The organism is Streptomyces sp. BRA346, from assembly GCF_052851135.1.
Map to the genome: position 1 here is coordinate 1 of NZ_JAIWIH010000047.1, position 48,430 is coordinate 48,430.

At 71.5% G+C, this 48,430-nt stretch carries 46 protein-coding genes and 2 pseudogenes; 39 read left to right on the forward strand and 9 right to left on the reverse strand.

Features of this window, described 5'->3' with window-relative positions; all coding sequences use genetic code 11:
* The 8 genes from LCH29_RS38045 to LCH29_RS38080 all read left to right on the forward strand — a co-directional run.
* Nucleotides 1-2,601 (forward strand): thioesterase domain-containing protein (locus LCH29_RS38045; RefSeq protein WP_446466249.1); only part of this gene is annotated, 2,601 nt, incomplete at its 5' end.
* Nucleotides 2,580-3,833, forward strand: a complete 1,254-nt coding sequence (locus LCH29_RS38050; RefSeq protein WP_446466250.1) for a macrolide family glycosyltransferase — start codon at nucleotides 2,580-2,582, stop codon at nucleotides 3,831-3,833. The genes LCH29_RS38045 and LCH29_RS38050, both read left to right, overlap by 22 nt.
* A gap of 1 nt (nucleotide 3,834) precedes the next feature.
* Nucleotides 3,835-4,824 carry an NAD-dependent epimerase/dehydratase family protein gene (locus LCH29_RS38055; RefSeq protein WP_446466251.1) on the forward strand — a complete coding sequence of 330 codons (990 nt, stop codon included), beginning with the start codon at nucleotides 3,835-3,837 and terminating at the stop codon, nucleotides 4,822-4,824.
* Nucleotides 4,825-4,832: 8 nt separating this feature from the next.
* Entirely contained in the window at nucleotides 4,833-6,059 is a 1,227-nt protein-coding gene (locus tag LCH29_RS38060; protein WP_446466252.1) for a glycosyltransferase, read from the forward strand.
* Between the two features lie 46 nt (nucleotides 6,060-6,105).
* On the forward strand, nucleotides 6,106-7,230 hold the full coding sequence (locus LCH29_RS38065; protein ID WP_446466253.1) for a DegT/DnrJ/EryC1/StrS family aminotransferase: 1,125 nt from the start codon (nucleotides 6,106-6,108) through the stop codon (nucleotides 7,228-7,230).
* 10 nt (nucleotides 7,231-7,240) lie between these two features.
* Nucleotides 7,241-8,302: a glucose-1-phosphate thymidylyltransferase gene (locus LCH29_RS38070; RefSeq protein ID WP_446466254.1), complete on the forward strand. Its 1,062-nt coding sequence runs from the start codon at nucleotides 7,241-7,243 to the stop codon at nucleotides 8,300-8,302.
* On the forward strand, nucleotides 8,299-9,282 hold the full coding sequence (gene rfbB, locus LCH29_RS38075; protein ID WP_446466255.1) for a dTDP-glucose 4,6-dehydratase: 984 nt from the start codon (nucleotides 8,299-8,301) through the stop codon (nucleotides 9,280-9,282). The genes LCH29_RS38070 and rfbB overlap by 4 nt, the downstream gene beginning before the upstream one ends.
* The gene (locus LCH29_RS38080) at nucleotides 9,279-10,688 is read left to right on the forward strand and encodes an NDP-hexose 2,3-dehydratase family protein (protein WP_446466256.1); all 1,410 of its coding nucleotides are present in this window, start codon (nucleotides 9,279-9,281) and stop codon (nucleotides 10,686-10,688) included. The genes rfbB and LCH29_RS38080 overlap by 4 nt, the downstream gene beginning before the upstream one ends.
* 50 nt (nucleotides 10,689-10,738) lie before the next feature.
* On the opposite strand, the gene LCH29_RS38085 is transcribed toward LCH29_RS38080, so the two are convergent.
* Nucleotides 10,739-11,344, reverse strand: coding sequence for an acyltransferase (locus LCH29_RS38085; protein ID WP_446466257.1), 606 nt, complete (start codon nucleotides 11,342-11,344; stop codon nucleotides 10,739-10,741).
* Nucleotides 11,345-11,652: 308 nt separating this feature from the next.
* On the opposite strand from LCH29_RS38085, the gene LCH29_RS38090 reads away from it, so the two are divergent.
* From LCH29_RS38090 to LCH29_RS38200, 23 genes are all read left to right on the forward strand, one after another.
* Nucleotides 11,653-12,696: a 3-oxoacyl-ACP synthase III family protein gene (locus tag LCH29_RS38090; protein ID WP_446466258.1), complete on the forward strand. Its 1,044-nt coding sequence runs from the start codon at nucleotides 11,653-11,655 to the stop codon at nucleotides 12,694-12,696.
* Entirely contained in the window at nucleotides 12,693-12,968 is a 276-nt protein-coding gene (locus tag LCH29_RS38095) for an acyl carrier protein (protein ID WP_446466259.1), read from the forward strand. Before LCH29_RS38090 ends, LCH29_RS38095 begins: the two co-directional genes overlap by 4 nt.
* Nucleotides 12,965-14,119 (forward strand): acyl carrier protein, encoded by a 1,155-nt coding sequence (locus LCH29_RS38100; protein WP_446466260.1) that lies wholly within the window; start codon nucleotides 12,965-12,967, stop codon nucleotides 14,117-14,119. Before LCH29_RS38095 ends, LCH29_RS38100 begins: the two co-directional genes overlap by 4 nt.
* Before the next feature lie 48 nt (nucleotides 14,120-14,167).
* Complete coding sequence (locus LCH29_RS38105; RefSeq protein ID WP_009715027.1) at nucleotides 14,168-14,440, forward strand: acyl carrier protein; 273 nt, start codon at nucleotides 14,168-14,170, stop codon at nucleotides 14,438-14,440.
* Nucleotides 14,437-15,627: an acyl-CoA dehydrogenase family protein gene (locus tag LCH29_RS38110; protein ID WP_446466261.1), complete on the forward strand. Its 1,191-nt coding sequence runs from the start codon at nucleotides 14,437-14,439 to the stop codon at nucleotides 15,625-15,627. The genes LCH29_RS38105 and LCH29_RS38110 overlap by 4 nt, the downstream gene beginning before the upstream one ends.
* A complete protein-coding gene (locus tag LCH29_RS38115) occupies nucleotides 15,620-16,729 on the forward strand; it encodes an acyl-CoA dehydrogenase family protein (RefSeq protein WP_446466262.1) in 1,110 nt (369 codons plus the stop codon). Before LCH29_RS38110 ends, LCH29_RS38115 begins: the two co-directional genes overlap by 8 nt.
* A gap of 49 nt (nucleotides 16,730-16,778) precedes the next feature.
* Entirely contained in the window at nucleotides 16,779-17,705 is a 927-nt protein-coding gene (locus LCH29_RS38120; protein ID WP_446466263.1) for a hypothetical protein, read from the forward strand.
* Complete coding sequence (locus LCH29_RS38125) at nucleotides 17,695-19,257, forward strand: amino acid adenylation domain-containing protein (protein WP_446466264.1); 1,563 nt, start codon at nucleotides 17,695-17,697, stop codon at nucleotides 19,255-19,257. The genes LCH29_RS38120 and LCH29_RS38125 overlap by 11 nt, the downstream gene beginning before the upstream one ends.
* 122 nt (nucleotides 19,258-19,379) lie before the next feature.
* Complete coding sequence (locus LCH29_RS38130; protein ID WP_446466288.1) at nucleotides 19,380-20,840, forward strand: AMP-binding protein; 1,461 nt, start codon at nucleotides 19,380-19,382, stop codon at nucleotides 20,838-20,840.
* Nucleotides 20,837-22,090, forward strand: a complete 1,254-nt coding sequence (locus tag LCH29_RS38135; protein WP_446466265.1) for a type III PLP-dependent enzyme — start codon at nucleotides 20,837-20,839, stop codon at nucleotides 22,088-22,090. Before LCH29_RS38130 ends, LCH29_RS38135 begins: the two co-directional genes overlap by 4 nt.
* Nucleotides 22,087-22,578, forward strand: coding sequence for a cobalamin B12-binding domain-containing protein (locus tag LCH29_RS38140; protein WP_446466266.1), 492 nt, complete (start codon nucleotides 22,087-22,089; stop codon nucleotides 22,576-22,578). The genes LCH29_RS38135 and LCH29_RS38140 overlap by 4 nt, the downstream gene beginning before the upstream one ends.
* Nucleotides 22,575-23,870, forward strand: a complete 1,296-nt coding sequence (locus LCH29_RS38145) for a methylaspartate mutase (RefSeq protein ID WP_446466267.1) — start codon at nucleotides 22,575-22,577, stop codon at nucleotides 23,868-23,870. The genes LCH29_RS38140 and LCH29_RS38145 overlap by 4 nt, the downstream gene beginning before the upstream one ends.
* A gap of 54 nt (nucleotides 23,871-23,924) precedes the next feature.
* A complete protein-coding gene (locus LCH29_RS38150) occupies nucleotides 23,925-25,271 on the forward strand; it encodes an MraY family glycosyltransferase (protein ID WP_446466268.1) in 1,347 nt (448 codons plus the stop codon).
* Between the two features lie 233 nt (nucleotides 25,272-25,504).
* Nucleotides 25,505-25,960, forward strand: a complete 456-nt coding sequence (locus tag LCH29_RS38155) for a hypothetical protein (protein WP_446466269.1) — start codon at nucleotides 25,505-25,507, stop codon at nucleotides 25,958-25,960.
* 264 nt (nucleotides 25,961-26,224) lie between these two features.
* Complete coding sequence (gene atpB / locus LCH29_RS38160; RefSeq protein WP_446466270.1) at nucleotides 26,225-27,034, forward strand: F0F1 ATP synthase subunit A; 810 nt, start codon at nucleotides 26,225-26,227, stop codon at nucleotides 27,032-27,034.
* A 78-nt stretch (nucleotides 27,035-27,112) separates the two neighbouring features.
* Nucleotides 27,113-27,358, forward strand: coding sequence for a F0F1 ATP synthase subunit C (locus LCH29_RS38165; protein WP_446466271.1), 246 nt, complete (start codon nucleotides 27,113-27,115; stop codon nucleotides 27,356-27,358).
* A 43-nt stretch (nucleotides 27,359-27,401) separates the two neighbouring features.
* Entirely contained in the window at nucleotides 27,402-27,965 is a 564-nt protein-coding gene (locus LCH29_RS38170; protein ID WP_446466272.1) for a F0F1 ATP synthase subunit B, read from the forward strand.
* A complete protein-coding gene (locus tag LCH29_RS38175) occupies nucleotides 27,962-28,777 on the forward strand; it encodes a F0F1 ATP synthase subunit delta (RefSeq protein WP_446466273.1) in 816 nt (271 codons plus the stop codon). Before LCH29_RS38170 ends, LCH29_RS38175 begins: the two co-directional genes overlap by 4 nt.
* A 90-nt stretch (nucleotides 28,778-28,867) precedes the next feature.
* Nucleotides 28,868-30,439: a F0F1 ATP synthase subunit alpha gene (gene atpA / locus LCH29_RS38180; RefSeq protein WP_446466274.1), complete on the forward strand. Its 1,572-nt coding sequence runs from the start codon at nucleotides 28,868-28,870 to the stop codon at nucleotides 30,437-30,439.
* A gap of 2 nt (nucleotides 30,440-30,441) precedes the next feature.
* Nucleotides 30,442-31,356 (forward strand): F0F1 ATP synthase subunit gamma, encoded by a 915-nt coding sequence (locus LCH29_RS38185; RefSeq protein ID WP_123099791.1) that lies wholly within the window; start codon nucleotides 30,442-30,444, stop codon nucleotides 31,354-31,356.
* Between the two features lie 5 nt (nucleotides 31,357-31,361).
* A complete protein-coding gene (gene atpD, locus LCH29_RS38190; RefSeq protein WP_446466275.1) occupies nucleotides 31,362-32,804 on the forward strand; it encodes a F0F1 ATP synthase subunit beta in 1,443 nt (480 codons plus the stop codon).
* Nucleotides 32,805-32,916: 112 nt separating this feature from the next.
* Entirely contained in the window at nucleotides 32,917-33,294 is a 378-nt protein-coding gene (locus LCH29_RS38195) for a F0F1 ATP synthase subunit epsilon (RefSeq protein ID WP_009715009.1), read from the forward strand.
* A gap of 121 nt (nucleotides 33,295-33,415) precedes the next feature.
* Nucleotides 33,416-33,865 carry a DUF2550 domain-containing protein gene (locus tag LCH29_RS38200; protein ID WP_009715008.1) on the forward strand — a complete coding sequence of 150 codons (450 nt, stop codon included), beginning with the start codon at nucleotides 33,416-33,418 and terminating at the stop codon, nucleotides 33,863-33,865.
* A gap of 25 nt (nucleotides 33,866-33,890) precedes the next feature.
* Here LCH29_RS38200 and LCH29_RS38205 read toward each other — a convergent pair whose 3' ends face one another.
* Entirely contained in the window at nucleotides 33,891-34,598 is a 708-nt protein-coding gene (locus LCH29_RS38205) for a response regulator (protein ID WP_446466276.1), read from the reverse strand.
* 5 nt (nucleotides 34,599-34,603) lie between these two features.
* Complete coding sequence (locus tag LCH29_RS38210; RefSeq protein ID WP_446466277.1) at nucleotides 34,604-35,818, reverse strand: sensor histidine kinase; 1,215 nt, start codon at nucleotides 35,816-35,818, stop codon at nucleotides 34,604-34,606.
* Nucleotides 35,819-35,983: 165 nt separating this feature from the next.
* Here LCH29_RS38210 and LCH29_RS38215 point away from each other — a divergent pair, with 165 nt between their 5' ends.
* Nucleotides 35,984-36,535 carry a hypothetical protein gene (locus LCH29_RS38215; RefSeq protein WP_446466278.1) on the forward strand — a complete coding sequence of 184 codons (552 nt, stop codon included), beginning with the start codon at nucleotides 35,984-35,986 and terminating at the stop codon, nucleotides 36,533-36,535.
* A 419-nt stretch (nucleotides 36,536-36,954) separates the two neighbouring features.
* Here the strand turns inward: LCH29_RS38215 and LCH29_RS38220 are convergent, their stop codons facing one another.
* The 3 genes from LCH29_RS38220 to LCH29_RS38230 are packed head-to-tail and all read right to left on the reverse strand — an operon-like array spanning nucleotide 36,955 to nucleotide 39,106.
* Nucleotides 36,955-37,527 carry a cob(I)yrinic acid a,c-diamide adenosyltransferase gene (locus LCH29_RS38220; RefSeq protein ID WP_446466279.1) on the reverse strand — a complete coding sequence of 191 codons (573 nt, stop codon included), beginning with the start codon at nucleotides 37,525-37,527 and terminating at the stop codon, nucleotides 36,955-36,957.
* A 23-nt stretch (nucleotides 37,528-37,550) separates the two neighbouring features.
* Entirely contained in the window at nucleotides 37,551-38,306 is a 756-nt protein-coding gene (locus tag LCH29_RS38225; RefSeq protein ID WP_446466280.1) for an ABC transporter permease, read from the reverse strand.
* A gap of 17 nt (nucleotides 38,307-38,323) precedes the next feature.
* The gene (locus LCH29_RS38230) at nucleotides 38,324-39,106 is read right to left on the reverse strand and encodes an ABC transporter ATP-binding protein (RefSeq protein ID WP_446466281.1); all 783 of its coding nucleotides are present in this window, start codon (nucleotides 39,104-39,106) and stop codon (nucleotides 38,324-38,326) included.
* Nucleotides 39,107-39,187: 81 nt separating this feature from the next.
* Between LCH29_RS38230 and LCH29_RS38235 the strand changes: the two genes are divergently transcribed.
* The 4 genes from LCH29_RS38235 to LCH29_RS38250 all read left to right on the forward strand — a co-directional run bounded on the left by LCH29_RS38235 (nucleotide 39,188) and on the right by LCH29_RS38250 (nucleotide 43,977).
* A complete protein-coding gene (locus tag LCH29_RS38235; RefSeq protein WP_446466282.1) occupies nucleotides 39,188-39,829 on the forward strand; it encodes a TetR/AcrR family transcriptional regulator in 642 nt (213 codons plus the stop codon).
* 82 nt (nucleotides 39,830-39,911) lie between these two features.
* On the forward strand, nucleotides 39,912-40,760 hold the full coding sequence (locus LCH29_RS38240; protein ID WP_446466283.1) for a 3-hydroxyacyl-CoA dehydrogenase family protein: 849 nt from the start codon (nucleotides 39,912-39,914) through the stop codon (nucleotides 40,758-40,760).
* 158 nt (nucleotides 40,761-40,918) lie between these two features.
* Complete coding sequence (locus LCH29_RS38245) at nucleotides 40,919-41,242, forward strand: STAS domain-containing protein (protein ID WP_446466284.1); 324 nt, start codon at nucleotides 40,919-40,921, stop codon at nucleotides 41,240-41,242.
* A gap of 155 nt (nucleotides 41,243-41,397) precedes the next feature.
* Nucleotides 41,398-43,977, forward strand: coding sequence for an ATP-binding protein (locus tag LCH29_RS38250; protein WP_446466285.1), 2,580 nt, complete (start codon nucleotides 41,398-41,400; stop codon nucleotides 43,975-43,977).
* A gap of 216 nt (nucleotides 43,978-44,193) precedes the next feature.
* Here the strand turns inward: LCH29_RS38250 and nucS are convergent, their stop codons facing one another.
* Nucleotides 44,194-44,856: an endonuclease NucS gene (gene nucS / locus LCH29_RS38255; RefSeq protein ID WP_039937600.1), complete on the reverse strand. Its 663-nt coding sequence runs from the start codon at nucleotides 44,854-44,856 to the stop codon at nucleotides 44,194-44,196.
* Nucleotides 44,857-45,067: 211 nt separating this feature from the next.
* Between nucS and LCH29_RS38260 the strand changes: the two genes are divergently transcribed.
* Complete coding sequence (locus tag LCH29_RS38260; RefSeq protein WP_446466286.1) at nucleotides 45,068-45,460, forward strand: SCO5389 family protein; 393 nt, start codon at nucleotides 45,068-45,070, stop codon at nucleotides 45,458-45,460.
* Between the two features lie 37 nt (nucleotides 45,461-45,497).
* Here LCH29_RS38260 and LCH29_RS38265 read toward each other — a convergent pair whose 3' ends face one another.
* Nucleotides 45,498-46,529 carry an LLM class flavin-dependent oxidoreductase gene (locus tag LCH29_RS38265; protein ID WP_446466289.1) on the reverse strand — a complete coding sequence of 344 codons (1,032 nt, stop codon included), beginning with the start codon at nucleotides 46,527-46,529 and terminating at the stop codon, nucleotides 45,498-45,500.
* A 204-nt stretch (nucleotides 46,530-46,733) separates the two neighbouring features.
* On the opposite strand from LCH29_RS38265, the gene LCH29_RS38270 reads away from it, so the two are divergent.
* Nucleotides 46,734-47,051: an ATP/GTP-binding protein gene (locus tag LCH29_RS38270; protein WP_446466287.1), complete on the forward strand. Its 318-nt coding sequence runs from the start codon at nucleotides 46,734-46,736 to the stop codon at nucleotides 47,049-47,051.
* Nucleotides 47,052-47,100: 49 nt separating this feature from the next.
* Here the strand turns inward: LCH29_RS38270 and tnpA are convergent.
* Nucleotides 47,101-47,427 (reverse strand): annotated as a pseudogene (gene tnpA, locus LCH29_RS38275) (IS200/IS605 family transposase); the annotation flags it as partial.
* Nucleotides 47,428-47,450: 23 nt separating this feature from the next.
* Between tnpA and LCH29_RS38280 the strand changes: the two are divergent.
* A pseudogene (locus tag LCH29_RS38280) lies at nucleotides 47,451-48,263 on the forward strand (RNA-guided endonuclease InsQ/TnpB family protein); the annotation flags it as partial.
* Between the last annotated feature and the right edge of the window lie 167 nt (nucleotides 48,264-48,430).

A 48,430-nucleotide genomic window follows, 5' to 3' on the forward strand; every position in this document is an offset into this window, starting at 1 on the left:
CACACCTCGCACGTCGAGCTGATCGAAGAAGAGCTGGCCCGGGTGCTGGCGGAGGTCCGTCCGCAGACCAGCGAGGTGCCGTTCTTCTCGACGGTGGCCCATGAGTGGCTGGACACGACGGAGTTGGACGCCGGGTACTGGTACCGGAACCTGCGGCAGACCGTGCGTTTCCAGTCCGCCGTCGAGACGCTGGCCGAGCAGGAGTACGGGGCGTTCGTCGAGGTCAGCGCGCACCCGGTGCTGACCGTGAGCGTGCAGGAGGTGCTGGAGGGCGCCGCGCGCACGGCCACCCCGGTGGTGGCGGGCACGCTGCGCCGGGACGACGGTGGCCTCGACCGCTTCCTGATGTCGCTGGCCGAGCTGTGGGTCCGGGGCGTGGACGTCGACTGGACGCGGGTCTTCGCGGACACGGGCGCCTCCCGGGTGGACCTGCCCACGTACGCCTTCCAGCGCCGCCGCTACTGGCTGACGTTCGACGCCGCCGCCACCGGGGACATGGCCTCGGCGGGCCTGCTCCCGGCCGAACACCCCCTCCTGGGCGCGGCGGTGGAGCTGCCGGACACGGACGGCATCGTGTTCACCGGTCGGCTGGCCGCGCAGGGACACTCCTGGCTCGCCGCGGCGGAGGGGCACACCGCCGCGCTGCTGCCCGGAACGGCCTTCGTGGAGCTGGCCGTACGGGCCGGGGACGAGGTCGGGTGCGAGATGCTGGAGGAGCTGACCCTCCGTACCCCGCTGGTGCTGCCCGCCCGGGGCGGCGTGCAGCTCAGGGTGAGCGTGGCGGAGCCGGACGCGGCGGGCCGCCGTGCCCTCGGCGTCCACGCACGGCCCGAGGACGAGGCGTCCGACGCCCCGTGGACCTGCCACGCCACGGGTGTGCTGGCCACCGGCGACGGTACGGCGGCGGACTGGGACCTGGTGGCCTGGCCGCCCGCGGGGGCGGTCGCGGTGGACACCGACGCGCTGGACGGCCTGTGGAAGGGCGCCGACGGCGTGGTGTTCGCCGAAGTGGGCCTGGCGGAGGAGCAACAGGCGGAGGCGGCTCGCTACGGCCTGCACCCGGCGCTGCTCGACGCCGCCCTGGACGCGGCGCGTCACGTCATGGGCACCGGCGAGGACGGCACCGGGCCGCTGTGGCTCCCGTCGTCCTGGCGCAGGGTCGCGCTGCACGCGTCCGGCGCCTCGGCGCTGCGGGTGCGGATCAGCGGTGGCGGGGAGCCGGACACGTTCTCGGTGGCGCTGGCCGACGCGACCGGCGCGGCCGTGGCATCGGTGGCCGAACTCGCCCTGACCCGGCTGGACCCCGAGGCACTGCCCGGCGGCTCCGAGGCACTGCCCGGTGGCACCGGGACGCTGCCCGCAGGCCAGGAAGCTGGCCACGAGGGCGTCCGTACGGTGACGCGGGGCCGCCCGGCCCGGCGGACCGCCGCCGCGGCGCCCGGTGCCACGGACGAACCGGCGCTGGTGCGACGGCTGGCCGGGCTCGGGCACGCCGAGCAGATCGGGGTGCTCTCCGACCTGGTGCGCGCCGAGACGGCCGCGGTCCTCGGACACGCCGAGCCCGGGACCGTGGACCTGCACCGCGGCTTCTTCGAGCAGGGGTTCAACTCGCTGATGTCGGTGGACCTGCGCAACCGGCTCAGCGCGGCGACCGGGCTGCGGCTGCCGACCGCGTTCCTCTTCGAGCACACCAAGCCGACGGCCGCGGTCACCCATCTCCAGCGGGAGCTGAGCCGACCGGGCGGGTCGGAGGCGTCCGGGGCCGGTGGCATCGAGGCGATGTTCCGGCAGGCGTACGCCACCGGGAAGTTCACCGCGGGCAACGACCTGATCATGGCGGCCTCGAACTTCCGGGACGCCTTCGAAGCCGCCTCGGCGGCCGCGCACCTGCCCGAGCCGGTCCGGATGGCCGTGGGAGAGGCGCGGCCGGGGCTGTTCTGCCTCCCGGCCGTGGTGGCGACGGCGGGCCCGCAGCAGTACACGCGCTTCGCGGAACACTTCCGGGGCCACCGGGACGTGACGGTGCTGCCCCAGCCGGGTTTCCTGCACGGCGAGAGAGTCCCGGCCGACATGCACGCCCTGGCCGAGCTGCACGCCCAGTCGCTGCGGCGCGCCGCCGGTGACGAGCCGTTCGTGCTCCTGGGGCACTCGGCGGGCGGGCACATCGCGCACGCCGTCACCGAGCACCTGGAGAGCCTCGGCACCCCGCCCGCCGCCCTGGCGTTGCTGGACGTGCCCTGGCCGGAGGACGACGAGACCAACCTGGAGGTCGCGGTGTCGGCGCTGGGCGTGGTCTTCGACCGCGAGGAGAAATTGGGCGGCGGCATCATGAACGACACCCGGCTGACGGCCATGGGCGGCTATCACCGCATTCTGGGCCAGTGGCAGCCCGAGCCCATCAAAACCCCCACGCTGCTGGTGCGCGCCACCGAGCCGGTACCGGCTCCCTCCGGCGCCCCGGAAGACGCTCGCATGCTCAATGTCGAGTGGAAATTGAGTCATACGGCACGGGAAGTGCCGGGCGACCACTTCACCATTGTGGAACAGCACGCGGAGAACACTGCGAGCGTTGTCGAGAAGTGGCTCGAAGAAATAGGCTGAGCCGACGAATAAGAACTGGAGTCACACCTTTGAAGAAGCACATAGCGTTCTTCGTCGCTCCCTATCAGGGACATGTGAATCCCCTTCTCCCGATGGTTGCCGACCTGGTCGGCAGGGGGCATCGGATCACCTGTGTCACGGCGCCGCAATTCGTCGAGCCGCTGGTGGCGGCCGGTGCCCGGGCCGTGGAGTACGCCTCGGTCTGGCCCGCGAACCGGAGCGTTCCGGCCGATATGACGGCCGAGGAGATGGCGAAGGGGCCGCTTCAGATCCTCCGCGAGAACATCGCGGCCGCGAACGCCGCGGAGCGGGAACTCGCCGCCGATCTGCCCGATCTGGTGGTGTACGACACGCTGCTGAACTTCGCCGGGCGGGCGCTCGCCGAGAAATGGCGGCGGCGGGCCGCGCAGTTCATTCCGCTGCTCGCCTCGAACGAGCACTTCTCGGTCCTCCAGGCGGTGGCGAACGAATTCCCGCCGGTCGACCCGCAGCATCCGGCGCTGCTGGAATTCGGTGCGCAACTGGGGGAGTTCCGGGCCGGTCACGGGCTGTCCGCGCCCGGTCCCGAGGATTTCCTCGCCGCGTCCGAAGGGCTCAATCTGGTGTGCGTGGGCCGGGATTTCCAGCCCGCCGCGGACACCTTCGACGACCGCTATGTGTTCGTCGGCCCGAGCCTGGCCGACCCGGCCGAGCGGGCCCCGTGGAGCCCGCCGGACAGCGGGGCGCCGGTGCTGCTGATCGCGCTGGGCACGCTGTTCAACGAGCGCCCGGACTTCTACCGGGCGTGCCGTGAGGCGTTCGCGGACGAGCCCTGGCACGTGGTGATGGCGGTCGGCGACCACGTCGACCCCGCGGACCTCGGCCCGCTGCCGCCCAACGTCGAGGTGCACCGGCGGGTGCCGCAGCTCGCGGTGCTGGAGCACGCCCGGGTCTTCGTGACCCACGGCGGCATCCGCAGCGCGATGGAGTCGCTGTCCGCCGGTACGCCCATGGTGGCCGTGGCGCAGTCCGTGGAGCTGGACTTCACCGCGCGTCGGATCGCCGAGCTGGGTCTCGGGGTGCGGATCGCCCGCCAGGAGGTCACCCCGGAGGCGCTGCGCGCCGCGGTGCGCAGCGCGGCCGAGGACCCGGAGATCCAGCGGCGGGTGGCCGCCATGTCGGAGAGCGTCCGCGCGGACGGCGGGGCGGCCCGCGCCGCCGACGCGATCGAGACGTACGCGGAGCGGGTCTGATATGGCGGCGGACTACTGGGCCGGGAAGACCGTCCTGGTCACCGGGGGACTGGGCTTCATCGGCTCGCACATGGTCGAGGAACTGGTGGGCCGGGGCGCGCACGTGCTGTGCGTGTACCGCACGGAGAAGCCGGAGGTGCTGGCCGAGCTTCCGGCCTCCCCGTCGCTGACGGCGCTGCGGATCGACGCCCTCGACTACGACGCGCTGCTGGCCGTCGCCGCCGCGGTGCCGCGCGTCGACGCGGTCGTCAACTGCGCCACGCTCGACGGCAATATGCAGTTCCTGCTCGAGGAATCGGGCCGGATGCTCGACGAGAACATGCGCATCGTCTCCAATGTGCTCAACCTGGCCCGCCACTGCCGCATTCCGGACGTGGTGCTGATCAGCTCGGCCGAGATCTACTCGTACGACGGCACGGAACCCATGCGCGAAGAGGACGACCACCGTCGCCACATGGAGTTCTCGCCGAATGGCTACCGGATGTCGAAGATGTTCACCGAGGTGCTGGCGGACCTGTACCGCAAGCAGTTCGGAATGAACATCTACACGCCGCGCCCCACCAATGTGTACGGCCCGCGTGACGATTTCGACACCACCACCAACCACGTCATCCCGAACATGCTGATGAAGCTGGCGGCCGGGCAGGACATCGAGATCTGGGGCGACGGCAGCCAGCTGCGCACCTTCATCCACGTACAGGACGTCGTCCGCGCGATCCTGTGCATGGTCCGGTCGGGCACCTGCGAAACCCTCAACCTCGGCACGTCCGAGTCGGTTTCCATCCGCGATCTGGCCTATCTGGTGGCCGAGGCGGCCGGACATACGAAGAACCGGGTCCGTTTCGATCCGGACAAGCCCGTGGGCGCGGCCAGGCGGGCACTCGATCTGGACAATTTCCACCGCGTTGTCGATTTCACGCCGCGCTCCCTGAAAGACGGCCTCCTCGACACCGTCCAGTGGTATCGGAAGAAAACGCAGAGGGTTCGATGAAGGTTTCCTTGCAGACATTCGGGACGCGCGGCGACGTCCATCCCTTCGTGGCGCTCGGGATCGGGCTGCGCAAGCGCGGGCACGACGTCACCGTGGCCACCGCCCTGGATTTCAAGGCCATGGTGGAGCAGGCCGGGCTGGAATTCCGTGAGATACCCGGCCGGACCACCGACCACTTCTCCAACCCGGCGGTCATCAAGTCGATCCGCAAGAGCTCGTCCTCGATCCGCACGGCGATGGCCATGGAGCGCCCCGGCAAGGACGAGTTCGTGGACGCCGTGGAGAAGATGCAGGAGGCCGCCGAGGGCGCCGACTTCACGCTGACCTCGCTCATCACCCGCGCCTGCGGCTTCGCCGGGCTCGACAGGCCGTGGGGCACGGTGTCCTGGTGGCCGATCACCGCCACCCGGGAGTTCCGCGCGTACAAGACCCCCGACCTGCCGCTCGGGCCGCTGTACACGAAGTTCACCCACGCCATGTCCGCCCAGATGGAGTGGGCGGCCTGGCACCGCCCCGCGGTCAACGGGTTCCGCGCCCGCCGCGGGCTGCCGCCCCTGAAGAAGTCGCCGATGGGCGGGCTCGGCACCGAGCAGCCCGTGCTGTATCCGTACAGCCCGAGCTTCCTGCCGCCGCCGAACGACTGGCCCGCCAACACCCATGTCACCGGCTACTGGATCTGGGAACGCCCCGAGGAGGAGCCCCCGGCCGACCTGGTGGACTTCCTCGACAGCGGCTCCACGCCCCTGCTGCTGGCCCTGGGCAGCGCCTGGCCGGTGTACGGCGAGCGGACCTTCCACCTGGTGCGCGACGCGGTACGGCACGCCGGGCGGCGGCTGATCGTGGTGGGCGGGCCCGAGGGGACCGGCTCCGACGAGGTGTTCCGGGTGCCGGAGGTGGATTACGGCTGGCTGTTCCCGAAGGTGGCCGCGGTCATCCACGGCGGCGCCTTCGGCACCACGGCCGACGCGCTGCGCGCCGGGGTGCCGCAGCTGACCGTGCCGTGCTGGGCCGACGGCCCGTACTGGGCGGACCGGCTGGCCGAACTCGGCGTGGCCGCGCCCCCGGTGCCGTTCCAGAAGATGACCGCCGCCCAGCTGCGGCAGGCCGTGCACACCGTGGTCAACGACCCCCGGCTCGCCGAACAGGCCGCCCGGACCGGCGAGCGCGTACGCCGCGACCGGGGCGTGGAGACGGCCTGCGACCTCATCGAATCCTGGGCCGACCAGGCCCGCTGACACCCGGACATCCCTCTCCCACACGGCCTTGGAGGCTGAACCACCCATGACCACATACGTCTGGGGCTACCTGCCGGAATACCACGACGAGCGCAAGGACATCCTCGACGCGGTCGACACCGTCTTCAGCTCGGGAAGCCTGGTGCTCGGCGCGAGCGTCAGCGGCTTCGAGTCGGAGTTCGCCGACTACCACGGTGTGCGCCACTGCACCGGCGTCGACAACGGCACCAACGCCGTCAAGCTCGCCCTGGAGGCGATGGGCGTCGGCCCCGGGGACGAGGTGATCACCGTCTCCAACACCGCCGCGCCCACCGTCGTGGCCATCCACGGCACCGGCGCCACCCCCGTCTTCGTGGACATCAGGCCCGAGGACTACCTGATGGACACCGACCAGGTGGCCGCCGCCATCACCCCGCGCACCAAGGCGCTGCTGCCGGTGCACCTGTACGGCCAGTGCGTGGACATGGCGCCGCTGGAGGCGCTGGCCGCCGAGCACGGGCTCGCCCTGGTGGAGGACTGCGCCCAGGCGCACGGCGCCCGCCACCACGGCCGGATCGCCGGCTCCATGGGCGACATCGCCGCGTTCTCCTTCTACCCGACCAAGGTGCTGGGCGCGTACGGCGACGGCGGCGCCGTCCTCACGGGCAGCGACGAGGCCGACGCGGCGCTGCGGCGGCTGCGCTACTACGGCATGGAGAAGAGGTACTACGTCGTCCGGATGCCCGGCCACAACAGCCGCCTGGACGAGGTGCAGGCCGAGATCCTGCGCCGCAAGCTCACCCGCCTCGACGGCTACATCGACGGGCGCCGCGCCGTGGCCCGCCGCTACGAGGAGGGCCTGGCCGACCTGACCGGGCCGGGCGGCCTCCAGCTGCCCGCCACCAGCCCCGGCAACGAGCACGTGTACTACGTGTACGTGGTGCGCCACCCGCAGCGCGACCGCATCATCGAGCGGCTCAAGAGCGCGTACGACATCTCCCTGAACATCAGCTACCCGTGGCCGGTGCACACCATGGCCGGGTTCGAACACCTCGGCTACGCCAAGGGGTCGCTGCCGGTCACCGAGGCGCTGGCCGAGGAGATCTTCTCGCTGCCCATGTACCCGTCCCTTCCCCCGGACCTCCAGAACACCGTGATCGGTGCTCTGCGCGACGTCCTGACCACGCTCTAGGAGGCACACGATGAAGGCACTGGTGTTGTCCGGAGGCATGGGGCTGCGGCTGCGGCCGTTCAGCCACTCCATGCCCAAACAGCTCATCCCGGTGGCCAACAAGCCGGTCCTGGTCCATGTGGTCGAGGGGCTGCGGGCCCTGGGGATCACCGAGGTCGGCGTGGTGGTCGGCGACCGGTCGGAGATGATCGAAGGCGTCCTCGGCGACGGCTCCGACCTCGACGTGAAGATCACCTACATCCCGCAGGACGCGCCGCACGGGCTCGCCCACTGCGTGGCCATCGCCCGCGACTTCCTCGGCGACGACGACTTCGTGATGTACCTGGGCGACCAGATGCTGCCCGACGGCGTCACCGAACTGGCCCGGGACTTCCGCACCGAACGCCCCGACGCCCAGGTCGTGGTGCACCAGGTGGCCGACCCGCGGGCCTTCGGGGTCGCCGAGGTGGCCGCGGACGGCCGGGTGGTGCGCCTGGTGGAGAAGCCCGAGTCGCCGGTCAGCGACCTGGCGGTGGTCGGCGTGTACTTCTTCACCCCCGCCATCCACGAGGCCGTCGCCGCCATCGGCGCCGGCGACCGCGGCGAGCTGGAGATCACCGACGCCATCCAGTGGCTGGTGTCCTCCGGCGCGGACGTCCGGGCCCGGGTCTACCGCGGCTTCTGGAAGGACGCCGGGCGGGTGGACGACGTCCTGGAGTGCAACCGGGAACTCCTCGACCGGCTCAAGCCGTCGGTGCGCGGCGAGGTCGACGACGCCAGCGAGCTGATCGGCGCGGTCGTGGTCGAGGAGGGCGCGCGGATCGTCCGCAGCCGCATCGTCGGACCCGCGGTCATCGGCGCCGGGGCCCTGGTCGAGGACAGCGACATCGGCCCGCACACCGCGATCGGCCGGGACTGCGTGCTGAGCGGGACCGGCGTCGGGTACACCATCGTCCAGGACGGCGCGACCGTGACGAACGTCGGCTCGGTGCACGCCTCGGTCATCGGCCGGGACGCCAGCGTCACCTCGGCCCCGGCCGACGGCCACCGGCTCGTCGTCGGCGACCACGCCCGGATCGAGGTGGCCGCGTGAGGATCCTGGTGACCGGGGGCGCCGGATTCATCGGCTCGGCCTATGTCCGCACCCTCCTCGACGGCGGCTACGCCGGGTACGAGGACGCCTCGGTGACGGTGCTGGACAAGCTCACCTACGCGGGCAACCGCACCAACCTGCCCGCACACCACGACCGGCTGGACTTCGTCCGGGGCGACATCTGCGACGCGGGGCTGCTGCGCGAGCTGCTGCCCGGCCACGACGCGGTGGTGAACTTCGCCGCCGAATCACACGTGGACCGCTCCATCGAGGACCCGTCGGCGTTCGTGCGCACCAATGTGCTCGGCACCCAGACCCTGCTGGAGGGCTGCCTGCTGAGCGGCGTGGAGCGGGTCGTGCACATCTCCACCGACGAGGTGTACGGCTCGATCGAGCGCGGCGCGTGGACCGAGGAGTGGCCGCTCGCGCCCAACTCCCCGTACGCCGCGTCCAAGGCGTCCGGCGACCTCATCGCCCGCTCGTACTGGCGCACCCACGGGCTGGACGTGTCCATCACCCGCTGCTCCAACAACTACGGGCCCCACCAGCACCCGGAGAAGCTGATCCCGCTGTTCGTCACCAGCCTGCTCAGCGGCGACACGGTGCCGCTGTACGGCGACGGCTCCAACGTCCGCGAATGGGTCCACGTCCAGGACCACTGCGCGGGCATCCAGCTGGTTCTGAGCGGAGGCAGAGCCGGCGAGATCTACCACATCGGTGGCGGGAACGAGCGGACCAACCGCCAGATCACCGACGCGCTGCTGGAGCTGTGCGGCGCGTCCGGGGACCGGGTGCGCCAGGTGGCCGACCGCAAGGGCCACGACCTGCGCTACGCGCTGGACGACGGCAAGATACGGGCCGAGCTGGGCTACGCTCCGGCCGTGGACTTCGACCGGGGCCTGGCCGACGTCGTCGCCTGGTACGGGGACAACCCGGCCTGGTGGAAGCCGCTCAAGGAGCGCGCGGGAGCGGCCGTATGACCGCGGCCACCGCGCCGCGCACCGCGGACCTGCGCCCCGGCGAGGACCCGGAGCTGCCCGCCCGGCTGGCCCGCTCCGCCCGGGAGCGGGACGGGACGCTGCTGCCCACCGCGGAGTTCGACACCTGGCTGGAGGGGCGCCGCCGGGCGCACCCCTTCCGGGTGGAGCAGGTGCCGTTCGCCGAGGCGGACGGCTGGGCCTTCGACCCGGCCACCGGCAACCTGGGACACCGCAGCGGGCGGTTCTTCACCGTCGAGGGGCTGGACGTGCGCCGGGGCGACGGTCCGGTACGGCAGTGGCAGCAGCCCATCATCCGTCAGCCGGAGATCGGTGTCCTCGGCATCCTGGTCAAGGACATCGGCGGGGTGCCGCACTTCCTGATGCAGGCCAAGATGGAGCCCGGCAACCCCGATCTGCTCCAGCTCTCGCCCACCGTGCAGGCCACCCGCAGCAACTACACCCGGGTCCACCAGGGTGCGCCGGTGCGCTACCTGGAGTACTTCGCCGGGGCGCGGCGCGGACGGGTCGTCGCCGATGTGCTCCAGTCCGAGCACGGCTCGTGGTTCTACCGCAAGAGCAACCGCAACATGGTGGTGGAGACCGACGAGGACGTCCCCGCGGAGGACGACTTCTGCTGGCTCACGCTCGGGCAGATCCATGAGCTGCTGGCGCGGGACAACGTGGTCAACATGGACGCGCGCACGGTGCTGTCGTGCCTGACGCCCTTCCTGCCCGGCGCGCGCGAGGACGGCGGGGGACTGGCGCACACGCCGACCCCCGAGCTGCTGAGCTGGTTCACCGGGCAGCGCAGCGAACGGGAGATCGAGGTGTCCCGGATGCCGCTGGCCGAGGTGGCGGACTGGCGGCGGGACGGCGAGGAGATCGCCCGGCCGGACCGCCGGTACTTCCAGGTGGTGACGGTGTCGGTGCGGGCCGGGAGCCGGGAGGTGGGCGGCTGGTGCCAGCCGCTGTTCGCGCCCCGCGGCCCGGGCGTGGTGGCCTTCGTGGTCCGCGACATCGGCGGGGTGCGGCACGTGCTGATGCGGGCGCGGCCGGAGCCGGGTTTCCGCGACGCCGTGGAGCTGGGCCCGACCGTGCAGTGCACCCCGGACAACTACCCGCCGGACGGCGACCAGCCGGACCCGCGGCCGCCGCTGCTGGACGAGGTGCTGTCGGCCGCACCGTCCCGGATCCTGTACGACGCCGTGCACTCGGAGGAGGGGGGACGCTTCCTGAACGCGGTCAGCCGCCATCTGATCGTGGCAGCGGACGAGAGGTTCCCCCTCCAACCGCCCCCGGACTGCGCCTGGTTCACCGTGGAGCAGCTGTCCGGTCTCGTACGGCACGGGCACTTCGTGAGCGTGCAGGCCCGCACCCTGCTGGCCTGCCTGAACACGCTGTGCTGAGCGCGGTGTGCGGGTGTCCGGACGCGGTCGCGTCCGGACACCGCGCCGGATCACGTCAGATGCGGGTCGTCGGGGTGCAGCGTGCCGTCGGTCTCGGTGTAGCGCTCCCCGGTGCGCGGGCAGACGAAGTGGCCGTCCCCGGCGTCCTCCAGGGGCGCTCCGGCCCGTCCCACCCACTTCACCCGGCGGGCGGGGACACCGGCGACCAGGGCGAAGTCGGGGACGTCGCGGGTGACGACCGAGCCCGCGGCGACCATGGCCCAGCGGCCTATGGTCACCGGCGCCACGCACACGGCCCGGGCGCCGATGGACGCGCCGCGGCGGACGGTGACCCCGACCGGGGTCCAGTCGTCGGCGTCCTTCGGCTTGCCCTCGGGGGTGATGGCGCGGGGGTAGGAGTCGTTGGTGAGGACGGCGGCGGGGCCGATGAAGACCCCGTCCGCCACCCGGGCCGGTTCGTAGACCAGGGCGTGGTTCTGCACCTTGCAGCCGTCGCCGAGGGAGGCGCCCGGGCCGATGTACACGCCGCGGCCGATGGAGCAGTCGCCGCCCACCGAGGCGCCCTCGCGGATATGCGTCAGGCCCCACACCGTTGTGCTCTCACCCACGTCGGCGTTCTTGTGCACGTCCGCGGTCGGATCGATATGCGCAACCACTGCTTCTCCTCACCGGAAAACTGCCGAGTCCGTCCGAAAGGGCAGGAGGCGATGGTAACTTGACACTCTGTCGGGGTACGATTTAGCTGGTACTCGACCAGTACTGAACTGGGGTACTGAAAGCGCCGGACCGCGTCCGGCCAACGGGGTGTAGCAGCAGTATCGAAACGGGGTTCCTCGACCGGCCGACCGGTCTTTCGCATGCGACGAATCCAGCGGATTCCTGGCGCGTGCTGCCGCCGCATGCCTCCTTTTGTCCAAAAGCACGGTCCATGTAACGCGCGTGGTGAGCAAGAAGGGAAGCCGGAATGCGAGTAGACGGTGTCTACATCAGCTCGGTCGGTGTGTATCTTCCGGAATGGGTGAGCGTTGACGACGCCGAGGGGATCGGCGACGAGCAGCGGGCGGAGTTCAAGGCCGGCGGGCTGACCGGCACCCATGTCGCGGGGGACACCCCGGCCGTGGACATGGCCGTCGCCGCAGCTCGCAGCGCCATCGAGCGGTCCACCGCGACCACCGAGACCCTCGACGGGCACATTCACGGCAGCGTCTACTACCAGGTTCCCGAAGGCGCCTACGCCCCCGGATACATCCTGCGCGAGCTGGGCACCGGAAACATCGCGTCCTTCGACATCCAGCAGGGTTGCAACGGCATGCTGGGTGCACTCCAGGTGGCCATCGGCCAGCTGACCGGTGCCGCGAAGAGCGAGCATGTCCTCATCACCACCGCGTCGAACTTCAGCAGTCCGCAGTTCAACCGGTGGAAGGATTTCGGGACCAACTCCATCTACTCCGACGGGGCCGCCGCCGCGGTCGTCAACGGCACCGGTGGATTCGCCCAGGTCCGGTCCCTGAACTCCGGTACGCTGCATGAGCTGGAGGCATGGCACCGGGGTCAGGAGTCCCTTCTCCCGCCCCGCGGCGGCGAAACGAATCACTTCAACCTGGGCGAGCGCTCCCAGTATTTCGTCGACAATGTGATGGAGCTGCCGCGGCTCTTCGAGAGCTTTTTCAAGTTCGACCTGGGCATCATCAACGACTCCCTGGTCGACGCGGGTCTGACGGCCTCCGACATCACCAAAGTGGTCACCATCAACGTGGACAACCGCATGATCGAGCAGGCGCTCATGCGGCCCCTCGGCATCCCCTCCGACCGGCTGTGCGCCGAGTACGGGGCGAAGGTCGGCCACTCGGGCGGCGCCGACATGTTCATCACCCTCGAACACCTGGCGCGCACCGGCGGTCTGGAGCCGGGTGACAACGTCCTGCTGACCTCCCAGGGCCCGGGGTGGATCTGCTCCTCCGCCGTGCTGACCGTCGTCGAGCAGCCCTCGTGGAGCGACGCCCAGTGACACGCGACCGGGACGACGTCTTCGCCACCGTCAAGGACATCGTGATCACCGAGGCCAGGGCCGCCGTCGAGCCGTCCGCCGTGCCCGACGACGAACCCCTGGCGGGCCCCCTGCTGAACGTCAGCTCCATGGCGCTGCTGGGCATCCTCACCCGGATCGAGGACGAGTTCGGCTCCGCCGTCCCCGACGACCTGTTCGCCGGGCGCAGCCTCAAGACCGTGCGCGACCTCGTGGAGCTGGTGTCCCTCCCCGCCGAGGAGGCCCCGAAGTGAGCGCCGGAGCGGACACCGCCGACACGGTCCGGGCCGACCTGCTGGACTGCCTCCAGGTCAACCTCGCCCTGCTCGCCGACCGGCACCACGGCCCCGGCACCCATCTGCGCCTCGGCGCCCGGCTGCGGTTCGCGCCGCGCCCCGGGCCGGGCGGTCTGCCCACCGTCGAGCCGACGCTGGACGACCATCTCGCCGATGCCGCGGAGCTGCTGGGCCTGACCGTCACCACCCGCTTCAGCGGCGTGGACCGCCCGGTCATCACCGCCGGCGGGCCCGTCTACGTGGTGGCCGACGCCCACTACCTGCCGTGGGTGCCCTACTTCGGACACCAGCACGTCGAGCACAGCTTCCTGGTGGAGCCGGGCGCGGACGGCGACACGGTCCGGGTGACCGACGGCTACCACAACGACACCCAGTGGGGGAAGGCCAGGCCCGGGACGCACACCTACGGCCGCGACGAACTGGCCGCGATCCTCGCCGCGGATCCGCAGGGCGTCGAGCTGCTGCACCTCGCCCCGCGCCCGCTCGGCCCCGCGCCCCGCCCGGCCGCCGACCTCGACGCCGACCGCGCGGCGCAGTACCTGCGTGCCTACGCCGAACACCCCGACCGCACCGCAGCGCTGGAGCGGTTCACTCTGGAGACGTGGCTGCTGGCCCGCGCCCGCAAGCTGCACGCCCAGTACGCCGCGGGCGGGCCCGAGGCCGCGGTCGACCCGGCCGCCGCCGAGCACCTGGCCCGCTGGGACGGCGTCGTGGAGCACGCGTACCTCACCTTCCGGCGGGTCGCGCGCGGCCGCGCCGAACCCCCCGAGCTGCTCGCCCGAGCCGCCGAGGTGCTGCGCGCCGACGCGACCGCGCTGACCGGCGGCGGACCGGCCGCCGAGCCAGGTGGCGCCGCCGCCGGGAACGACGAGCTGCGCCCCACCGTGCGCGCGGTCGTCGCCTCCGTCCTCGCCCTCGACGAACACCTCGTGCCCGACACCGAACTGACGGGCCTCGCGGAGTTCAGCAGCCTGCGCATGGTCGAGATCGTGGAGGGCCTGGAGGCCGCGTTCGCCGTGGAGTTCGGGCCGGACGACCTCGTACCGGAGAAGCTGCACCGCATCGACGACCTGTGCGGCCTGGTGCACCGCGCCCTCGCCGACCGCTGACCGGTCCCCGCGACCGACGCCGAAGACCTCAGAAAGGTGGCCCACGCCGTGGACGCCCGCTTCACCGAACTGCTCACGCCCTACCTCCCCTACCTGGGGGACCGTGAACTGACGGCCGACACCCCGCTGCGCGAGTACGGCCTGGACTCGATGCAGGCCATCGAGCTGATGCTGTCCGTGGAGGACACCTACGGGGTGGAACTGCCGGACGAGCAGCTGACCGAGGAGACCTTCAGCACCGCGGGCAAGCTGTGGGACGCGCTGTCCGGCCAGCTCGGCGGCCAGGGCTCCGACACCGCCCCGGCGGCGGACGCCGTATGAGCGGCGCCACCGGGCAGGGTCCCCGTACGGACCTCCTCCCGGCCGTCGAACAGGTCCGCGCCCTGGCCGCGAAGCACGCCGAGGAGACCGACGAGGCCGCGCGGTTCCCGGTCGCCGTGCTGGACGAACTGCGCGCCACCGGACTGCTCGGGCTGCTGGTGCCCACCGAGTACGGCGGGCTCGGCGGCGGCCTGGACGAGCTGCTGGACATCACCATGGAGCTCGGCCGGGCCGATATGTCGGTCGCGATGATCTTCTCGATGCACTGCCAGCAGGTGGCGGGCGTCGTACACCACGCCGGACCCCGGCTCGCGGGCGAACTGCTGCCGCTGGTCGCCGCCGGGCGGATGTATCTGGCCTCGGTGACCACGGAGGCGGGCAAGGGCGGCCATCTGCTGACCGCCACCGCCGGACTCACCGCCGAGGACGACGGACTGGACATCGACCGGTTCGCGCCGATCGTCACCGGTGGCGAGCACGCCGACGGCTTCCTCATCACCATGCGCAGCCCCGAGGCCCGCTCCGCGGGCGACGTCTCGCTCGTGTACGCCCACCGCGACCAGCTCACCATCACCCCCTCGGGCGACTGGAACCCGCTGGGCATGCGGGCCAGCCACAGCACCGCGCTCCGGCTCACCGGCCGCATCCCCGAGCACCAAGTCGTCGGCGAGCACGGGCAGTTCCGCACGGTCGTGCTCAACACCTTCGGCCCGCTGGCCCATCTGGGCTGGGCGGCCAGCTGGCTGGGCACCGCGAGCGGCGCCCTGTCCCGGGTGCTGCGGCTGCTGCGCAGCCCCGACGGCCGCAAGGGCGCCAACCTCGACTCCGAGCTGCTGATGACCCGGCTCTCGCGGGCCCGGCAGCGGCTGGAGACCGTGCACGCCCTGATGCGGCACACCGCCGAGGTCGTCACCCGGGTGCGTGCCGAGGGCGACGACCTGTCCCGGCCCCGCTACCAGATGCTGATCAACAGCCTCAAGATCACCGCATCGGAGGAGTGCCACCGGGCGGTGGAGGACCTGATCGACGCCGTCGGCCTGCGCCACGGCTACCTCAAGGGCTCGCCCACCGGCCTCGAACGGGCCCTGCGCGACCTGCGTTCGGCCGCCCTGAACTACAGCAACGACCGGCTCCACCTGGCCGACGGCAAGCTCGCGCTGCTGGACGCGGAGGTCCGTTTTGCCTGACGCGCAGACCCGGCCGGTGCCCGCACCCGCGGTGTCCGGAGCCGACGCCCGGCAGGCCGACGCCCGGCAGGCCGTCGCGGAGCTGGCCGGGGCCGGGGCGCTCGCCGAGCTGTACGGGCCCCGGCCCACCGGCCGGGTGGACCCGAGGACCCTGCGGCGGCTGCTGGCCGAGGCCGCCGCGCGCGGCCCGCAGGGCACCGTGCTGGCCCTGCTGGTGCAGCTCGCCACCGCCCTGCCCCTGCTGACCGAGACGGCCCAGGCCCCCACCGCCACCGCGGTACGGGACGCCGCCCTCGGCGGCCGGGCGCTGCTCGCGCTCGCCGCCACCGACGAACAGGCCGGATCGGACCTCACCGCGCTCACCACCACCGTCGACCTCGACGGCGACCGGGTGACCGTGAACGGGACCAAGCGCTGGGTCACCTCGGCCCTCACCGCCGACCACGCCCTGGTGCTGGCCCGCCACCGGCCCGGCCGCCACTTCACCAACTTCACCTGGGTACTGGTCCCGCTGACCGCGCCCGGCGTCACCGTCCGCCCCGCCGCCACCGAGCTGTTCGAGGGCTCCGGCGTCGGCCACCTCGAGCTGTCCGGCGTCGTGCTCTCCCGCGACCACCTCCTCGGCCGCACCGGCCGCGGGCTCGCCCTCTTCGCCCGCCACCTGGCCGTCGAGCGGCTGGCCTCCGCGGCCTGGGCCATCGAGCTGTGCCGCGGCGCCATCGCCGACACCGACCGGCGGCTGCGCGCGCGGCAGGTGGACGACACCCCGCTGCGGGAGTCGGCGAGCGTACGCCAGCGGCTGGCCGACTGCGCCGTCCAGGTCAGCTCCCTGCACGCGCTGTGGACGGCCTCGTGCGACCGGATCGCCGACGGCCACGACGCCACCGCCGCCGCCGTCCTCAAGGCCGCCTCCGGCACCACCGTGGACCGCGTGATGACCACCTGCGCCCAGCTCCAGGGGGCCGACGGCTTCGGCACCGGAGGAATCCAGCAACTGCGCGCCGAGGCCGCCGTGTTCGCCATCGGCGGCGGCGCCACCGAGGTCGTCCTCGACACCGTCGCGGGCCGCCTCGACACCGTACTGAACGAACTGACCCCATGACCCGGGCACCCGGCGGGGCCCGCCGCACACCGAACCACCAGGAGGCCACATGAGCGAGCCATGGGAGCTGAGCTGCTACACCGCGAACCTGGTGGCCTATCTGCGGCCCCAGGCCCCCGGCATCGCCGCGGACCTCGCGGCCGCCATCCGGCTGTCGGTGCGCACCGATCCGCCCGGCGGCGGGCTCGCGTTCTCCCACCACACCCGGGTGGACGTGGGCGCCGACGGCCACGGGATGGCCTACCGGGGCGCCGACGACTGGGACCGGACACGGGACGCGCTCGCCGCCGAACTGCGGCGCTGCGGCCGGGTGCTGGCCGTCGGCAACACCCGGCACATCCCGTGGTCACCGGCCCATGAGCGGGCCGAGACCCCGCACTGGGTACTGCTCCGCGGCCTCGCCGACGGCAAGTGGTCCGTACGCGACGACTTCGCGGCCCTCACCCCGCACGGCGAACACGCCCCGCACACCGGGCTGCTGGACGACCACGAGCTGCGCGGGCTGCTGACCCCGCTCGCGGACATCACCCCGGTGGCCGTCAACCGGGACCGCTACGCGCTGGGGGAGCGCACCGCCCTGCCGCCCACCACCGGCTACCGCTGGCTGGAGCGCACCGCGCTGCCGCCCCGCACCCACGAGGCCGACGAGCCCGAGGGCACCTGGATCCACGGCGTGGTCCCCGCCCTGCGCGCGGTCGCGGAGCGGGTGTGCGGCGACGACGAGGCGCTGGCCCGGCACGCCGACGACCTGTGGACCGCCGCCCGCCACCAGCGCTTCCGGCTCGCCCAGCGCACCCCCGGCGACGCCGCCGCGCGGGCCGAGGCCGCCACCGCCTGGGAGGAACTGCCCCGCGCCGCACGGTTCGCCGTGGCCTCCGCCGCCCGGGGCAGGCCCCGCCACGCCCTGGTCGACAAGGCGTTCGCCCGGCTGCTGGACACCGTCGAACGACTCGGGGACGGGAACGATGACGACTGACCGCAGCCTGTACGCGTGGTTCGCGGACACGGCGCGGCGCCACCCCGACGCGGTGGCGCTCGAAGTGGCGGACACCGCGCACACCTACGCGGAGCTACGGGAGCGGGCCGAACGCCTGGCGCGGCGGCTGACCGCCGAGGCCGGTGGCGCCCCGCCCGCCCGCGTCGGCCTGCTGGCGGGCCGTACCCTCACCGCGTACGCCGGATACCTCGCCGCCCAGCGGCTCGGCGCCACCGTGGTGCCCCTCGGCACCGGCTTCCCCGCCGCGCGCAACGCCGCGATCGCCGAGGCCGCCGCCCTCGACCTGGTGCTGGCCGAACCCGGGTGCGACACCGCCGGACTGCCGGTGCCGGTGCTGACCGCCGACCCGGCCGCCGAATACGCCACCGAGACCCCGCTCCCCGAGGCCGCCCCGGACCCCGAGGACATCGCCTACATCCTGTTCACCTCGGGATCGACCGGCACCCCCAAGGGCGTTCCGGTGCGACACCGCAACGTGGCCGCCTACCTCAGCCATGTGATCGACCGCTATGGGCTCGGCCCCGGCGACCGGCTGTCCCAGACCTTCGACCTCACCTTCGACCTGTCGGTGTTCGACCTGTTCGCCGCCTGGGGCGCGGGCGCCACCCTCGTCGTCCCGCACGAACACGACCTGGTGGCGCCGGTGCGCTACGTCAACCGGGAGCGGATCACCCACTGGTTCTCGGTGCCCTCCGTCGTCTCCTTCGCGATGCGGCTGCGCAACCTCGCCCCCGGCAGCATGCCCACGCTGCGCCGGAGCCTGTTCTGCGGCGAACCGCTCACCGCCGCCCAGGCCCGGGCGTGGCAGGCCGCCGCCCCCGGCAGCGTGCTGGAGAACCTGTACGGGCCCACCGAACTCACCCTGAGCTGCACCCAGTACCGCTTCGACGCCACCGCGGACCTGGGGGAGGGCGACACCGTGCCCATCGGAGAGCCGTACCCGGGCCTCGACGCGCTGGTGATCGACGAGGACGGACACCCCGCCACCGAGGGCGAGCTGTGCGTACGGGGCGTCCAGCGCTTCCCCGGCTACCTCGACCCCCGGGACAACGCGGGCCGGTTCGTCGAGCACACCGGCGGCCGCGCCACCGTCGTCGCCGACTGCCCGGCGCCCGGCGACGAGCTGTGGTACCGCACCGGGGACCGGGTGCGCCATGACCCCGCCCACGGCCTGGTCCACCTCGGACGGCTGGACCAGCAGGTCAAGGTGCGCGGCTACCGCGTCGAACTCGGCGAGATCGAGACCGTGCTGCGCTCCCGCCCCGAGGTGCGCGACGCCGTCGTGGTCGCCGTCCCGGGCCCCCGCGGGGAGTCCCGGCTCGTCGCCGCGTACACCGGCGACACCGCCGAGCCGGGCCCGCTGCTGGACGCGGTGCGCGGCCGCCTGCCCGGCTACATGGTCCCCGACGCCCTCACCCGCTTCGAGTCCTTCCCCCTCAACACCAACGGGAAGATCGACCGCCGCGCCATCGGCCGGGAGCTCGCGCCCGCCCGGCGCCCGGTCCGCCCCCTCACGCCCACCCACGAGTGAAGAGAGCAGCCTTGGACAGCCACGCGCCTTCCCCGGGCCCCGCCACCCCGTCACCCGCAGACACCTTTGGAACCGACCCCACCGCAGGGGGACCGCTCGTCCACGACCTGCTGGACGAGGCCGTGGACCGGGCCCCCGACGCCCCCGCCGTCCGGGACGCGGCCGGCGCCTGGACCTACCGCGAACTCGCCGCCCACAGCCACGCGTTCGCCGCCTGGCTGCGCGACCAGGGCATCGGCCGCGGCGACCGGGTCCTCCTCCAGCTGCCCAGCAGCCGCGAGATGGTGGCCATGTTCCACGGCGCCGCGCGCCGCGGCGCCGTCTTCGTACCGCTGAACCCGGCCATGAAACCGTTCCACCTGCGCTCGGTGGTGCGCGACGCGGAACCGAAGCTGGTCATCGGGAACGCCGCGACGGCCGAGCAGCTGCGCGCCATCGCCGACGCCCCCGTCCACGACCTGGCCGAGGTGTGGGCCGAGGTGCGCCAGGGCTACGAGGCCGGGGCGCGCCCCGAGCCGGAGCCGGTCGGGCCCGACGACCTCGCCGCCCTGATCTACACCTCCGGGTCGACCGCCGCCCCCAAGGCCGTGATCAGCCCGCACCGCCAGGTGACGTTCGCCACCCGGGCGCTGACCGCGGCGCTGGGCTACCGGCCGGACGACGTGGTCTTCTGCCGCTTCCCCATGTCCTGGGACTACGGCCTGTACAAGGTCCTGATGACCTGTGCCGCGCGCTGCGCGATCGTGCTGGCCGACGGCGAGTCCGACTTCGTCCTGCTCAAGCGGATGCGCGAGACCGGCGTCACGGTCGTCCCCATCGTCCCCTCCCTCGCCACGATGATCACCTCGCTGGCGGGCCGGGACCGCCGGGAGCCGCCGCCGGTGCGCATGTTCACCAACACCGGCGCCGCACTGCCCCAGGCCACCATCGACGCGCTCCGTGAACACTTCCCCGGCGCCCGGGTGGTGCGCCAGTACGGCCAGACCGAGGCCAAGCGCATCACCGTCATGCCGCCCGAGGAGGACACCGAGCGGCCGGCCTCCGTCGGCCTGCCGCTGCCCGGCACCCGGGTGCTGGTCCTGGACCCCGAGGGGCAGCCGGTGCCCACCGGCGAGGTCGGCGAGATCGTCGCCGTCGGCCCCCATGTGATGGGCGGCTACTGGCGCAACCCCGAGGTCACCGCGCGCACCTTCCGCCCCGACCCGGAGACCGGCGAGCCCCGCCTGCACACCGGCGACTACGGAAGCCTCGACGCCGACGGCTATCTGTACTTCGAGGGCCGCCGCGACGACATGTTCAAGCGCAAGGGCTTCCGGATGTCCACGCTGGAGATCGAAAGCGCCGCGATGGACATCCCCGGCGTCCGCGCCGCCGCCGCGCTGCCCCCGAGCGACCGGCACGACCTGGCGCTGTTCGTGGAGAGCGACCTCGACGCGCAGACCCTCACCGACGAGCTGATGCAGCGCCTGGACCACACCAGGATGCCGGCCGTCTGCCGGGTGCTCTCCGAGTTCCCCTTCACCCTGCACGGCAAGAACGCCCGCCGGGAGCTGGAGGCCCTGCTCGAGAAGGACGAGACGTGAGCCGCTACGAGACGCTGGAAGAACTCGCCGGGCGGTACGGCACCCCGCTGTACGTGTACGACCTGGACCGGATCGACGCCGCCCGGCGCGACCTGTTCGGCTGGCTGCCCGAGGGCGCCGAGGTCTACTACGCCTTCAAGGCCAACCCGCACGTCGACCTGGTGCGCGCCCTCCGCGAGGGCGACGGCCCGGCCTGCAAGGCCGAGGTCAGCTCGACGGGCGAGCTGACCGCCGCCCTGGACGGCGGATACACAGGCGCCGACATCCTCTATACCGGGCCCGGCAAGACGCCCGGGGAGCTGCGCGAGGCCATCGCCCGCGGCGTGCGGACGTTCTCCGCCGAATCCCCGGGCGACCTGGAGCACATCGGTCGGGCGGCCCTCGCCCACGGCGTGGTCGCCGACTGCCTGCTGCGCGTCAACAGCGCCACCGCGAGCGCCAGCACCGGCATCCGCATGACCGGCAAGCCCACCCAGTTCGGCATCGACAGCGAGACGGTGGCCGAGCTGGCGCCGCGCCTGCGCTCCGTACCCGGCACCTCCCTCGCCGGTCTGCACCTGTTCTCGCAGAGCAACGCCAAGGACGAGGACGCCCTGATCGAGGAGTTCCGGCACACCATCGAGGTGGCCGCCCAGGTCGAGGCCGACCTGGGGGTGGAGCTGCGGCTGCTCGACATCGGCGGCGGCTTCTCCGTGCCGTACGGACGCCACGGCGCCCGCGACGCCTACCCCAAGCTGCGCGGCGAGCTGGAAGCCGCCCTGGACCTGCGCTTCCCGCGCTGGCGGCGGGGAGACCTGCGGATCGCCGTGGAGTCCGGCCGGTATCTGGTCGGGGACAGCGGAACCCTGCTGGCCTCGGTGAGCAACGTCAAGACCAGCCGGGACCGCCGGTTCGTCATCCTCGACGCCGGTATCAACACCTTCGGCGGCATGTCCGGGATCGGCCGGATCCTGCCGGTGTCGATACGTATAGAAGGGATGGAAGGGGACGCCGAGGTGACCGGCAAGGGCACCCTGGCCGGACCGCTGTGCACCCCCGGCGATCTGCTGGCCCGCGAGATCGACCTGCCGGAGCTGGGCGAGGGCGACGTCGTCGCCATCCCCAACACCGGCGCCTACGGGCCCACCGCCAGCCTGCTGATGTTCCTCGGCCGCCCCGCGCCCGCCGAGGCCGTGGTCCGCGGCGGCGAGGTCCTCTCCGTCTCGCGCATCGAGCACATCCGCTCCCCGCTGCCCCTGGACGGCGCATGAGCGGGGCGCCGGACACCACCGGGGGCGGGGCGCCGGACCACGCCCCCCGGACGGTCGTCGTGACCTCGATGGCCTCGGACGCCCACACCTGGAACCTGGTGTTCCTGCAACTGCTGATCGAGGAACTGGGGTACCGGGTGGTCAACCTCGGCCCCTGCGTCCCCGACGAGGTCCTGGTCGAGGAGTGCCGTGACCTCCGCCCCGCCATGGTCGTGATCAGCAGCGTCAACGGCCACGGCTACCAGGACGGCATGCGCGTCATCCGGCGGCTGCGCGCCGCCGACCCGCTCGCCACCACGCCCGTGGTGGTCGGCGGGAAGCTGGGCGTCACCGGGGACGAGGACAGCGAACGGGTCGCCGAGCTGATGGCGGCGGGCTTCGACGCGGTCTTCGACGACGGCGCCGACCCCGCCGCCGCCCTCCGCGGCTTCGTCCACTCCCTCCAGGCGGGCCCGCCCGCCCTCGCGGGCCGGGCCCCGGCCGGATGAGCGAGGGGTTCGGCGCGTTCGTCCGCGCCCACGGGGGAGAAGGACGCCTGGTGGTCCAGCCGCGCATGGGCTTCGGCGACCCGCAGCGGATGCGGGAGGGCCTGGCGGCCACGAGAGCCGCCGACGCCCTGACCGTGGGAACCATCACACTCGACGCCCACACCCGGGTCGGCCGCCTCCGGGCGGTCGAGCGCGCGCTGCGCGACGGCAGCGACCTCAACGGCTACCCCATCGTCAGCCACGAGGAATCCGTCACCCGCTGGGTGCTCTCGGCCGCGGACGGCCCCGGCTTCCCCGTCCAGGTGCGGCACGGCTCCGCCGCACCCGCCGACATCTTCCGCACCCTGACCCGGCTGGGGCTCGGCGCCAGCGAGGGCGGGCCGGTGTCGTACTGCCTGCCCTACGGACGGACCCCGCTGGCCGAGTCCGTACGGAACTGGCGGGAGAGCTGCGAGGTGTTCGCGGAGCTGCGCGAGCGCGGCGTGGAACCGCACCTGGAGACCTTCGGCGGCTGCATGCTGGGCCAGCTGTGCCCGCCCAGCCAGCTGATCGCCATCAGCGTCCTCGAAGCCCTCTTCTTCATCCGGCACGGGGTGCGCAGCGTGTCCGTGAGCTACGCCCAGCAGACCCACCCCGGGCAGGACCGGGAGGCGGTGGCGGCGCTGCGCCGGCTGTGCGGCGAACTGCTGCCCACCGACGACTGGCACGTGGTGGTGTACGCCTACATGGGTCTGTACCCGGTGACCGAGCACGGCGCCTACCGCCTGCTGGGGCAGGCGGCCGAGCTGGCGGTGGCGAGCGGGGCCGAGCGGCTGATCGTCAAGACGGTGGCCGAGTCCCGGCGCATCCCCACCATCGAGGAGAACTTGGCGGCGCTGGAGTACGCGGACCGGGCGGCGGCCCTGACCGGCCGGGCGCCCGACCCCGGGGCCGACACCCAGACCTACCGGGAGGCCGCCGCCCTCATCGAGGCGGTGCTGAACCTCCACCCGGATACAGGGGAAGCCCTGCTGCGCGCCTTCCGCGCGGGCTACCTGGACATTCCGTACTGTCTGCACCCGGACAACCGGGGCGAGACCCGCGGCCGCATCGGCGACGACGGACGGCTGCTGTGGGAGCGGACCGGGGCGCTGCCGATCGGGCGGATCGCCGGTTCCCAGCGGGCCCGTCCGGTCACCTCCGCCGGGCTGCTGGAGGATCTGTCGTACATGCGCAGAAGGTTCGACGAAGTGGCCGTGGAGCACCGCACGCCCCTGCCGGTCCCCGGCACACGGGGAACCGGAGCAGGCTAGGGTGAGGTCTCCTAGGGTGTGGCCCTGATCTGCCTCGCGACGTCTGGGGAATAGGTGCGTGAATACCTGCTGACTCTGTGCATCGTGGCCGCGGTGACGTATCTGCTCACCGGGCCGGTGCGGAAGTTCGCCATCGCCGCTGGTGCGATGCCGGAGATCCGGGCCCGCGATGTGCACCGTGAGCCCACTCCGCGGCTCGGAGGCATCGCCATGTTCGGTGGCCTCTGCGCGGGGTTGCTGGTGGCCGCTCACCTCACCAACCTCAAGGACGTCTTCGAAACGTCCAACGAGCCGCGCGCGCTGCTCTCCGGCGCCGGGCTCATCTGGCTGCTCGGCGTGCTGGACGACAAGTGGGGCGTGGACGCGCTCATCAAGCTGGGCGGCCAGATGATCGCCGCCGGTGTGATGGTGCTCCAGGGCCTGACCATCCTGTGGCTGCCGGTGCCCGGTGTGGGACCGGTCTCCCTGACGCCCTGGCAGGGCACCCTGCTGACGGTGGCTCTGGTCGTCATCACCATCAACGCGGTCAACTTCGTTGACGGGCTGGACGGTTTGGCGTCCGGCATGGTGTGCATCGCCGCCGCCGCGTTCTTCATGTACGCGTACCGCATCTGGTTCGGCTACGGACTGGAGGCCGCCGCCCCCGCCACCCTGTTCGCCGCCGTCCTCATGGGCATGTGCCTGGGCTTCCTGCCGCACAACGCCCACCCCGCGCGGATCTTCATGGGCGACTCGGGCTCGATGCTCATCGGGCTGGTGCTCGCCGCGGGCGCCATCTCCATCACGGGCCAGGTGGACCCGGACGCGATGAAGCTGTTCGCCGGATCCGAGACGGCGGCGGTGCACGCCACCGTGCCGGTCTACATCCCGCTGCTGCTGCCGCTCACCGTCATCGCGGTGCCCTTCGCGGACCTGGTGCTCGCCATCGTCCGGCGCACCTGGCGGGGCCAGTCGCCGTTCGCGGCGGACCGCGGCCATCTGCACCACCGGCTGCTGGAGATCGGCCACTCGCACAGCCGGGCCGTGCTGATCATGTACTTCTGGTCGGCGCTGATCGCCTTCGGGGCGGTCGCGTACTCGGTGAACTCGGCCGGTGTGTGGTTCGTGCTCGCGATCGTGGTGCTGAGCGCGGTGGGTCTGGTGCTGTTGCTGCTGCCGCGGTTCACCCCGCGCGTGCCGCAGTGGGCGGAGGCGTTCGTACCGCCCCGCTACCGGCGCCGGGTCGCGACGGCCCAGGCGGTCGAGCCGGTGCAGTCCACGGAGGTCGCGCAGGTGGCTCAGGCGTCCGAGCAGCCGGAAAAGCCCGCCCCGGAACCGCTGCCGACCGGTCTCAACGGCGCCACCGCGATCGGCGACCGGTCGCGTTTCCCCCACCGCAGGAAGATCGGAACGCCCCAGTAGCAGCGACACAGCGCGTCAAGTCCATACACGCGCTGTAACTCACATGTGTGACGTGCAGCACATCCGGCGGGTAAAGACCTCATCAAATAGTTTGTGATACCGTTCACTAAACCCGGTGCTAGAGCCCAAGGACCGTAGTGCGACGGTCCTTCGCCGTGAGGTTCTTCCCTTCCCCGGGGATACGCTCGTCCACGACGAATCGTTGCTTCCGACTCTTGCCGGAGAAACCCTTCATGCAGTCCAACGACGCCAGAACGCTGCTCAGTTGCGCCGTGCCCACCGCCGTGGTCGGGGTGGTCGCCGTTGCCTCCAGTTCTGTGCTCGCCGGCGGAAAGGGCGCGATCGGAGCCGCCTTCGGGTCGCTCCTCGTAGTCGCGGTCATGACGATCGACCTGATCGTCCTCGAGCGCACCGCGAAGTATCTCCCGCAGCTGTTCCAGATGATGGGCCTCGCCCTCTACATGGTGCAGTTCCTGCTCATCGCGGTGCTGCTGGCCGTCTTCAAGGACACCACTCTCTTCAACACCCGGGCGTTCGCGTTCTCCCTGCTTGCTGCGACACTGACGTGGATCGCGGCGCAGACCCGGGCGCATATGAAGGCCAAGATTCTCTACGTGCAGCCGGAAGCCGAGGACGAACGGAAGCCGGCGAGGGGGAAGGAGACCTCCCCAGCCGGGTCCGCATCGTGATCTGTAGGGCCGGTATAAAGGCGCCTGCGCTCACCTGCTATCGTCCGGTTTCATCTGAGGCACAGCGGGCGCAGGCGGCTGAACCCCCGGATTCCACGGGGCGGAATCGGTGGCCCATGCAGCTGCTGCCCGTGAGCCCATCGGCCTTGTGTGCACAAGCCGCCCCCACATTCGTAAGAACCAGTCCAGTGCCGTTCCGTGGCCATGCGCCGCGCCGACACATCGAGGTTGCCGTACCCATGCGCCACGCTGAAGGAGCTCGCGGTGAGTCCTGACCAGACGCTCGCCTTCGAGACCGATTGCCACATCTTCGACGGGTGCGGCTTCCCGGCCCCAGGGCTTCACTCGTTCACGTTCGAGCCGATCGCCACGATCGGCGGCATCGAGATCAACAAGCCGATGCTGCTGGCCCTGCTGGGCACCGTCGTCGTGGTGGTGTTCTTCTGGGCCGCCTTCGGGAGGGCCAAGGTCGTCCCCGGCAAGCTCCAGATGGTCGGTGAGGCGGGCTACGACTTCGTGCGCCGCGGCGTCGTCTACGAGGCCCTGGGGAAGAAGGAGGGCGACAAGTACGTCCCCCTCATGGTCTCCCTGTTCTTCTTCATCTGGATCATGAACCTCTGGTCCGTGATCCCGCTGGCACAGTTCCCGGTGACGTCGATCATCGCCTTCCCGGTGGGGCTCGCGGCGATCGTGTACGTCCTGTGGGTCAGCCTCGCCTTCAAGAAGCACGGCTTCGTGGGCGGCTGGAAGAACATCGCCGGTTACGACAAGTCGCTCGGCGGGGTTCTGCCGGTGGTCATGGCGCTGGAGCTGCTCTCCAATCTGGTCATCCGGCCCTTCACCCACGCCGTCCGGCTGTTTGCCAACATGTTCGCGGGCCACGTCCTGCTGCTGATCTTCACGATCGCCAGCTGGTACCTGCTGAACGGCATCGGGATCGCCTACGCGAGCGTCTCGTTCGTGATGGTCATCCTGCTGACCGCTTTCGAACTTTTCATCCAGGCCCTTCAGGCATACGTCTTCGTCCTGCTGGCCTGCAACTACATTCAGGGCGCTCTCGCCGAGCACCACTGAGCACCCCGTCAGCTCCCGTCCTAAAGGGCGTCCGGTGGCCAATCCCCACCGGTCCGTGAAAGAGAAGGAAGAAACGGCATGTCCGCTCTCCAGACCCTCGCCGAGTCCAACATCCAGGGCAACCTCGGTTCGATCGGTTACGGTCTCGCCGCGATCGGCCCCGGCGTCGGCGTCGGCATCATCTTCGGTAACGGCACCCAGGCCCTGGCCCGTCAGCCCGAGGCTGCCGGTCTGATCCGGGCCAACCAGATCCTCGGCTTCGTGCTCTGTGAGGCGCTGGCCCTGATCGGTCTGGTCATGCCGTTCGTCTACCCGACCAGCTGACGCCACGGCGTACGCCCAGCCCTATCCGACGAAAGGCAATGATGTGAACGCCCTGGTCAACCTTGCGGAGGAGGAAGCGCAGAACCCGCTTCTCCCGCCGCTCCCAGAGCTTGTCATCGGCCTGATCGCCTTCGCCATCGTTTTCATCTTCTTCGCCAAGAAGCTGCTCCCGAACATCAACCGTGTTCTGGATGAGCGCCGCGCGGCGATCGAGGGCGGAATGGAGAAGGCCGAGGCAACTCAGGCCGAGGCCCAGCAGGTCCTCGAGGACTACCGCGCCCAGCTGGCGGACGCCCGCCACGAGGCCGCGCGACTGCGCCAGGAGGCGCAGGAGCAGGGCGCCGCGCTCATCGCGGAGATGCGTGCGGAGGGGCAGCGGCAGCGCGAGGAGATCATCGCGGCCGGTCACGCCCAGATCGAGGCCGAGCGCAAGCAGGCCGGTACGGCGCTGCGCCAGGACGTGGGCAAGCTCGCCACCGACCTGGCCGGCAAGATCGTCGGCGAGTCCCTCGAGGACGTCGCCCGGCAGAGCCGCACCATCGACCGCTTCCTCGACGACCTCGAGGCCAAGGCGGCCGACGGCTCGAAGGCCGAGGCCGGACGATGAACGGAGCGAGCAGGGAGGCACTGGCTGCCGCGCGCGAGCGCTTCGACGCGCTGACGGACAACACGTCCGTCGACGCGGCGAAGCTCGCCGACGAGCTGGCCGCCGTCACCGCGCTGCTCGACCGTGAGGTCTCGTTGCGCCGGGTCCTCACCGACCCGGCGCAGCCCGGCGAGGCCAAGGCCGAGCTGGCCCAGCGCCTGCTGAGCGGGCAGGTCGGCGGCGAGGCCGTCGACCTGGTCTCCGGCATGGTCCGCTCCCGCTGGTCGCGCTCGCGCGATCTCGCGGACGCGGTCGAGGAGCTGGCGAGCAGCGCCGACCTGGTGGCGGCCCAGCGGGTCGGCACCCTGGACAACGTGGAGGACGAGCTGTTCCGGTTCGGCCGGATCATCTCCTCCTCGTCCGAGCTGCGGTCGGCGCTGGCCGACCGGCGCGCGAACGGCACGGCCAAGGCCGGGCTGGTCCGCGAGCTGCTGGGCGGCCGGGCCGACCGGGTGACCGAGCGGCTCGTCGTGCGTCTTGTGACCCAGCCGCGCGGACGTAGCCTGGAGGCGGGTCTCGACGAGCTGTCGAAGCTCGCCGCGGCGCGCCGGGACCGGATGGTCGCGGTCGTCACCTCCGCGGTGCCGCTCAGCGACCGGCAGAAGGAGCGCCTCGGCGCCGCCCTCGCCTCGCTGTACGGACACCAGGTGCACCTCAACCTCGACGTGGACCCGGAGGTCCTCGGCGGGGTCGTGGTACGCATCGGCGACGAGGTCGTCAACGGGACCATCGCGGACCGCCTCGCAGAGGCGAGCCGACGGATGGCCGGCTGACGTAAGCCACCAACTCAACAAGCATGTAAGCGGCCCGAGTTGGGCCGTAGTCACTTACTTCGGGCCCAACAAGGAGAGCAGGGAACCCAGATGGCGGAGCTCACGATCCGGCCGGAGGAGATCCGGGACGCGCTGGAGAACTTTGTCCAGGCGTACAAGCCGGACGCGGCCTCGCGCGAGGAGGTCGGTACGGTCAGCGTTGCCGGCGACGGCATCGCGAGGGTCGAGGGTCTTCCCTCGGCCATGGCGAACGAACTGCTGAAGTTCGAGGACGGCACCCTCGGCCTCGCCCTCAACCTCGAGGAGCGCGAGATCGGTGCCGTGGTCCTCGGCGAGTTCAGCGGCATCGAGGAGGGCCAGCAGGTGCACCGCACCGGCGAGGTTCTCTCGGTGGCTGTCGGCGAGGGTTACCTCGGCCGTGTCGTCGACCCGCTGGGCAACCCGATCGACGGCCTCGGCGAGATCGAGACCGAGGGCCGCCGCGCCCTCGAGCTTCAGGCCCCCACGGTCATGCAGCGCAAGTCGGTGCACGAGCCGATGGAGACCGGCTACAAGGCCGTCGACGCCATGACCCCGATCGGCCGCGGCCAGCGTCAGCTGGTCATCGGCGACCGGCAGACCGGCAAGACCGCGCTGTGCGTCGACACGATCATCAACCAGCGTGACAACTGGCGCTCCGGCGACCCGAAGAAGCAGGTCCGCTGCATCTACGTCGCCGTCGGCCAGAAGGGCTCCACCATCGCGTCCGTGCGCGGCGCGCTGGAGGAGGCCGGTGCGCTGGAGTACACGACGATCGTCGCCGCCCCGGCGTCCGACCCGGCGGGCTTCAAGTACCTCGCCCCCTACACCGGCTCGGCCATCGGCCAGCACTGGATGTACGAGGGCAAGCACGTCCTGATCGTCTTCGACGACCTGTCCAAGCAGGCCGACGCCTACCGCGCCGTGTCGCTGCTGCTGCGCCGCCCGCCGGGCCGTGAGGCCTACCCGGGTGACGTCTTCTACCTGCACTCCCGGCTGCTGGAGCGCTGCGCCAAGCTCTCCGACGAGATGGGCTCCGGCTCGATGACCGGTCTGCCGATCGTCGAGACCAAGGCGAACGACGTGTCGGCGTTCATTCCGACCAACGTCATCTCCATCACCGACGGTCAGTGCTTCCTCGAGTCCGACCTGTTCAACGCCAACCAGCGGCCGGCCCTCAACGTCGGTATCTCGGTCTCCCGAGTCGGTGGTTCCGCGCAGCACAAGGCGATGCGCCAGGTCTCCGGCCGACTCCGCGTGGACCTCGCCCAGTACCGCGAGCTGGAGGCGTTCGCCGCCTTCGGTTCCGACCTGGACGCGGCCTCGAAGGCGTCGCTGGAGCGCGGTGCGCGCATGGTCGAGCTGCTGAAGCAGGGCCAGTACGCCCCGTTCTCCACCGAGGACGAGATCGTCTCCATCTGGGCCGGCACCAACGGCAAGATGGACGACGTGCCGGTCGAGGACGTCCGCCGCTTCGAGCGTGAGCTGCTGGACTACCTCCACCGTGAGCACAAGGGGCTGCTGACCAGCATCGTCGAGGGCGGCAAGATGTCCGACGACACGATCGCGGCGCTGGGCGAGGCCGTCGACAGCTTCAAGAAGCAGTTCGAGACCTCGGACGGCAAGCTGCTGGGCGAGGGCTGAGTATGGGTGCCCAGGTCAAGGTCTACAAGAGGCGGATCAAGTCCGTCTCCGCGACCAAGAAGATCACCAAGGCGATGGAGATGATCGCCGCCTCGCGCGTCGTGAAGGCGCAGCGCCAGGTGGCCGCGTCGACTCCGTACGCCACCGAGCTGACCCGTGCGGTCGGCGCGGTCGCCAAGGGCTCCACCACCCAGCACGCGCTGACCACGGAGGCCAAGAACCCGACCCGCGCCGCGGTGCTGCTCATCACGAGCGACCGCGGGCTCGCGGGCGGCTACTCCTCCAACGTCATCAAGGCGGCCGAGCAGCTCACCGAGCGGCTCACCGGCGAGGGCAAGGAGGTCGACACCTACATCGTCGGCCGCAAGGGCGTCGCCTACTACACCTTCCGTGAGCGCAAGGTCACGGAGTCGTGGACGGGCTTCACCGACAACCCGACCTACGCCGACGCCAAGAAGATCGCCGGACCGCTGATCGAGGCCGTGCTCCAGGAGACGGCCGACGGCGGCGTGGACGAGCTGCACATCGTGTTCACCGAGTTCGTCTCGATGCTGACGCAGACCCCGGTCCAGGACCGGCTGCTGCCGCTCAGCCTCGAGGAGAAGGCGGAGGAGCAGGAGAAGAAGGGCGAGATCCTCCCGCTCTTCGAGTTCGAGCCGTCGGCCGAGGACGTCCTCGACGCCCTGCTGCCGCGGTACGTCGAGGCTCGTATCTACAACGCCCTGCTCCAGGCCGCCGCCTCCAAGCACGCGGCCACCCGGCGGGCGATGAAGTCGGCGACCGACAATGCCGATGAGCTCATCAAGTCGCTCACGCGGCTTGCCAACGCGGCCCGCCAGGCCGACATCACCCAGGAAATCAGCGAGATCGTCGGTGGCGCGAGCGCTCTGGCCGACGCCTCTGCGGGGAGTGACTGACAACTATGACCACCACTGTTGAGACGGCCACGGCGACGGGCCGCGTCGCGCGGGTCATCGGCCCGGTCGTCGACGTGGAGTTCCCCGTCGACGCGATGCCGGACATCTACAACGCGCTGACCGTCGAGGTCGCCGACCCGTCCGAGGCCGGGGCGAAGAAGACCCTGACCCTCGAGGTCGCGCAGCACCTCGGCGAGGGCCTGGTGCGCTCCATCTCCATGCAGCCCACCGACGGCCTGGTCCGCCAGGCCCCGGTGACCGACACCGGCGCCGGTATCACCGTGCCCGTCGGCGACGTCACCAAGGGCCGGGTGTTCAACACCCTCGGCGAGATCCTGAACGAGCCCGAGGCCGAGTCCGAGGTCACCGAGCGCTGGTCCATCCACCGCAAGGCCCCGGCGTTCGACCAGCTCGAGTCCAAGACCGAGATGTTCGAGACCGGCCTGAAGGTCGTCGACCTGCTGACCCCGTACGTCAAGGGCGGCAAGATCGGTCTGTTCGGCGGCGCGGGCGTCGGCAAGACCGTCCTCATCCAGGAAATGATCATGCGTGTGGCCAAGCTGCACGAGGGCGTTTCCGTGTTCGCCGGTGTCGGCGAGCGCACCCGTGAGGGCAACGACCTGATCGAGGAGATGGCCGAGTCCGGCGTGCTCCCGCAGACCGCGCTGGTCTTCGGCCAGATGGACGAGCCCCCGGGCACCCGTCTGCGCGTCGCCCTGGCCGGTCTGACCATGGCGGAGTACTTCCGCGATGTGCAGAAGCAGGACGTGCTGTTCTTCATCGACAACATCTTCCGCTTCACCCAGGCCGGTTCCGAGGTCTCGACCCTGCTCGGCCGCATGCCCTCCGCGGTGGGCTACCAGCCGAACCTGGCCGACGAGATGGGCATCCTCCAGGAGCGCATCACCTCGACCCGCGGTCACTCGATCACCTCGATGCAGGCGATCTACGTTCCCGCGGACGACCTCACCGACCCGGCCCCGGCGACCACCTTCGCGCACCTCGACGCGACCACGGTGCTCTCCCGGCCGATCTCGGAGAAGGGCATCTACCCGGCGGTGGACCCGCTGGACTCGACGTCCCGGATCCTGGACCCGCGGTACATCTCGCAGGACCACTACGACTGCGCCTCGCGCGTGAAGTCGATCCTCCAGAAGTACAAGGACCTCCAGGACATCATCAACATCCTGGGCATCGACGAGCTCGGCGAGGAGGACAAGCTCACCGTCTTCCGCGCCCGCCGCATCGAGCGCTTCCTGTCGCAGAACACCCACGCGGCGAAGCAGTTCACCGGCCTCGACGGATCGGACGTGCCGCTGGACGAGTCGATCGCCGCGTTCAACGCGATCGCCGACGGTGAGTACGACCACTTCCCGGAGCAGGCGTTCTTCATGTGCGGTGGCCTGGACGACCTGAAGGCCAAGGCCAAGGAGCTGGGCGTCTCCTGAGCTCCGTAGCTTAAGGAGAGGGGTGGGCCCGGTCCCGCCCCTCTCCACACGCCCGTTATTCTTTGACGAAAGCCCTGTCGTTCCCGGCAGGTTTCAGACCCGAGGAGCCACGTTGGCTGCTGAGCTGCACGTCGAGATGGTCGCGGCGGACCGTAGTGTCTGGTCCGGCACGGCCACCTTGGTCATCGCGCGCACCACATCGGGTGACATCGGCGTCATGCCCGGCCACCAGCCGCTGCTCGGTGTGCTGGAGTCCGGCCCGGTGACCATCCGTACGAGCGACGGCGGGACGGTCGTCGCCGCGGTGCACGGCGGGTTCATCTCGTTCTCGGATGACAAGCTCTCGCTGCTGGCCGAGGTCGCGGAGCTGTCCGACGAGATCGATGTCAAGCGCGCGGAGCGGGCGCTGGAGCGTGCCAAGTCGGAGGCGGACGCCGCCGCCGAGCGGCGCGCCGACGTCCGGCTGCGTGCGGTGGCGGGAGTGCACTGAGCCTGTCACGTTACGGTCGTCAAGCCTCAGCCGCGGACCTCGCTGGAGTTCCTCTTCAGCGGTCCGCGGCTGAGGCGATGCAGGTGCGGTTTTTCCGGATGAGGCGAGGAGGTCGGTGAAGATGGTCCTCGCTCTGCTCGTGAGCGGCGTGGTCGTCGCGCTGGTGGTGGCGGGACTCTTCGTCTTCGGACTGCGGCGGCGGCTGATCCAGCGGTCCGGCGGCACCTTCGACTGTTCCATGCGCTGGGGCGCGCCCGGACCCGAGGCCGAGCCCAGCGGCAAGGGGTGGGTGTACGGGATCGCCCGCTACGACGGTGACCGGATCGAGTGGTTCCGGGTCTTCTCGTATGCGTTCCGCCCCCGCCGGACCCTGGAGCGCGCCTCGATCGAGGTACTGGAGCGGCGAACCCCCAAGGGCGAGGAAGAGCTGGCGCTGCTCTCCGACGCGGTGATCCTGGCCTGCCGCCACAGCGGTACGCGGCTGGAGCTGGCGATGAGCGACGACGCCCTCACCGGCTTCCTGGCCTGGCTGGAGGCCGCCCCGCCCGGCCAGCGCGTCAACGTCGCATAGCGGCGCCTTTTTTATATCTGCGCTCCTACACGCCCAACTCCTGTGCCAGGACGGCCGCCTGGACCCGGCTGCGCAGCTCCAGCTTGCCGAGCAACCGGCTGACATGGGTCTTCACCGTCGCCTCCGCCATCGTCAGGTGCGTCGCGATCTGGGCGTTCGACATCCCCTGGCCCAGACAGCCCAGCACCTCCCGCTCGCGCGGCGTGAGGACGGCGAGCACCGACGGATCGGCCGTCGTCGCGGACCCCGAACGGGCGAACTCCGCGATCAGCCGGCGGGTCACCGCGGGCGCGATCAGCCCCTCGCCGCGCGCGACCGTGCGCACCGCCTCGACCAGCCGCGCCGCGTCGCTGTCCTTGAGTAGAAATCCGGCCGCCCCGGCGCGCAGCGCCCCGAAGACGTACTCGTCCAGGTCGAAGGTGGTCAGCACCAGCACGTCGGCCAGCCCCTCGGCGACCACCTGCCGGGTCGCGGAGACCCCGTCGAGCCGGGGCATCTGGACATCCATCAGCACCACGTCGGGCCGCAGCGCCCGGGCCAGCGCCACGGCCTGTTCGCCGTCGACGGCCTCGCCGACCACCTCGATGCCGGGCGCCGACCGCAGGATGAGCACGAGTCCGGAGCGCACCGCCGCCTGGTCCTCGGCGACGAGCACCCGGATGGGCGCGGGCGTCGTCTCCGGCGTGGACTGTCGTTGGTGCACCGCGGCTCCTGTGGGGGCTGTGTCGGTCATGGCTGTCAGGCCCCGTCACCCAGCGGCAGGGCGGCCCGGACCCGCCACACCGTGCCGGAGGGACCGGGGACGGGGCCCGCGTCGAGGGTGCCGCCGAGCAGCGTGACGCGCTCCCGCATCCCGATCAGCCCGGTCCCTGACCCGGGCACCGGCGGGGTGGGGCGGTCGCCGCCGTACGGGCTGGTCACGCTGACCTCCAGCGCGCCGTCCGTACCGCCCGTGGGGTGCGTGAGCGTCACGTCCACCTGGCCGGGCCCGGCATGCTTGAGGGCGTTGGTCAGGGACTCCTGGACGATGCGGTACGCGGCGAGTTCGACGGGTGCGGGCAGCGGGGTCGAGCCCGCCGGGCGCTCGTCGTACAGGACGAAGTCCTGCCCGCCGGGCCCGCTGCTGCTCCTGGCCTGCTCCAGCAGGGAGTCCAGCGCACCGAGGGTGGGCGCGGCGGACAGCTGCTCCTCGTCGCGCGCGTCGCGCAGCAGGCCGATCAGCCGCCGCATCTCGGCGAGCCCGCGCACGCTGTTCTCCCGGATGACCCCGAGCGCCTCCTCCGTCGCGGCCGGGTCCTTGAGGGACTGGGCGGCGGTGGAGTGGATGGCGATCGCGGAGAGGTGGTTGGCCACCATGTCGTGCAGCTCGCGCGCCATCCGCGCCCGCTCGGCGGTCACCGCCTCCCGGCGGTCCAGCTCGGCCAGCAGGGCGACGCGTTCGGCCTCCAGCCGGGCGGCCGCGGCCTCCTCGCGGTGGGTGCGGACCAGCACGCCGGTCCAGGCCGGGCTGATGGTGAACACCGCGACGAGCATGCCGACCAGCAGCGCCCAGGGCTCGCGCACGATCGCCAGCGGCACCGCCGTCGCCACCGCCGTGACCAGCACGCACAGCCGGGGGAGGCGGCGGGCGGTGGCGGGGGTGCCGTACATGACGCCCGCGTAGATCAGGTCCGTGTACATCAGCAGCGTCGCGGCGAGCCCGCCGCTGCACAGGTCCATGGCCACGGCGGCGGTCCCGATGCCGAGCCCCGTGACCGGCGCCGTACGCCGCAGCAGCTCCGCCCCCGAGATGACGCCCAGGGCGACCAGCCCCAGCCACTGGGGCGTACCGAAGAACGGCGGGTTGTTGTGCAGCCCCAGCGTCCACAGCAGCGTCCCGCCGACCACCCCGGCCAGGCCGATCAGCACGTCGTCGCGGTGGGGGCGCGGCAGGCGGGAGGAACGGGACGGCATGCCCCCATCACAGCACGCCGCGCGGGGTGCGGGCCTCCCCTCCGGGGCGGTCCTTCCGGTGCGGGGCGTACATCGAAGGATGCAGCCGGGTTTCGTCGCCCGCGACGAGGCGGGCGCCCGGATCGCACGGAACGGTGAGGAAGGAGAAACCGAGAGGAGCGAACCGTGATCGTCGCGCTGATCATCGCCTGTGAGGTCGGCTTCTGGGTGCTGCTGGCCGTGGGGCTCGCGCTGCGGTACGTGGCGAAGATGCCGCGCGCGGGCGTGGCCGTGCTGCTGTGCGAACCGGTGCTGGAGCTGGTCCTGTTCGTGGCGACCGCGATCGACCTCAAGAACGGCGCCGAGCCGGACATGAGGCACGGGATCGCCGCGGCCTACATCGGCTTCTCGGTCGCCCTGGGCCATCAGACGATCAAGTGGGTCGACGCCCGGGTGGCCCACCGCTTCTTCGGCGGGCCACCGCCGGTGAAGCCGCCGAGGTACGGCATGGCGCGTGCGGTGCACGAATGGAAGACCGCCGCCCGCTGGATGCTGGCGGCGCTCATCGCGATGGCCCTGCTCCAGGGAGCCATCTGGTACGTCGGCGACGACGGCGACACCGGCTCGCTGCGCGAGTGGCAGGGGAAGATGCTGTTCGTCATCGGCATCAACGTCGTCATCGCGCTGAGCTACACGCTCTGGCCCAAGCGGGAACGCTCCGAGCCCGCCGCGCGGTAGCCCCCACCCCGCCCCTTCCCGAACCGGGGGACACTCCCGGACCCCGGGCTCAGGGCCCGTACCCGGACCCCGGTCGGGGTTTCGCCCCCGGCCCCTGGTTGGGGCTGAGCCCCCGGGCTCTGGTTGGGGCTCCGCCGCCGGGCTGCGGTTGGGGTTGTGCCCCTGGTCAACCTGGGGGTTGCGCCCCCGCCGCCCCCGGCCGCGCTCTTGGGCCGCTGCTGGCGCTGCGCCGCCCGTGTCCGTGTGCGGCGGCCCCCCGGGGCTCCGGAGGGCGGCTGGGGCCCGGGGGCGGCCCCGCCACGCGGCGGAGCCGCATATCGGATGCTGTGGGAAGGGACGGGGTGGGGAAGCCCCCGCGGCAGCGGCTTTCGACGGTGAGGGCAGCCAGGGGGCCCGGCCCCGTATGCGGAGGCCCCGCGTCAGCGGTTTTCGCCGGGCACCCACAGCACGTCGCCGACCTCCTTGTTGGCCGAGCGGGCCAGGATGAAGAGCAGGTCGGACAGGCGGTTGAGGTAGGTCGCGGTGAGCGGGTTCATGGAGTCGCCGTGCTCGGCGAAGGCCGCCCACGTGGCGCGCTCGGCGCGCCGTACGACCGTGCACGCCTGGTGCAGCAGGGCCGCGCCCGGGGTGCCGCCGGGGAGGATGAAGCTGCGCAGCTTCTCCAGGTCCTCCAGGAAGCGGTCGCAGTCCGCCTCCAGCTTGTCGATGTAGCCCTGCTCGACCCGCAGCGGCGGATGCTCGGGGTTCTCGACCACCGGCGTGGACAGGTCGGCGCCCACGTCGAACAGGTCGTTCTGGACCCGGACCAGGACGTCGGTGATCTCGGCCGGCAGCGCGCCCAGCGCGATGGCCACGCCGATCGCCGCGTTCGCCTCGTTCGCGTCGGCGTACGCGGCGATCCGCAGGTCGGTCTTGTCGGTGCGGCTCATGTCGCCGAGGGAGGTGGTGCCCTTGTCCCCGGTGCGCGTGTAGATGCGGGTGAGATTGACCATGGGTCCGAGCCTACGCGCAGCCCCTACGCACCGGCCTGCCGGAACAGGCGCGTGCCGAGCGTGACGGCGACGGCGGCGAGCCCGGTGGCGACCAGGCAGGCGAGGCCGATCTTGCCGTCCCCGTAGTCCCCGGCGAAGGCGGCCCGTACGCCGTCCACGAGGTAGCGGAACGGCACGAAGTGCGAGGTGATGTCGAGCCAGCGCGGGCCGAGCGACATCGGCAGCAGGATGCCGGAGAGCAGCATCGCGGGCATGGTGACGGAGTTGATGACGGGGGCGAACCCCTGCGGTGACTCCACGCGCATGGCCAGCGCGTACGAGAGCGAGGCCAGCGAGACGGTGAGCGCGGCGACGAAGGCGAAGCCGATCAGGATGCCCGGCACGGGCGCGCGCAGCCCCATGGCGACGGCGACGAGGACGACGACCACGGACTGGAGCAGGAGCTGGACGACGTCCTTGAGCACCCGGCCCATGAGCAGGGCGAGTCGGCTGACCGGGGTGACCCGCATGCGTTCGATGACGCCCATGCGCTTTTCGAAGATGATGCCGATCCCGGCGAACGAGGCGCTGAACATGCCGAGCTGGATGAGGATGCCGGGGACGATGGTCTGCCAGGAGTCGCCCTCGCCGCCCAGCGGTATGCCGGTGAGCAGCGGGCCGAAGAAGACCAGGAACAGCAGCGGCTGGACGAGGCCGAAGACCATGGCGGGTTTGGAGCGCAGGGTCTGGCGGAGGTGGCGGCGGAAGATCAGGGCCGTGTCGGCGATGACGTGGGGCATGGGGGCTCCTTCCGGGGTCAGACCGTGAGCGGGGCGGGGTCGCGCGGCGCGGTGCGGCGCCCGGTGATGGCGATGAAGGTGTCCTGGAGCGTGGCGTCCGGCGAGCCGCCGTACTCGGTCTTGAGCCGCTCCGCCGTGCCCTCGGCGGCGATCCGGCCCTGGTCGACGATCACGAGCCGGTCGGCGAGCGCGTCGGCCTCGTCGAGGTAGTGGGTGGTCAGGAAGACGGTCGTGCCGTGCTCGGCGCGCAGCCGGCGGATCAGCTCCCACAGATCGGCGCGCCCGGCCGGGTCCAGCCCCGTCGTCGGCTCGTCCAGGAACAGGATCTCGGGCCGGTGGACGAGGCCCAGCGCGATGTCCAGCCGTCGCCGCTGCCCGCCGGAGAGGGCGCCGCACGGGCGGTCCAGCAGCTCGGTCAGGTCCAGTTCGCGGGCCAGTTCGTCGGCGCGGGCGAGCGCGTCGTGCTTGGGGAGCCGGTAGAGGCGGCCCTGGGTGACCAGTTCCTCCCGTACGGAGACGGTGGGGTCGGTCCCGCCGGACTGGGCGACGTACCCGATGCGGCGGCGCACCCCGGCCGGGTCGGCGGCGAGGTCGTGGCCCGCGACGGTGGCGGTGCCGCCGGTGGGCGGGAGCAGCGTGGTGAGCATGCGGAGCGTGGTGGTCTTGCCCGCCCCGTTGGGGCCCAGGAAGCCCAGGATCTCCCCGGCCTCGACGGTGAGGTCGATGCCGCGGACGGCCTCGACGGGGCCGCGTTTGGTCCGGAAGGTGCGGGCGAGCCCGCTCGTGGTGATGACTGGCATGCCCACCAGAAAAGCAGGGTCACTTAATTTTTGCAATGACTCCAAAGATTAAGCGGATCCAGCGAAGCTAGGATGAGGGGCATGGCGGAAGGGCTCAGGGAGCGGAAGAAGCGGCAGACCAGGCAGCACATCTCGGATGTCGCGACCGGGCTGTTCATGGAGCGCGGCTTCGAGGCGGTCACGATCGCGGAGATCGCCGAGGCGGCCGAGGTCTCCGTCAACACGGTCTACAACTACTTCCCGACCAAGGAGGACCTCTTCGTCGACCGCGAGGAGGAGGTCGTCGACCGCCCCTCCCGGCTCGTACGGGAGCGCGCGGCCGGGCAGTCGGCGGCGCGGGCGATCGTCGAGCAGCTGCGCCGGGACATCCGGGAGCGGCACGCGTACGTCGGGCTGACCGAGGGCTATGACCGGTTCCGCCAGGTCATGACGGAGTCGCCCACCCTGATGGCCCGGCTGTTCACCATCCAGGGCAAGGCGGTCAACCGGCTCGGTGTCACGCTGCGCGAGGAGACGGCCGCGGCCCCGGAGGACCCGACCCCCGAGTTCGTCGCCCACCAGCTGGTCGGCCTTCAGAACGCCGTTCAGCGCTGCATCATGCGCGGTCTCGCGGAGGGCGGTGGCGTGGACGAGGTCGCCGAGGACGCCCTCCGGAAAGTCGACGTCATGGAGTCGCTCCTCAGCGATACGGTCCTCAACTATGCGGCGAAGAACACACCGTGACGCGCCTTACTAGGGGCTGCCCCAAGGGGTGAACGGGCGTTAAGGTCCACGCACACCGAATGTCGACGAAAGGGTGTGTGTCGTGGCCAAGAAGCTCGCGGTCATCGGAGCCGGACTCATGGGGTCCGGGATCGCGCAGGTCTCCGCCCAGGCGGGCTGGGACGTCGTGCTGCGCGATGTGACCGATGAGGCGTTGCGGCGCGGCACCGACGGCATCCGCGCCTCGTACGAGAAGTTCGTCTCCAAGGGCAAGCTGGACGCCGCGGAGGCCGAGCAGGCGCTGGCCCGCATCACCACCACGACCGACCTCGACGCCGCCGCCGACGCGGATGTCGTGGTCGAGGCCGTCTTCGAGCGGATCGACGTCAAGCGGGAGATTTTCCGTACCCTCGACGGACTGGTCAAGGACGACACCATCCTCGCGTCCAACACCTCCGCCATCCCGATCACCAAGATCGCCTCCGCCACGGAGCGCCCGGAGCGGGTCGTGGGCACCCACTTCTTCTCGCCCGTCCCGATGATGCAGCTGTGCGAACTCGTGCGCGGTTACAAGACGAGCGACGAAACGCTGGCCAGGGCACGGGAGTTCGCGGAGGGCGTGGGCAAGACCTGTATTGTCGTCAATCGTGATGTCGCGGGCTTCGTCACCACGCGTCTGATCTCGGCACTCGTGGTCGAGGCCGCCAAGCTCTACGAGTCCGGGGTCGCCACGGCCGAGGACATCGACATCGCCTGCAAGCTGGGCTTCGGCCACGCGATGGGACCCCTCGCGACGGCCGACCTCACCGGCGTGGACATCCTGCTGCACGCCACCGACAACATTTACACCGAGTCCCAGGACGAGAAGTTCGCGCCACCGGAGATCATGCGCCGGATGGTCGACGCGGGTGACATCGGCCGCAAGAGCGGTGGGGGCTTTTACCGCTACTGAGGGCCCTGGTGCGGCGCCAGGCCCGTAACTCACCCTCCCGGGTGAATTCGGTATCGGTTCGCTTACAGACGGCAACTTCCTCGGGTGAGGGGCAGTCAGTTCTGTAGAGAGAAATGGCGCATTGACGACACGACGACGCACCACCCAGGGGAGCGCATATGCACATCAGGGGCGACCACGCCGAGCTGGTCGTCGGGGGCCGACTGGACGTCCGAAGCGCGGCGGACGCCCGTACGGCCCTGCATTCCGCCGTTGACTCCGGCGGAGGGGATCTCGTACTCGACCTGACCGAGCTGGACTCCTGGGATGCCACCGGGCTCGGCGTGATCATGGGGGCGCACCGGAGGGCGGGCCGGGTGGGTCGGCGGCTCGTCCTGCGCGGGGTGCCGCCCCAGATGCAGCGGCTGCTGGTGGCCACCCGACTGCACCGCATCCTGGCGATCGAGGGCGGGCTCGAGGCGGAGACGCTGCCGCGCGTCTGACTCCCCGGGTGGTCCGGGCCGTTCCGGGGGTCCGAATCCCCGGGGTGGCGCGGGCCGTTCCGGGGCCGGTGGATACTGTGACGAGGTCTTGTCCGGCACTCGCCGGACATCATCCGGCACTCACGGCGCGCCACGCATCTGGGGGGCACAGGGCCATGGAGCAGCACCACCGCGCAGCGCACGAGCACGGCCACGACGATCCGAGCCCGCGTTCCGCGGACGCCGCCGCCGCGCCGCAGCCGCCGCGGGACGCGGACGTGACGGACGCCCCTGCCGTGCCCGCGGCCCGTTCCGGCTCGCCCGCCGGGCCCGCGCTGCCCGTCCGGGGCGCCCTGCCCGTGCGGGGCGGTTCGGGAGCGGCCGAGGGCACCGCGGAGCCCGCGCCCGTCCGTACCGTACGCATCGTCGCCGGCGACCACTTGCTGACCGTCAACCCGGTCGACGGCAGCGAGATAGAGCCCTGCCCGCCCGGTGAGCGGCGCGCCCGGCCCGAGCGGCACACCCCCGACCAGCGCGCCGAGCTGCGCCGGGCCGCGGCCCCGCCCCGGCCGTCCGGCACGGTGGTGCCCGACCTGCCGATGCTGGAGCGGGACGAGGAGCGCGAGCGGCTGGCGCGGCTGCTGGCCCGCGGCCGTTCCGTACGGGTCACCGGGCCCTCCGGCGCCGGGCGCAGCGTGCTGCTGGAGGCCGTCGCCGCGGACTGCGAACGCCTGGCGCCCGACGGCGTCGTACGGCTCTCCGGCTACCACCGCAGCCCCACCGATCTGCTGTACGACCTCTACGCCGCCGTCTACCGCGCCCCGCTGTACCGGCCCGAGCGGGCCGAACTGATGGAGGCGGTGCAGGAGATCGGCGCGGTCGTCGTCCTGGACGACATCGAGTTCGGCGGCACCGCGCTCGACGAGTTCCTCGACGCGACGCCCGAATGCGCCTTCCTGATCTCCGCCACGCCGGACGTCGCGGCCCCGTCCGCCGATGCGCACCTCGAAGAGGTCTTCCTCTCCGGGCTGAGCCGCACCGCCGGTCTGGAGCTGCTGGAACGGGCCCTGCGGCGCCCGCTGGAGGAGGACGAGGCGAGCTGGGCGGCGGACCTGTGGTTCGAGTCGGAGGGGCTGCCGCTGCGGTTCGTCCAGGCGGGCGCGCTGCTGCGGCAGCGCGATGCCGCTGAGGGTGGGACGGGGGCCGACGAGGAGCCGCGGGACGCGATGCCGCTGCCGTCGCTCACCTCGGCCGCGGCCCCGGCCACGCTGCTCACCGCGGCGCTCGGCGAGGCGGCCCGCGACGCCCTGCGGTTCGCGGTCGCGCTCGGCGGCGAATGCCCGCACCAGGCGCATCTGCCCGCCCTCACCGAGGACCACCCGCACGCAGACGCCGCCCTCGGCGAACTGCTCGCCCACGGCCTCGTCACCACCGTGGGGCCGCACTACCGGCTGGCGGCCGGGGTCGCGGCCCAGCTCGCGGCGGACGGGTACGCGGGCGACGCGGCCGAGTCCGCCGGGCGGGTGCGCACCGTGGCCCAGCACTACACCTGGTGGGCCGGTCACCCCTCGGTGGCGCCCGAGCGCGTCGCCGTCGAGGCGGACGCGATCCTCGCCGCGATGGCCGCCCTGGTCGCCGACCGGGAAGCCGGTCACGCCGACGCCGCCGTGGATCTGGCCCGGGCCGCCGCCCCCGCCTTTGCCGCGGCGCTGGACTGGGGCGCCTGGGAACGCGCCGTCCGGCACGGCCAGGAGGCGGCGCGGCTGGCCGGACAGGTCGCCGACGAGGCGTACTTCCACCACGAGCTGGGCGTCCTCGCCCTGTGCACCGGCAACCTCGACCGGGCCCGCGCCGAGCTGGAGGCGTCCATCGGGCTGCGCGGCGCCCTCGCCGACAAGCGCGGCACGGTGGCGGGCCGCCGGGCGCTGGCGCTGGTGAGCGACCGTAAGGGCGCGGCGATGGCCAACGCGTTCGGGCCGGGCGTCGTACGGCCGCATACGGAGGAGCCGGAACCGGAGCCGGAGCCGACCCCGGTTCCGGGGGAGAACGCGACCACGACCATCACCCCGGTGGTGGCCGAGACGACGAAGATACCCCCGGCGCCCCCGGTGACCCCGGTGGCCGCCACGGCGGCGCTGCCGACGCCGCCGCCCCCCGCCAGGCGCGGTCCGAAGGTCCTGCGAGGGCTCGCGCTGACCGGGGCCCGGCGCAATCTGGCCGCCGCGGGGGCGGGGGCGCTGCTGGTGGCCGTCCTCGGCACCGTGGTGACCCTCGGCGCCCTCGGCGACGATGACGGCAAGAACGCGCCCGACCGCGTCAAGCCGCGGGAGTCGGCCTCGCAGCAGGACGACGACAAGGACCTGACGGCCGACGAGCCGTCGGACACCCCCGGCCAGGGAACGCCCCGGCCGGGGCTGAGCAACGTGCCGTTGTCGTCGCCGTCGTCGGGGCCGACGAGCAGCGGGACGAGCAGCGGGTCCCCGAGCGGGTCGGCGGGGCCGACCGATCCGTCGACGAGCGGTGGCCCGTCGCAGCCGCAGAGCCCGACGGCGCCGTCGTCGCCGCCGACGACGGACGAGCCCACGCACGAGCCGACGAACACGCCGACGCCCCGGCCCACGTCCCCCACGACGCCCCCGACGCACCCCCCGACGACGGCGCCCACGTCCCCCACGAACACCGCGTCGAACACCGCCGGGGGCCCGCTCCCGAGCAACGGTGCGTCCACCCCGCCATCGACGGCCGCGACGGCATAGGCAATCCCCACCCCGCCCTTCCCGATACCGGGGCTCCGCCCCGGACCCGGTCCTCAAACTCCCCCAGCTACCGCTGGGAGGTGCCACCTGGACGGGCTGGATTCCAGCCCGTCCGGCGGAGGACAGCGCGGGCAGCGCCCGGAGGGCGCGGGGGCGGGCACCGGAAACCGGCCGGGGGGCGCGGGGCCCGGGTGGCCGGAAGGGGTGGGTCCGGGCTCAGAAGAGGCGGAGCTTGTCGTCCTCGATGCCGCGCAGCGCGTCGTAGTCCAGGACGGCGCACCCGATGCCGCGGTCGGTGGCGAGCACCCGCGCCTGCGGCTTGATCTCCTGGGCCGCGAACACGCCCTTCACCGGCGCCAGGTGCGGATCCCGGTTGAGCAGTTCGAGATAGCGCGTGAGCTGCTCGACGCCGTCGATCTCGCCGCGCCGCTTGATCTCGACGGCCACCGTCGTGCCGTCCGCGTCCCGGCAGAGAATGTCCACGGGGCCAATGGCAGTGGGGTATTCACGCCGAATAAGCGTCCAGCCATCGCCCAGTGTCTCGATACGGTCGGCGAGCAGCTCCTGAAGATGGGCCTCGACGCCGTCCTTGATCAACCCGGGGTCGACACCGAGTTCATGCGAGGAATCATGGAGAACGTCCTCCATGGTGATGATGAGCTTCTCGCCCGCTTTGTTCACGACCGTCCACACATTGTCATCGCCTTCCTTCAGCGTGCACGGCGGAGACATCCAGTTGAGGGGTTTGTAGGCCCTGTCGTCCGCGTGAATGGACACACTGCCGTCGGCCTTGACGAGGATCAGGCGGGGTGCCGAGGGAAGGTGGGCGGTGAGGCGGCCGGCGTAGTCCACGGAGCACCGGGCGATGACGAGACGCATGGTCGGCAACGCTACTCGACCACGGAGGCTCCACGCGATTCGTCCGGCGATGGACCCGTTCAGCAATGGCTGGTTGTGTGCCCATTCTGGTGGTGCGGGCACAAGGGCCGGAATACCTTTGAAGCGGGCGGTCGCCGGACGGGTACGCTGCGTCGCCGTCCGCCCATCCCACCCCTGAGACCCCGCATCCGGGGTCGCGAGAGGAGAACCCATGTCGCTCGACGTCTCACCGGCCCTTCTCGAACAGGCCGAGCGAGGCGAGGTCGACGAAGCCGCATTCGTCGACTGCGTCCGGAACTCCCTACCGTACGCATGGGAGATGATCAGCTCTCTGGTGGCCCAGCTGAAGGTCGACGGCGGGGAGTTCGCCGACAACCAGACGCCGCCGCCGGACGAGCAGGCCCGCGGACAGCTGCTCCGCGCGCTGGCGAGTGACGCGATACGTGGCGCGCTCCAGCGTCACTTCGGGGTGCGGCTGGCCTTCCAGAACTGCCATCGGGTGGCGGTCTTCCCGCTCGACGCGTCGGCCGACGAACGCCTGGCCCGCTTCACCTCGATCCGGGGCCAGCTGCTGAACCAGTCGCCCGAGCTGCGCGACTGCTGACGCGATGTCCGCTGCCGCTCCACCAGGGGGAGGTGTGTCAGAGCAGGAGCGGCAGCACTTCACCACCGAGACGCCGTACGTTCTGCTCCGTGGCGGCCAGATCGCCCGACCCCTCCACCATCAGCGCGAAGCGCGTGATGCCGGTGCGCTCGGCGGTGGCCGCCAGCCGGTCGGCGCACAGCCGGGGCGGGCCCACCGGGTGCAGGGCGCACAGCAGCTCCGCGTAGCCGACCGGGTCGCGCATGCGGCGCTCCCGGCCGTCGACCGTGACGTGGGCGCCCAGGCCCTGGCGTAACCAGCCGGGCATCGCCTTGGTCAGGGTCTCCGTCGCCGCGGGGCGCGCGTCCTCGATCTGCACCACCCCGGCCGAGACGTGCTCCGCGGCCACCGCCGCGACCTCGTCGGGGGAATGCCCCGCGGCCAGCGCGGACTTCTTCCACAGCCCGACCGCCTCGGCCTTCTCCTCGTCCCCGCAGTGCATGCCGAGCAGCATGGGCAGCCCGCGCTCGGCGGCCAGCCGCACGCTGCCGGGCGAGGTGCACGCCATGACCACGGGCGGGGTGCCGGTCGTGCCCGGGTCGTCCGGGCGCGGTACGACGGGGACCTCGCGGAAGGCGAACCGCTCGCCGTCCGCCCCCACCCGGGGCTCCCGCAGCCAGCGCAGCAGCAGGTCGAGCGCCTCGGGGAAGCCGTGCTCGTACGCCCCCAGCCCGGTGCCGAAGACCTCCAGGTCCACCCAGGGCCCGCCGCGGCCGACACCGAGGGTGAACCGGCCGCCGGAGCTGAGATGGAGCAGTGCCGCTTGCTCGCCCAGCGCGACGGGGTGTGCCGTTGGAAGTACGCTCACCGCAGTACCGACGCCTATGCGCCGGGTACGTCCCAGCAGCAGGGCGGCGAGGGTGACGGCGGACGGGCAGACGCCGTACGGCACGAAGTGGTGCTCGGCGAGCCAGACCGCGTCCAGTCCGGCGTCCTCGGCGAGTTCGGCCGAGCGGACCGCCCGGTGCAGCGCCTCCTCCTGTCCTTGGCCGGGAAATTGAGCGGCCAGAATGAAAGCCCCCACACGCATCGCCATCTGCCTCCTTGTCGCGGCTCCATCGCCGACGCGGGCATCCCCTACTGGCATTAACGTCTGACACGTGCCAAGGGCACGGCCTGGCAAGTATTTTTCATGATGATCTGAGGGTGGCTGTGGAAGACGACTTACCAGGTGCGTGACCGTTACGCGTACGCTGGTCACAGTCAGTAGCTCCCAGCCCTGTCGAGGTGCCCCGTGTCTCCACGCCGAAACCGCTCCCGAGGTGGCGAGAAGCCCGTCGACCGCGTCGGCACGGACCGTTACGGGCTGGAGCGCACCGAGTCCTGGCAGGGGGAGGAGTGGGTGGTGCGGCTGGTGGGCGGCGGGGGCTCCGGCAAGCACTACCGCTGCCCCGGCTGCGACCAGGAGATCCCTCCCGGGGTGCCCCATGTGGTGGCCTGGCAGCAGCACATGGGCGTGGACGACCGCCGCCACTGGCACAAGGCCTGCTGGAACGCGCGGGACCGCCGGAGCGCCAAGCTCCAGCGGTCCCGTAACGCTCCGCGGTACTGATCGCGAGTGGTGCTTCTCCGCAGGAGGCGGAGAAGTGGGACGGCGATCACAGGTGTCCGTGCGTGGTGGCGTGGTTCATGGCTTCGGAGTACTCGCGTCGCAGGTAGCGGGCAGAGGCGCCCTTGAGGCTGTTGACCAGTTTGGAGACGGCGATCTTCGGCGGGTAGTGCACCAGCAGGTGTACATGATCGCGTTCGCCGTTGAACTCCTTCAGGTCCGCCTCGAAGTCCTGGCACACGTTCCACATGATCTCTTCGCAGCGTGTCAGCATCTCATCGTGGACATCTCCATGCCGATACTTGGTCACAGAGACCAACTGAACGTGCATCGCCGAAACCACATGCCCGTCACAGCGACATTCGTCCACGCCATCCATGAGACCGCAATATGGTCGCGCTCGTGCAGCTCCGCTACAACTACCGGGTATACCCGGACACCCCGCAGCGCCGCGCGCTGGCGCGCGCTTTTGGGTGTGCGCGGGTGGTGTGGAACGACTGCCTGCGCGACCGGGAGGAAGCACACGCGGCGGGGCGGCCGTATGTGACGTCGGCCGAACTGTCCCGGCGCCGCATCACCCAGGCCAAGCGCACCCCCTGGCGCGCTTGGCTGGCCGAGGTGTCGGCGGTCGTGCTCCAGCAGTCTCTGCGCGACCTGGATACCGCCTACAAGAACTTCTTCGACTCCCTCAAGGGTCAGCGCAAAGGCCGCAAGGTCGCCCCGCCCCGGTACAAGTCGAAGAAGGACGCCCGGCAGTCCATCCGCCTGAACACCAACGCCTTCTCCCTTCGGGAGGATGGCACGGTGTACGTGGCCAAGGTCGGCGACATCAAGGTCACCTGGTCCAGGCCGCTGCCGGCCGCGCCCACTTCCCTGACCGTCACCAAGGACTGTGCGGGCCGGTACTTCATGAGCTTCGTGGTGGACACCGCACCGGATATCCTCCCCGAGCTGGATCCCGAGGTCGGCATCGATTTGGGACTGTCCACCTTCGCCGTCCTGTCCGACGGCACCCGCATCCACTCCCCGAAGTTCCTGCGCCGCGCGGAGAAAAAGCTGAAGCGGTTGCAGAAGGACCTCAGCCGGAAGGCCCGGGGATCGAAGAACCGAGCCAAGGCCCGTGCCCGGGTCGCGCGGCAGCACGCCCGGGTGGCCGACCGCCGCCGGGACTGGCACCACAAGGCATCCACACAGATTATCCGTGACAACCAAGCGGGTGCGACACGAAGCCGCACCAATCAAGCGGCTGTATTTCGAATAGGAGCAATATAGGAGATACAGCTCGGTCTCGGCGTCGGTCGAAGTCTGACCCTTTGACGGCGTGTCAATACTGACCCATTTGCGGATCTTCGTCTGATTCTTGGCCTTGGTGATCAAGGTCA

Bases quoted from the DNA above. Each gene is read 5' to 3' on its own strand.
- LCH29_RS38055 (WP_446466251.1), top strand. From the start codon at position 3,835: ATGGCGGCGGACTACTGGGCCGGGAAGACCGTCCTGGTCACCGGGGGA.
- LCH29_RS38065 (WP_446466253.1), top strand. From the start codon at position 6,106: ATGACCACATACGTCTGGGGCTACCTGCCGGAATACCACGACGAGCGC.
- LCH29_RS38070 (WP_446466254.1), top strand. From the start codon at position 7,241: ATGAAGGCACTGGTGTTGTCCGGAGGCATGGGGCTGCGGCTGCGGCCG.
- LCH29_RS38080 (WP_446466256.1), top strand. From the start codon at position 9,279: ATGACCGCGGCCACCGCGCCGCGCACCGCGGACCTGCGCCCCGGCGAG.
- LCH29_RS38090 (WP_446466258.1), top strand. From the start codon at position 11,653: ATGCGAGTAGACGGTGTCTACATCAGCTCGGTCGGTGTGTATCTTCCG.
- LCH29_RS38110 (WP_446466261.1), top strand. From the start codon at position 14,437: ATGAGCGGCGCCACCGGGCAGGGTCCCCGTACGGACCTCCTCCCGGCC.
- LCH29_RS38120 (WP_446466263.1), top strand. From the start codon at position 16,779: ATGAGCGAGCCATGGGAGCTGAGCTGCTACACCGCGAACCTGGTGGCC.
- LCH29_RS38125 (WP_446466264.1), top strand. From the start codon at position 17,695: ATGACGACTGACCGCAGCCTGTACGCGTGGTTCGCGGACACGGCGCGG.
- LCH29_RS38140 (WP_446466266.1), top strand. From the start codon at position 22,087: ATGAGCGGGGCGCCGGACACCACCGGGGGCGGGGCGCCGGACCACGCC.
- LCH29_RS38145 (WP_446466267.1), top strand. From the start codon at position 22,575: ATGAGCGAGGGGTTCGGCGCGTTCGTCCGCGCCCACGGGGGAGAAGGA.
- LCH29_RS38155 (WP_446466269.1), top strand. From the start codon at position 25,505: ATGCAGTCCAACGACGCCAGAACGCTGCTCAGTTGCGCCGTGCCCACC.
- LCH29_RS38165 (WP_446466271.1), top strand. From the start codon at position 27,113: ATGTCCGCTCTCCAGACCCTCGCCGAGTCCAACATCCAGGGCAACCTC.
- LCH29_RS38175 (WP_446466273.1), top strand. From the start codon at position 27,962: ATGAACGGAGCGAGCAGGGAGGCACTGGCTGCCGCGCGCGAGCGCTTC.
- atpA (WP_446466274.1), top strand. From the start codon at position 28,868: ATGGCGGAGCTCACGATCCGGCCGGAGGAGATCCGGGACGCGCTGGAG.
- LCH29_RS38185 (WP_123099791.1), top strand. From the start codon at position 30,442: ATGGGTGCCCAGGTCAAGGTCTACAAGAGGCGGATCAAGTCCGTCTCC.
- atpD (WP_446466275.1), top strand. From the start codon at position 31,362: ATGACCACCACTGTTGAGACGGCCACGGCGACGGGCCGCGTCGCGCGG.
- LCH29_RS38200 (WP_009715008.1), top strand. From the start codon at position 33,416: ATGGTCCTCGCTCTGCTCGTGAGCGGCGTGGTCGTCGCGCTGGTGGTG.
- LCH29_RS38205 (WP_446466276.1), bottom strand. From the start codon at position 34,598: ATGACCGACACAGCCCCCACAGGAGCCGCGGTGCACCAACGACAGTCC.
- LCH29_RS38210 (WP_446466277.1), bottom strand. From the start codon at position 35,818: ATGCCGTCCCGTTCCTCCCGCCTGCCGCGCCCCCACCGCGACGACGTG.
- LCH29_RS38220 (WP_446466279.1), bottom strand. From the start codon at position 37,527: ATGGTCAATCTCACCCGCATCTACACGCGCACCGGGGACAAGGGCACC.
- LCH29_RS38225 (WP_446466280.1), bottom strand. From the start codon at position 38,306: ATGCCCCACGTCATCGCCGACACGGCCCTGATCTTCCGCCGCCACCTC.
- LCH29_RS38230 (WP_446466281.1), bottom strand. From the start codon at position 39,106: ATGCCAGTCATCACCACGAGCGGGCTCGCCCGCACCTTCCGGACCAAA.
- LCH29_RS38235 (WP_446466282.1), top strand. From the start codon at position 39,188: ATGGCGGAAGGGCTCAGGGAGCGGAAGAAGCGGCAGACCAGGCAGCAC.
- LCH29_RS38245 (WP_446466284.1), top strand. From the start codon at position 40,919: ATGCACATCAGGGGCGACCACGCCGAGCTGGTCGTCGGGGGCCGACTG.
- LCH29_RS38250 (WP_446466285.1), top strand. From the start codon at position 41,398: ATGGAGCAGCACCACCGCGCAGCGCACGAGCACGGCCACGACGATCCG.
- nucS (WP_039937600.1), bottom strand. From the start codon at position 44,856: ATGCGTCTCGTCATCGCCCGGTGCTCCGTGGACTACGCCGGCCGCCTC.
- LCH29_RS38260 (WP_446466286.1), top strand. From the start codon at position 45,068: ATGTCGCTCGACGTCTCACCGGCCCTTCTCGAACAGGCCGAGCGAGGC.
- LCH29_RS38265 (WP_446466289.1), bottom strand. From the start codon at position 46,529: ATGCGTGTGGGGGCTTTCATTCTGGCCGCTCAATTTCCCGGCCAAGGA.